At 60.5% G+C, this 57,671-nt stretch carries 48 protein-coding genes and 1 tRNA gene (1 of these 49 running past the window's edge); 31 read left to right on the top strand and 18 right to left on the bottom strand.

Features of this window, described 5'->3' with window-relative positions:
• On the top strand, positions 1 to 1,087 hold the 3' portion of the coding sequence (locus tag DXC18_RS04805; protein ID WP_117716488.1) for a DUF2130 domain-containing protein. Its footprint begins 671 nt before the window's first position; 1,087 of the gene's 1,758 nt are visible here — the last part of the coding sequence; the start codon falls outside the window, past its left edge; it ends in the stop codon at positions 1,085 to 1,087.
• A 78-nt stretch (positions 1,088 to 1,165) separates the two neighbouring features.
• On the opposite strand, the gene DXC18_RS04800 is transcribed toward DXC18_RS04805, so the two are convergent.
• The 3 genes from DXC18_RS04800 to DXC18_RS04790 all read right to left on the bottom strand — a co-directional run bounded on the left by DXC18_RS04800 (position 1,166) and on the right by DXC18_RS04790 (position 5,776).
• Positions 1,166 to 3,847: an RNA helicase gene (locus tag DXC18_RS04800; protein ID WP_117716487.1), complete on the bottom strand. Its 2,682-nt coding sequence runs from the start codon at positions 3,845 to 3,847 to the stop codon at positions 1,166 to 1,168.
• A gap of 98 nt (positions 3,848 to 3,945) precedes the next feature.
• Positions 3,946 to 4,785: a tRNA (guanosine(46)-N(7))-methyltransferase TrmB gene (locus DXC18_RS04795; protein ID WP_117716486.1), complete on the bottom strand. Its 840-nt coding sequence runs from the start codon at positions 4,783 to 4,785 to the stop codon at positions 3,946 to 3,948.
• 118 nt (positions 4,786 to 4,903) lie between these two features.
• Entirely contained in the window at positions 4,904 to 5,776 is an 873-nt protein-coding gene (locus DXC18_RS04790) for a hypothetical protein (protein ID WP_117716485.1), read from the bottom strand.
• Positions 5,777 to 6,043: 267 nt separating this feature from the next.
• On the opposite strand from DXC18_RS04790, the gene DXC18_RS04785 reads away from it, so the two are divergent.
• The 4 genes from DXC18_RS04785 to DXC18_RS04770 all read left to right on the top strand — a co-directional run bounded on the left by DXC18_RS04785 (position 6,044) and on the right by DXC18_RS04770 (position 10,541).
• Positions 6,044 to 6,760, top strand: coding sequence for a helix-turn-helix domain-containing protein (locus DXC18_RS04785; RefSeq protein ID WP_117716484.1), 717 nt, complete (start codon positions 6,044 to 6,046; stop codon positions 6,758 to 6,760).
• Complete coding sequence (locus DXC18_RS04780; RefSeq protein ID WP_158551968.1) at positions 6,760 to 7,656, top strand: DUF4097 family beta strand repeat-containing protein; 897 nt, start codon at positions 6,760 to 6,762, stop codon at positions 7,654 to 7,656. The genes DXC18_RS04785 and DXC18_RS04780 overlap by 1 nt, the downstream gene beginning before the upstream one ends.
• Positions 7,657 to 7,754: 98 nt before the next feature.
• Positions 7,755 to 9,662, top strand: a complete 1,908-nt coding sequence (locus tag DXC18_RS04775; protein ID WP_117716482.1) for an elongator complex protein 3 — start codon at positions 7,755 to 7,757, stop codon at positions 9,660 to 9,662.
• Complete coding sequence (locus DXC18_RS04770; RefSeq protein ID WP_117716481.1) at positions 9,663 to 10,541, top strand: spermidine synthase; 879 nt, start codon at positions 9,663 to 9,665, stop codon at positions 10,539 to 10,541.
• Positions 10,542 to 10,567: 26 nt separating this feature from the next.
• Here the strand turns inward: DXC18_RS04770 and DXC18_RS04765 are convergent, their stop codons facing one another.
• From DXC18_RS04765 to DXC18_RS04745, 5 genes are all read right to left on the bottom strand, one after another.
• Positions 10,568 to 13,012: a DEAD/DEAH box helicase gene (locus DXC18_RS04765; protein ID WP_117716480.1), complete on the bottom strand. Its 2,445-nt coding sequence runs from the start codon at positions 13,010 to 13,012 to the stop codon at positions 10,568 to 10,570.
• 116 nt (positions 13,013 to 13,128) lie between these two features.
• On the bottom strand, positions 13,129 to 14,433 hold the full coding sequence (locus DXC18_RS04760) for an ATP-binding protein (protein WP_117716479.1): 1,305 nt from the start codon (positions 14,431 to 14,433) through the stop codon (positions 13,129 to 13,131).
• Complete coding sequence (locus DXC18_RS04755; RefSeq protein WP_233509007.1) at positions 14,426 to 16,186, bottom strand: TerB N-terminal domain-containing protein; 1,761 nt, start codon at positions 16,184 to 16,186, stop codon at positions 14,426 to 14,428. The genes DXC18_RS04760 and DXC18_RS04755 overlap by 8 nt, the downstream gene beginning before the upstream one ends.
• 88 nt (positions 16,187 to 16,274) lie before the next feature.
• Complete coding sequence (locus DXC18_RS04750) at positions 16,275 to 16,991, bottom strand: DUF554 domain-containing protein (RefSeq protein ID WP_199412205.1); 717 nt, start codon at positions 16,989 to 16,991, stop codon at positions 16,275 to 16,277.
• 118 nt (positions 16,992 to 17,109) lie between these two features.
• Positions 17,110 to 18,192 carry a hypothetical protein gene (locus tag DXC18_RS04745; RefSeq protein WP_199412204.1) on the bottom strand — a complete coding sequence of 361 codons (1,083 nt, stop codon included), beginning with the start codon at positions 18,190 to 18,192 and terminating at the stop codon, positions 17,110 to 17,112.
• Positions 18,193 to 18,244: 52 nt separating this feature from the next.
• On the opposite strand from DXC18_RS04745, the gene DXC18_RS10565 reads away from it, so the two are divergent.
• The gene (locus DXC18_RS10565) at positions 18,245 to 18,577 is read left to right on the top strand and encodes a hypothetical protein (RefSeq protein ID WP_199412203.1); all 333 of its coding nucleotides are present in this window, start codon (positions 18,245 to 18,247) and stop codon (positions 18,575 to 18,577) included.
• Here the strand turns inward: DXC18_RS10565 and DXC18_RS04740 are convergent.
• The 4 genes from DXC18_RS04740 to DXC18_RS04725 all read right to left on the bottom strand — a co-directional run bounded on the left by DXC18_RS04740 (position 18,561) and on the right by DXC18_RS04725 (position 20,292).
• On the bottom strand, positions 18,561 to 18,818 hold the full coding sequence (locus DXC18_RS04740) for a hypothetical protein (RefSeq protein ID WP_117716477.1): 258 nt from the start codon (positions 18,816 to 18,818) through the stop codon (positions 18,561 to 18,563). The two genes, DXC18_RS10565 and DXC18_RS04740, sit on opposite strands and share 17 nt — an antisense overlap.
• On the bottom strand, positions 18,802 to 19,401 hold the full coding sequence (locus DXC18_RS04735) for a hypothetical protein (RefSeq protein WP_055250664.1): 600 nt from the start codon (positions 19,399 to 19,401) through the stop codon (positions 18,802 to 18,804). The genes DXC18_RS04740 and DXC18_RS04735 overlap by 17 nt, the downstream gene beginning before the upstream one ends.
• 88 nt (positions 19,402 to 19,489) lie before the next feature.
• The gene (locus DXC18_RS04730) at positions 19,490 to 19,999 is read right to left on the bottom strand and encodes a hypothetical protein (RefSeq protein WP_117716476.1); all 510 of its coding nucleotides are present in this window, start codon (positions 19,997 to 19,999) and stop codon (positions 19,490 to 19,492) included.
• Positions 19,996 to 20,292, bottom strand: coding sequence for a hypothetical protein (locus DXC18_RS04725; protein WP_055250660.1), 297 nt, complete (start codon positions 20,290 to 20,292; stop codon positions 19,996 to 19,998). Before DXC18_RS04725 ends, DXC18_RS04730 begins: the two co-directional genes overlap by 4 nt.
• Before the next feature lie 345 nt (positions 20,293 to 20,637).
• On the opposite strand from DXC18_RS04725, the gene DXC18_RS04720 reads away from it, so the two are divergent.
• Genes DXC18_RS04720 through DXC18_RS04710 form a run of 3 tightly spaced genes read left to right on the top strand, consistent with a single transcriptional unit; the run spans position 20,638 to position 24,263 of the window.
• Positions 20,638 to 22,239: an FAD-binding oxidoreductase gene (locus DXC18_RS04720; protein WP_117716475.1), complete on the top strand. Its 1,602-nt coding sequence runs from the start codon at positions 20,638 to 20,640 to the stop codon at positions 22,237 to 22,239.
• 2 nt (positions 22,240 to 22,241) lie between these two features.
• Positions 22,242 to 23,057 (top strand): electron transfer flavoprotein subunit beta/FixA family protein, encoded by an 816-nt coding sequence (locus tag DXC18_RS04715; protein ID WP_117716474.1) that lies wholly within the window; start codon positions 22,242 to 22,244, stop codon positions 23,055 to 23,057.
• Positions 23,058 to 24,263, top strand: a complete 1,206-nt coding sequence (locus DXC18_RS04710; RefSeq protein WP_117716473.1) for an electron transfer flavoprotein subunit alpha — start codon at positions 23,058 to 23,060, stop codon at positions 24,261 to 24,263.
• Here the strand turns inward: DXC18_RS04710 and DXC18_RS04705 are convergent.
• Positions 24,260 to 25,072 (bottom strand): HD domain-containing protein, encoded by an 813-nt coding sequence (locus DXC18_RS04705; RefSeq protein ID WP_117716472.1) that lies wholly within the window; start codon positions 25,070 to 25,072, stop codon positions 24,260 to 24,262. The genes DXC18_RS04710 and DXC18_RS04705 overlap by 4 nt on opposite strands.
• 101 nt (positions 25,073 to 25,173) lie before the next feature.
• Between DXC18_RS04705 and DXC18_RS04700 the strand changes: the two genes are divergently transcribed.
• The 4 genes from DXC18_RS04700 to DXC18_RS04685 all read left to right on the top strand — a co-directional run bounded on the left by DXC18_RS04700 (position 25,174) and on the right by DXC18_RS04685 (position 28,710).
• Positions 25,174 to 25,902, top strand: coding sequence for an AzlC family ABC transporter permease (locus tag DXC18_RS04700; protein WP_117716471.1), 729 nt, complete (start codon positions 25,174 to 25,176; stop codon positions 25,900 to 25,902).
• Complete coding sequence (locus DXC18_RS04695) at positions 25,892 to 26,215, top strand: AzlD domain-containing protein (RefSeq protein WP_117716470.1); 324 nt, start codon at positions 25,892 to 25,894, stop codon at positions 26,213 to 26,215. The genes DXC18_RS04700 and DXC18_RS04695 overlap by 11 nt, the downstream gene beginning before the upstream one ends.
• A gap of 142 nt (positions 26,216 to 26,357) precedes the next feature.
• Positions 26,358 to 27,380, top strand: coding sequence for a 2-keto-3-deoxygluconate permease (locus DXC18_RS04690; protein WP_117716469.1), 1,023 nt, complete (start codon positions 26,358 to 26,360; stop codon positions 27,378 to 27,380).
• 226 nt (positions 27,381 to 27,606) lie between these two features.
• On the top strand, positions 27,607 to 28,710 hold the full coding sequence (locus DXC18_RS04685) for a GGDEF domain-containing protein (RefSeq protein ID WP_199412202.1): 1,104 nt from the start codon (positions 27,607 to 27,609) through the stop codon (positions 28,708 to 28,710).
• Between the two features lie 100 nt (positions 28,711 to 28,810).
• Here DXC18_RS04685 and DXC18_RS04680 read toward each other — a convergent pair whose 3' ends face one another.
• Positions 28,811 to 29,746, bottom strand: a complete 936-nt coding sequence (locus DXC18_RS04680) for a DMT family transporter (RefSeq protein WP_117716467.1) — start codon at positions 29,744 to 29,746, stop codon at positions 28,811 to 28,813.
• 99 nt (positions 29,747 to 29,845) lie between these two features.
• Positions 29,846 to 33,592 (bottom strand): phosphoribosylformylglycinamidine synthase, encoded by a 3,747-nt coding sequence (locus tag DXC18_RS04675; protein WP_117716466.1) that lies wholly within the window; start codon positions 33,590 to 33,592, stop codon positions 29,846 to 29,848.
• Between the two features lie 184 nt (positions 33,593 to 33,776).
• Here DXC18_RS04675 and DXC18_RS04670 point away from each other — a divergent pair, with 184 nt between their 5' ends.
• Positions 33,777 to 35,339, top strand: a complete 1,563-nt coding sequence (locus DXC18_RS04670; protein ID WP_117716465.1) for a cation:proton antiporter — start codon at positions 33,777 to 33,779, stop codon at positions 35,337 to 35,339.
• Positions 35,340 to 35,460: 121 nt separating this feature from the next.
• On the opposite strand, the gene DXC18_RS04665 is transcribed toward DXC18_RS04670, so the two are convergent.
• Both DXC18_RS04665 and DXC18_RS04660 read right to left on the bottom strand, forming a co-directional pair.
• The gene (locus tag DXC18_RS04665) at positions 35,461 to 36,210 is read right to left on the bottom strand and encodes an SDR family NAD(P)-dependent oxidoreductase (RefSeq protein ID WP_117716464.1); all 750 of its coding nucleotides are present in this window, start codon (positions 36,208 to 36,210) and stop codon (positions 35,461 to 35,463) included.
• Positions 36,211 to 36,433: 223 nt separating this feature from the next.
• Positions 36,434 to 37,777, bottom strand: a complete 1,344-nt coding sequence (locus tag DXC18_RS04660; protein WP_117716463.1) for a homoserine dehydrogenase — start codon at positions 37,775 to 37,777, stop codon at positions 36,434 to 36,436.
• Between the two features lie 218 nt (positions 37,778 to 37,995).
• Between DXC18_RS04660 and DXC18_RS04655 the strand changes: the two genes are divergently transcribed.
• The 8 genes from DXC18_RS04655 to DXC18_RS04620 all read left to right on the top strand — a co-directional run bounded on the left by DXC18_RS04655 (position 37,996) and on the right by DXC18_RS04620 (position 45,218).
• Positions 37,996 to 38,280, top strand: a complete 285-nt coding sequence (locus tag DXC18_RS04655) for a hypothetical protein (protein WP_233509005.1) — start codon at positions 37,996 to 37,998, stop codon at positions 38,278 to 38,280.
• A 271-nt stretch (positions 38,281 to 38,551) separates the two neighbouring features.
• Positions 38,552 to 39,739 (top strand): ABC transporter substrate-binding protein, encoded by a 1,188-nt coding sequence (locus tag DXC18_RS04650; RefSeq protein WP_117716462.1) that lies wholly within the window; start codon positions 38,552 to 38,554, stop codon positions 39,737 to 39,739.
• A 139-nt stretch (positions 39,740 to 39,878) separates the two neighbouring features.
• The gene (locus DXC18_RS04645) at positions 39,879 to 40,760 is read left to right on the top strand and encodes a branched-chain amino acid ABC transporter permease (RefSeq protein WP_040358647.1); all 882 of its coding nucleotides are present in this window, start codon (positions 39,879 to 39,881) and stop codon (positions 40,758 to 40,760) included.
• A 9-nt stretch (positions 40,761 to 40,769) separates the two neighbouring features.
• Positions 40,770 to 41,849: a branched-chain amino acid ABC transporter permease gene (locus DXC18_RS04640; RefSeq protein ID WP_117716461.1), complete on the top strand. Its 1,080-nt coding sequence runs from the start codon at positions 40,770 to 40,772 to the stop codon at positions 41,847 to 41,849.
• Positions 41,839 to 42,699 (top strand): ABC transporter ATP-binding protein, encoded by an 861-nt coding sequence (locus tag DXC18_RS04635; RefSeq protein WP_117716460.1) that lies wholly within the window; start codon positions 41,839 to 41,841, stop codon positions 42,697 to 42,699. The genes DXC18_RS04640 and DXC18_RS04635 overlap by 11 nt, the downstream gene beginning before the upstream one ends.
• 12 nt (positions 42,700 to 42,711) lie before the next feature.
• Positions 42,712 to 43,413 (top strand): ABC transporter ATP-binding protein, encoded by a 702-nt coding sequence (locus DXC18_RS04630; protein WP_035137222.1) that lies wholly within the window; start codon positions 42,712 to 42,714, stop codon positions 43,411 to 43,413.
• Between the two features lie 326 nt (positions 43,414 to 43,739).
• A complete protein-coding gene (locus tag DXC18_RS04625) occupies positions 43,740 to 44,417 on the top strand; it encodes a copper homeostasis protein CutC (protein ID WP_117582915.1) in 678 nt (225 codons plus the stop codon).
• 3 nt (positions 44,418 to 44,420) lie between these two features.
• Positions 44,421 to 45,218: a DUF4931 domain-containing protein gene (locus DXC18_RS04620; protein ID WP_117716459.1), complete on the top strand. Its 798-nt coding sequence runs from the start codon at positions 44,421 to 44,423 to the stop codon at positions 45,216 to 45,218.
• Positions 45,219 to 45,248: 30 nt separating this feature from the next.
• Here the strand turns inward: DXC18_RS04620 and DXC18_RS04615 are convergent, their stop codons facing one another.
• Positions 45,249 to 46,247 carry a bile acid:sodium symporter family protein gene (locus DXC18_RS04615; protein ID WP_117582917.1) on the bottom strand — a complete coding sequence of 333 codons (999 nt, stop codon included), beginning with the start codon at positions 46,245 to 46,247 and terminating at the stop codon, positions 45,249 to 45,251.
• Between the two features lie 275 nt (positions 46,248 to 46,522).
• On the opposite strand from DXC18_RS04615, the gene recJ reads away from it, so the two are divergent.
• From recJ to rplT, 9 genes are all read left to right on the top strand, one after another.
• Positions 46,523 to 49,810, top strand: coding sequence for a single-stranded-DNA-specific exonuclease RecJ (gene recJ, locus DXC18_RS04610; RefSeq protein WP_117716458.1), 3,288 nt, complete (start codon positions 46,523 to 46,525; stop codon positions 49,808 to 49,810).
• 15 nt (positions 49,811 to 49,825) lie between these two features.
• Positions 49,826 to 52,186, top strand: coding sequence for a bifunctional (p)ppGpp synthetase/guanosine-3',5'-bis(diphosphate) 3'-pyrophosphohydrolase (locus DXC18_RS04605; RefSeq protein ID WP_117582919.1), 2,361 nt, complete (start codon positions 49,826 to 49,828; stop codon positions 52,184 to 52,186).
• A gap of 84 nt (positions 52,187 to 52,270) precedes the next feature.
• A complete protein-coding gene (locus DXC18_RS04600; RefSeq protein ID WP_117629661.1) occupies positions 52,271 to 52,954 on the top strand; it encodes an MBL fold metallo-hydrolase in 684 nt (227 codons plus the stop codon).
• 194 nt (positions 52,955 to 53,148) lie between these two features.
• A complete protein-coding gene (fba, locus tag DXC18_RS04595; RefSeq protein WP_035137086.1) occupies positions 53,149 to 54,015 on the top strand; it encodes a class II fructose-1,6-bisphosphate aldolase in 867 nt (288 codons plus the stop codon).
• Positions 54,016 to 54,368: 353 nt separating this feature from the next.
• Entirely contained in the window at positions 54,369 to 55,802 is a 1,434-nt protein-coding gene (locus tag DXC18_RS04590) for a transglutaminase-like domain-containing protein (RefSeq protein ID WP_117582921.1), read from the top strand.
• 39 nt (positions 55,803 to 55,841) lie between these two features.
• A tRNA-Leu gene (locus tag DXC18_RS04585) sits at positions 55,842 to 55,928 on the top strand.
• 247 nt (positions 55,929 to 56,175) lie between these two features.
• Entirely contained in the window at positions 56,176 to 56,745 is a 570-nt protein-coding gene (gene infC / locus DXC18_RS04580) for a translation initiation factor IF-3 (protein WP_006234423.1), read from the top strand.
• 32 nt (positions 56,746 to 56,777) lie between these two features.
• On the top strand, positions 56,778 to 56,969 hold the full coding sequence (rpmI, locus tag DXC18_RS04575; RefSeq protein ID WP_006234422.1) for a 50S ribosomal protein L35: 192 nt from the start codon (positions 56,778 to 56,780) through the stop codon (positions 56,967 to 56,969).
• Positions 56,970 to 57,015: 46 nt separating this feature from the next.
• Positions 57,016 to 57,375 carry a 50S ribosomal protein L20 gene (gene rplT, locus DXC18_RS04570; protein WP_006234421.1) on the top strand — a complete coding sequence of 120 codons (360 nt, stop codon included), beginning with the start codon at positions 57,016 to 57,018 and terminating at the stop codon, positions 57,373 to 57,375.
• Positions 57,376 to 57,671 lie beyond the last annotated feature (296 nt).

Raw genomic sequence — 57,671 nt, 5'->3', positions numbered from 1 at the left:
CGCAAAGGCACAATCTGAGCAAGAGGCCGAGGGTCTGCGTGCCCAGTTGCGCGAGCAGGAACTGATGGCAAAAATGAACCTGTCGGAGGCGGTCGCCGCGGTGGAGCGAGAGCGCGATGAGGCACGTGCCAAGCTGACGAGCGAGCTGGCGGTGCGCGATTCTCGCGAGGAACAGGCCAAGGCGGCACACGAGCTCGAGCTTGCGCAGGCCAAGCGCGCGAGCGATGACCTGATTCGCTACAAGGATGAAGAGATTGAGCGCCTTAAGGACATGAAGGTCCGCCTGTCCACCAAGATGGTGGGCGAGTCGCTCGAGCAGCACTGCGAGACCGAGTTTAACCGTCTGCGCATGACGGCGTTTCCTAACGCGTACTTCGAGAAAGACAACGATGCGTCCGAGGGTACCAAGGGCGACTTTATCTTCCGCGAGTGCGACGCGAGCGGCAACGAGGTCATTTCGATTATGTTCGAGATGAAAAACGAGAACGACGAGACTGCGACCAAGCACAAAAACGAGGACTTCTTTAAGAAGCTCGATCACGATCGTCGCCAGAAAGGCTGTGAGTACGCGGTGCTCTGCACGCTACTCGAGCCCGAGAGCGAGCTCTATAACGCAGGGATGGTCGACGTGAGCTATCGCTACGAGAAGATGTACGTGATTCGCCCACAGTTTTTCATTCCCATGATTACACTTCTTCGCAACGCCGCCATGGGTTCGCTGCGCTATAAGCAGGAGCTGGCGGAGTACAAGCAGCAGAATATCGACGTCACGAACTTCGAAGCCAAGATGGAAAAGTTCAAGAACGATTTCGGCCGCAACTGCGAGATCGCGAGTCGCAAGTTCCAAACGGCAATCGATGAGATCGACAAGACGATTAGCCATCTGCAGAAAACCAAGGAGGCGTTGCTGTCCTCCGAGAACAATCTGCGCCTTGCCAACAAGAAAGCCGACGATCTTACCATTCGCAAGCTCACATGGGGCAACAAGACCATGAAGGCGGCGTTTGACGAGGCGCGCGGGGCTGCGACGGAGACAAACGATGAGCCCGCCGAGGCGGATTCATATGAGGTCGAGGATGCCGAGTAAGGCATAGCAGATAGTGCAAAAGCGGGGCCGCTGGCGATATTGCCAACGGCCCCGCTTGTTTCGCTCCAGTATGTTCGGCTAGTCCTCGAGCAGGTCCTCGATAAAGCCGACGCGGTAGTTTTTGAAGATGACCTCGCCGCCGTCTTGCGTGGCGTCCAGATCGACATCGCCCATGATGCCAAAGTCGTGGTCGCCATCCTCGTCGGCAAAGATCTGGTGCACGTGCCATACGTGCGCGGTCTTCTCGTCGGACTCATCGATGGAAAACATCGCGGCGCTGCGGGCATCTCCGTCGGTGAGGATTTCCTCGTGCTGCTCGTGGTAAGCGTCGAGTGCTTTTTGCCAGCGGATCTCGCTCATGCCCCAGTCGTCGTCGAGCTCGCCCAGGTCGCGAACGTGCTCGCGGGCGGCAAGGGTCACGCGGCGGAAGAGCGCGTTGCGCACCAACAGCGTGCAGCCGCGGCGGTCCGCCACGACCTCGTCGATGCCCTGCGGCGGCGTGGTGTCGAGGGCTGCCGGGTTGCCAGCGTTCTCCCACTCGTCCACCAGGCTCGAGTCGACCGAGCGCACCACAAAGCCCAGCCACGAGATAATGTCGCGCAGGCGCTCGTCGCGCTTCTCGATGGGTACGGTGCGGTCGAGCGAACGGTAGGCCTCTGCCAGGTAGCGCAGCAAAATACCCTCGGAGCGGGCGATGCCGAGCTTTTGAATGTAGCCCTTAAAATCGCTCGCGCTTTCCAGCATATCGCGCAGAACGCTCTTGGGAGAGAGCTGATAGTCGTTTGCCCAGGGTACTTCCTGGCAGTACTTGTCAAAAGCGGCGTCGAGCAAATTCTCGAGCGGCTTTTCGTACGTGACGTCTTGAATGCGCTCCAGACGCTCCTCATATTCGATGCCGTCGGCCTTCATCTCGGCCATAGCGCGATCGCGTGCTGCGCGCTCCTGTGCGCGCAGCACCTGCTTGGGATCCTCGAGCGTTGCCTCGACCATTGAGATTAAGTCCATGGTATAGGTCTCGCTCTCGGGATCGAGCAGCTCCAACGCGGCAAGCAAGAACGGCGAGAGCGGCTGATCGAGCGCGAAGTCCTCGGGCAGATCGACCGTCAGCGCATAGTCGATGTCTGGTGCGGCGTCAGCCGGGGCATCGGGTGCGGGCGGCACCTCGGCGCGCACGACGACGCCGGAATCGATGAGCGTGGCGAAGATTTCGTCGGCGCGAACCTCGAGCTTGGCCTTTTCCTCGGGCGTTTGCAGGCTTGTCTCGATGAGGTCGTGCACGCGGGCTCGCGCATCGCCGCCCTGCTCGACCACGCTAATCACCATGGAGTGCGTGATGCGCAGGCGCGGCTTGAGCGTTTCTGGCTGCGTCTCGATCAGGCGCTCAAAGGTCTGCTTATTCCAGGTGACAAAGCCCTCGGGTGCCTTCTTCTTTTTAATCTTACGGAGTTTTTTGGGGTCGTCGCCCGCTTTGGCCATAAGCTTGGCATTCTCGATCTCGTGCTCGGGTGCCTCGGCAATCACCATGCCCTCGGTATCGAAGCCCGAGCGGCCGGCGCGACCGGCAATCTGATGAAACTCGCGGGCGCGCAGACGACGCATCTTGTAGCCGTCGAACTTGGTGAGCGCGGTGAGTACCACGGTGTGGATGGGTACGTTGATGCCGACGCCGAGCGTATCGGTGCCGCAGATGACGGGCAACAGGCCCTGTTGTGCCAAGCGCTCGACCAGCAGACGATAGCGCGGCAACATGCCAGCATGGTGCACGCCGACGCCGCATCCGAGCAAGCGCTTAAGAATCTTGCCAAAGGCCGTGGAGAAGCTCGTGCCCTTTGCCGCCTCTTTGATGGCTTCGCGCTGCTCCTTGCTGGCGATGCCAAAATTGGCGAGCGACTGTGCCGTCGCAAGGGCGGCATCCTGGCTAAAGTGCACGATATAGAGCGGGGCCTCGCCGCGGCGCATGGCGAGCTCGACCGTGCCCTCGAGGGAGGTCGTCACATAGTCGTAGCTCAGCGGAACAGGACGCGGGGCGTCGACAACCAAGTCGCAAGCAGCGCCGGTGTGTTCCTCGAGCGAGGCGGCGATGGCGGTGACATCACCGAGCGTGGCGCTCATGAGCATAAACTGCGTGTGGGGCAGGGTGAGCAGCGGTACCTGCCAGGCCCAGCCGCGGTCGGGGTCGGCAAAGTAGTGGAACTCGTCCATGGCAACGCAGCCCACGTCGGCGTCCTCGCCCTCGCGCAGTGCATCGTTGGCGAGGATTTCGGCCGTGCAGCAGATGACGGGCGCCTTGGTATTGATATGCGTGTCGCCGGTGATCATGCCGACGTTATCGCGGCCGAGCACCTGCACCAGGTCGAAGAACTTCTCGCTGACCAGAGCCTTGATAGGAGCCGTGTAATAGCAGCGCTTGCCCTGTGCCATGCCCATAAAGAGCATGCCCAGCGCGACGAGCGATTTGCCCGATCCGGTCGGTGTGCCCAAAATGACGTGATCGCCGGCGGCCAGGTCCATGAGGGCCTCTTCTTGGTGATCCCACAGCTCAATGCCGCGATCGCTCGTCCATTCAAAGAAGCGCTCGAATGCCTGATCGGGCGTGAGCCATGGTTCGGGCTCACTGCCGTCCTCGGGCTCCCACCAGGTGGGGGAGAGCGCGCCGAGCGAGCCGAACTCGGCTTCGGTTCCCGTGCCGCCCGAGAATGAGCTGGCGGCGCCGGCGCCGGAGACGGTGCTGGCGGCGGTATCTGTCGTGGTCTGTGCCATTTGGTTGCTTTCTCTCGCGTTTGTCCGCCATCCATTATGGCGTAGCGGCGACGCGGGGTGCCAGCGCGCGAGAAAATGCAGGAAATGGGCGCGTGAAGTTAGTGCTCCTGCGGCAGGCGCTTCTTGCCTTTGCGGGCACGGTTTTTAAAGTTCTCGACGGCCTCTTCCATGCCGAGAGGCACGTAGGTGAGCTCATCGAGGTTATCGGGCAGGTAGCAGGCAAGGCTTTGCTCCTGTGCTCGGCCTGCCGCGAGTTGCTCTTCGGTAGGCTTCTCGCCGGGTGTGGCGCAAATGCCATAGACGGCGGCACCCATCTCGCGCGTGCGGCATTCATATTCGGTCTCGGGGTGCTCGGGATGGTCGCGGCGGACGTCGTCACTAACCCAAAGCGTGTCGTAGCCGGCCGCGGCAAACTGCCCCAGGGCGTAGTCGCGCAATGGCTTGCTATCGGTTCGCAGCGTGACGGTAGCGCCGGCTGCAAAGAGCGAGCGGTAGAGCATCAGATGGTCGACATGGACGAGTCGTTTTTTGGCGTACTTGGCCTTGGGCTGCGGCGTGGGAAAGTTGATGGTGATGGCATCGAGCTCGCCTACGGCAAACAGCTGCGGCAGCGATGCGGCACCTCGGGGCAGGACGAGTGCGTTGGACAGCTCCTGCTCGCAGATTTTCTGCGCGGCATAGGCGATGCAGATGGGCTCCTGGTCCATACCGATAAAGAGCGTGTTTGGCTCGTGGGCCGCGCGCTCTACAAGGTACGTTCCCTTGCCGCAGCCCAGATCCAGGTGAAGGTGCTCGAAGGGCTTGCCGCCTGCGGGCGCACAGGCCTCGCGCCAATCTCCGGCATAAGCCTCGGGGTTCGTCTCAATCGCATCGGCGTAGCGCTCCAGGCGCTCCTCGAGCACAAAGTTCTTAGGCGTGCGAACGTGGACGGCTCCCATGAGGCTCCTTGGTCATAAGTATGGAACGCATGGCTGCGCGTTCCGTCAATGGGTTGAAAAAGAGTGGGCATAGTTTGCCCGAAAGACGCGGTGCGGCTCGGCGGCGAGTCGTCGGTGCCTACAGGCGCTTGAGAATCACATAGCGGTTGAGCTCTCCGCTGCGACCGTCGGCATGGAAACGCTCAAGCTCGCGCACGGGGACCTCGCCGCTCTTGTAGAACGTACGGACGCCGCGCACCAGGTCGGTGATCTGCTGATCGTCAAAGTGATGGCAATAGCGGTAGGCGTGGCGGTCGTTTTGCCAGCCAATGAGGTGGTCGCCGGCTTCAAACTGCGCTGAATCGTATCCCCCAAACGGCGGGGTGAGCTCGGCGCGGGCTTCGGCTCGAACGGCCTTGCGCGCCATGCGCTCGTCGTTCATAAACTCCCAAAAGCTGATGGCGATGATGCCGCCTGGGCGCGTCTGGCGCACCAGGGCGTCGAGCACGCGTACACGGTACTCGCACGACGGCACATGGTGCATAAAGCCAAAGCAGACCGAGATGTCGGCGAGCGGGGCGTCGAAAAGCACATCGGGTGTCTCGGCGGGATTGAGCTTCATGAGGGCGTCGAGCACATCGAGTTCCTGGAAGTGCAGGTTGGGAATGCGCAGGGCGTGACCGCGTGCATCGATGGCCAGGTCTTGGCACGAGTCGACGCCATAGAACTCAAACGGGCAGCTGGCATCTGCCGAGGGGTTTGCGCCGTCGACGCCCTTGGCGGCAAGTGCGCCGCCGGCGGCAAAGTTTTCGAATCGCATATTGCCGCAGGCGAGATCGAAGACGCGGACGGGATGCTCGATCGTGGCGACGTCGAGCTGTTCGAGCGCGATGTCCATGGTGCGCACCCAGCCGGGCCACGGGGCCTGGCGCGTATCGGAAAAGGAGGCGGAGTGCTCGCGATAGAACGTGTTGTTGAGCTGGATGAGCGATGAGGCGAAATCGCGGTTCACGGCGCGGAACTCCCTCCGTTGGCGGTGCGGTATAAACAGTATGACCATACTACCGTTAACGCCGCAACGGGGACAACTGAGCTAGGCCCCATTGCTTTGTTTGGACACATTTCCGCAGCTCATATGCACCCGCAACCGCCGGTTGTCAAAAATCTCACTAGAATAGGTGGCATGCTTTTGGCGGTGGCGGATAGATTTTTAACTGTGCAAGGCGCCTTAAGAACAAAAACGGTCCGGCGGCACGGCTGGCATCACATAGGAGGAACCATGAATGTAGAAACTGCGCAGCGGCTCGCCGACCTTCGTCGCAGCAAGGGCTTTAGCCAAGAAGGGTTGGCGCGAAAGTTAGGGCTGTCGCGCCAGGCGGTCAGTAAATGGGAGCGCGCGGAGAGCTCGCCCGATACCGAGAACCTGATCTCGCTCGCCAAGCTCTATGGCGTGAGCCTGGACGAGCTGCTCAATCCGAGCGATGAGATCGAGGACGATATCGAGTTTGAGAACGAGGACCGCGCCCGTCAGCGCGAGGCCGAGGCAGCAGAGCGCGCTCGCACCCATGAGGCGGCGGCGCGCGCTACCGAGGCGGCAACACAGGCGAGTGACGCCGCCGCCAAGGCGGCGCAAGCGGCAAGCTGGAGTGCACAGGCCGCCAATGCCGCTACGGCGCAGGCGACGAGTGGCGGCGCAGTTGGCTCGACTCCGGTGAAGGGTCCGTTCCAGTCGTTCCCGTATTGGGCCGTGTGCTGGCTGCTGTTCTTTTTGCTGATGTTCCCGTTTGGTGCCGGCCCCTTTGCCGCACTGATCTTCTTTACGATTCCCATCTATCACTGGGTGGCGCGTGCGCTCGATGGTGATTGGGCGCGCGGGGATATTCAGGTTGGTTCGGCACCGGTGACATCTAGGGCTCAGAATGTTTCCGCTTCGGTTGATGCTGGCGTGGCTACCGCGACTACCGCTGACCCGATCGCCAAAGAGGGTGATGAATGATGAAGCTTTCGCATGAATCCAAGGTACGCTTGGGTGTTGGAATCGGAGCGTTTGTGCTCATCATCGGGCTTGTATTTGGTGCCTCGCGGCTATTGGCTCATTCCGATATGGTGCGTACGACCGGTATTCTATCTGGCCATTTGTCTGATTTTGACGATATGTTTGACGACGATGATCTCTTGGATAGCGGTAAATATTCCGCTCAGCCTCAGCAACTTTCGAGTGCGACCTTTGATGCCGATGAGTTCCGCTACCTCGATTTCGATATCGATGCGGCTACGGTGGACGTCAAGGTTGTTGATGGCAACAAGGCTCGCGTTATCGAGCGGGGACGCGTTGCCAATGGTATGGATGCCTCCAAGGCCGCGACGCAGAACATCGCATCCGTCGAGGACTCGACGCTCAAGGTTTCTCAGTTTGGAAGTGATGACGGTAAGGCAATTGACCGCTCGGTTACGGTTGAGCTGCCGCGCCGTGTTGCCGAACATCTGAAGGGAGTCAACGCGCACGTGGGCTCGGGTGATCTGCAGATTGCCGGTGTCACCTGTGATGGTTTCGACCTTTTCCTGGGTGCGGGAGATGTAGAGTTTGCGGGCAGCGTGACTGATGCGCTTAGTGCAGAGGTCGGGTCGGGCGATGTAACGTTCGAGCTCTACCAGGCCCCCGCGAAGTCGATGGACGTGAGTGTGGGCTCGGGCGATGTGGAGATGACGGTTCCGAACTCTACGGGCTTTAAGGCGAGCCTCACCTTGGGCAGCGGCGACTTCGAGAGCGATTTCCTTCCGCTTGACTACGACGGCGAGACCATTTTGAATCCTGAATTCGATAATGGCGATAAGTCCGCCACGTATCGTTTTGAGGTTGGTTCGGGCGACATGTCATTTGATTCAGAGTGACGGGCGGTTATCGAAGACTTATAAACCATAGCTGCGCTGTTTGATGGAGGCGCCGGAGCCGTGACGGGCTCCGGCGCCTTTGCCTTTACAATGGGGGCATGGAACAGATTATCTTGAACATACTCGAGGCTCTGCGTCGCGGCGAGACCGTGAACGACAAAGCGCTCGTCAAATTGATACATGCCGAGGCGCGCCGTGAGGGTGCCGACAAACGCGATTTGGCCAAGCGCCGTTTGCTGCCGTTCTACCAGCGGGTTAAACGTGAGGAGCCGGCTCGTTGGGCTGGGTGGAATGTCGATGCCGAGCTGGAACGTCGACTGCTGCAGGTGCTGCGTATGAAGCCTCGTCGCACGGCCTCGGGCGTGGCGACCATTACCGTCATCACCAAGCCCTGGCCGTGCTCGGGCGATTGCCTGTTTTGCCCCAACGATCTGCGCATGCCTAAAAGCTATCTGCATGCCGAGCCGGCGTGCGCCCGTGCGGAGCAAAACTGCTTCGACCCGTATCTGCAGGTGAGCGCTCGTCTGACCGCGCTTTCGCAGATGGGGCATGCGACCGACAAAATAGAGCTCATCGTGCTCGGTGGCACCTGGAGCGACTATCCGCAAGGGTACCAGACATGGTTTATGTCGGAGCTCTTTCGTGCACTCAATGATGATGCGGTGGCGGGCGTGGCGGCCAACCCCATGTTGGCGCGTCCGGGCATCAGCCGTGCCGAGGCAGGGCGCCTGCTCGATGACGCTCCCGCCGATGCCCTGCCGCCGGTGGTAACAGAGCGCCGCGAGCGCTATCGGGCTGCTGGCATTGCGACAGACGAGGCTGAGCTTGCTGCCGGCGTTGCCGACGAGCAGGGGCGTGTGGATGCTGTCGTTGGTGGCTATAACCGCGCAGTGCGTCGTCTGTACGGCCCCGGTACGCCGTGGGGCGAGGTTGCCGAGTGGCAGACGACAACGATGGAGGAGCTTGAGCGCCAGCAGCGCATCAACGAGACGGCGAAGCATCGCGTGGTGGGACTCGTTATCGAGACGCGCCCCGATGCCGTAACGCCGAAGGCCCTCACGCTCATTCGCTGCCTGGGTTGCACCAAGATCCAGATGGGCATCCAGAGCCTCGACCAGCACCTGCTCGATATCAACGAGCGTCGCATTTCGGTGGCGCAGATTGAGCGGGCGTTTTCGCTTGCGCGTCTGTTTGGCTTTAAGATCCATGCGCACTTTATGCTCAATTTGCTGGGTGCTACGCCCAAGGGGGACAAGCTCGACTACGAGTGCTTTATGACCGAGGGGGCCTTTATGCCCGACGAGGTCAAGGTCTACCCGTGTGCGCTCATCGAGGGCTCGCGTCTGGTGGGCCGCTACGAGCGCGGCGAGTGGCGCCCCTATACCGAGGAAGAGCTGCTCGATGTGTTGGCCGACGACATCGTGGTGACGCCGGCGTTCTGCCGCATTAGTCGCATGATCCGCGACTTTAGTTCCGACGACATTATGGTGGGCAACAAGAAGCCCAACCTGCGCCAGCTCGTTGAGAATCGCCTGGCTGCTCGGGGTGATGGTGCGACGGTGCGTGAGATTCGCTATCGCGAGATCAGCACGGCGGGTGCCGATCTGGACGAGTTGACCCTTGACGAGGAAGTGGCGTACGAGACGCCGGTGACGCGCGAGCGCTTTTTGCAGTGGGTGACGCCGCAGGGCAAGATCGCGGGCTTTTTGCGCCTGTCGCTTCCCGATCGCGCCTTTGTCACCACGCATGCGGACGAGTTGCCGACGACGCCGGACGAGGCGATGATTCGCGAGGTGCACGTGTATGGCATGGCGGCGCGCGTGGGCGACCAGGGACAGGCGGCGCAGCATCACGGGTTGGGGCGTTTGCTCGTAGAGCGTGCGTGCGAGATTGCCCGGGATGCGGGTTATGCGCGTATCAACGTGATTAGCGCGATTGGCACACGCGAGTACTATCGCCATCTTGGATTTTATGACCATGGCCTTTATCTGCAAAAGGAGCTCTAAATGAACAAGCCGAGTGTTTCTGCCGGCGTCGTTGCCGGCGTTGCCCTGGGAGCTGCGGCGCTGGGTGCGGCCGCCGTTGCTGTTCGCGCTGCCTGCCTGCAGGTCGCGCGAACCCGCAACGGGTTGGCACGTGTGAAACGCGTGCACGACGAGGGCGGTGACGAGGTCCGTGTGCTCGTGCAAGGTGGCGTCTACCAAAGCGCGAGTTACGTTGGCGAGCGCTGGGCGGAGCCCGTCTTTGCGTACTATCGTGCGTTCGACGATGTGTTTGAGGCCGAGGACGCAATGCGTGATGCTTACGGTCATGGTATCGACCGTATGCTCATGCTGGGCGGCGGTGGGTTTGCCTATCCCAAGTTCGCGTTGATGTCGCACGAGAGCTTGCGCATGGACGTCATTGAGTATGACGGAGAGATTACGCGCCTGGCGCGCCACTGGTTCTACCTGGACGAGCTGGAGCGCGCGGTGGGCGACCGCTTGCGGGTGATTACCGCCGAGGCGCGTTCGTACCTGGGCGTGACGAGCGTGGGACATCGTCGCTACGACGTTATCGTGAGCGATTGCTTTGGCGGTGCCGAGCCCGTACGCGAGCTGGCGACGGTTGAGGCGTTGCGTTTGGTGCGAGGCAGCCTGAACCACGGGGGTATCTACGTTGCCAATATCGTGAGCGCAAACGAGGGGAGCGATGTGACGTTCCTGCGCGATTGCGCTGCCACGGCACTCGAGGTATTCGCCCACGCCTGGGTGGTCCCATGCGGCGATACAGAGTTCGGCGGCGAGGAAAACTACCTGCTCATCGCCAGCGACGGCGACTACGTCTTTGCCGAAGCCGTGCCCTTCGACGCTGACTTCCTCGGCACCGTTCTTCACGACAAGTAAGTCTCCCCGTCCCAAAAAGACTGGTTTTAGACGTGGTCGCGCCAGCTGCGGACGCGCTGCTTCATACCCTCGACGTCGAGCACACCTTCGGCAAAGCCCTTGCGCACGAGCTCTTCGGGAACAAACTCGTCGTAGCGGTCAAAGTAAGGCACCTCGCCAGGATAGACGAGCTCGATGGGATCGAAGTCCTTTTCGGCCTCGGCGGCGAGCACCTCAAAGAACGTCTCCTCGTCGGCCTTCATCTTAAACTGCATAAAGTACGGGCGTGACGGGTCGAGTCCGCGAAGGCCCAGCTCAGCGGCACATTTAATCTTGAGCATGCGCTCGAGCGCCAAAAAGGCGTAGCTGCCCAGCCAGGGGAAGAGCACCCAGGTATCGCCGCCCAGGTTGATGAGTGGCTTGGTCCCTGCGCCCGAAATCTCGGCCGCATGGCGAGCCTGTGCAAGACGTGCCCGTGCGTTGCCCATGAGATACGGATATGCCGCATGCTCGTTGAGCGTCTTGCGCATGCGTTCGAGTACGTGTGTATTGATGTCACCGGGGCAGTCGCCAAAGTAGGCCGGCACACGGCCCTTGACCTGCGTGGCAAAGACGGTATGACGCTTCCAGTCCACTTCCTCGACAATCCAGCAATGGCCTGCGATGGCGATGCGCTCACCGGGCGGTGGGGGATTGACGATCGTGCCCAACTCGGCCGACTCGCTGCGAACAGTGAACTCCTCGTTTTCCTGGAACACGGCATAGAACTTAAAGTTGTTAATGATGCGCTCGCCCGCGAGGCCCACAATGAGCCCACCGCCCTCGGTGACCTGGATGTGGTCGATCTTGATGAGGTGGCGCAGCAGTACGCGATAGTCATCGGCCGAGACGCGGTGGAAATAGCTGAGCGTGAGCACGCGCTGGGCAAGTTCGGCAGGCGTGAGTTCGCCGGTGCTGGCGAGGGTCGACATGGTCTGGTGATAGAGCAGGCTGTAGGGGAGTCGATCGAGCTCGGGCGGCTCGACCCACTTTTCCTCGCGATAGAGTTGTACGAGCGCGATGCCCTGGAGGAGCTTCCAAGGTATCGTTTCAGGCATCATCGTGCGCGGCTCGGGCTCTTCCTCGCGCATGACAAACCACATCTCGGGCGGAAGATCGCGGCGTCCCGTGCGCCCCATGCGCTGCAAAAAGGAGCTGACGGTAAACGGTGCATCGATCTGGAACGCGCGCTCCAGGCGACCGATATCAATGCCGAGCTCCAGCGTGGAGGTGGTGACGGTTGTCTGTGCCTGTTCCTCGTCGCGCATGAGCTCTTCTGCCGTCTCGCGTAGCGATGCCGAGAGGTTGCCGTGATGGATAAGGAAGCGGTCGGGCTCGTGCCGGCTCTCGCAGTAGCTGCGCAGCATGGAGCACACGGCCTCTGCCTCCTCGCGCGAGTTGGCAAAGACCAGGCACTTACGGCCGCGCGTATGTTCAAAGATATAGCCCATACCGGGGTCGGCGTTGTCGGGCGCCGTGTCGGTGGGGTTGAGAAGCGCCTGCTCGGTCGCTCGTGGGATGTCGACTTCGCCCTCGGGGGCCGAGGAAGTTTGGCGGTCCTTGGGAGCGGCCTTGCCCCGTGCCCGCTCACGACGTTGACGGCGCTCCTCTTGTGTGAGCTGTCCGCTGTGACGCATGTCTTGGGCGCCGGCGGGCAGTGCCGCGGATGCCGCCGCCTCGATACGCTCGCACGCAAGCACTTCGGCCTCTTGAGGACCCGTGCTCTCGAATCCCCGCTGCTGTGCCTGGGGACCCGAGTTGTAGAAGTGCTCCATGGAGATGCGCCACACGCGGCGCGGTTCTTCAAAGCGGGGGATAACACAGTCGCGCCCCGTTCCCTGTGAGAGAAAAGCGCCCGTGCGCTCGGGGTCGCCGATGGTGGCAGAAAGGCCGATGCGTCGAGGCTGCACGCCGGCCATGCGCGAGAGCCGCTCGATAAGGCAGAGCGTCTGCCCGCCACGGTCGCCGCGCATGAGCGAATGGACCTCGTCGATGACCACGTAGCGCAGGTCGCAAAACATGCGCGGGATCGCCATGTGCTTATGGATTAAGAGCGCTTCGAGTGACTCGGGCGTAATCTGCAAGATGCCGCTCGGTTTTTTGATGAGCTTAGCCTTGTGCGACTGCGAGACATCGCCATGCCAGTGCCAGACAGGGATATCGGCCTCTTCGCAGAGGTCGTTGAGACGGACGAACTGATCATTGATGAGCGCCTTGAGGGGGCCGATGTAGAGGGCGCCCACGCTTGCGGGCGGGTTCTCCCAAAACTCGGTCAGGATGGGAAAGAAGGCTGCCTCGGTTTTGCCGGAAGCCGTGGATGCCGTCAGGAGCACATTATCTTGCGTGTTAAAGATGGCATCTGCTGCCGCAACCTGGATAGAGCGCAAGCTCTCCCAATCGTGGGAGTAGATGAAGTCTTGGATAAACGGGGCATATCGGTCAAAAGCGTTCACGGGGCCTCCCCTCAAATACGAACCTCTTAACGCAGCGAGCAGTGGTTCGCTACATTACTGTCTCAACGTTTGTGCAGATAAAACCTGCCAAAATAAACCTGTCCCTTTTTGGCAGGTTAGATAGTGAATTCGGCGAAGTTGCGGTCGCCGCCTGCGGTGCCGGTGTCGCCTGTTGCGGCTGCCGGCGCCAGCGCGTCGCCGCCGACGCTTTGCAGCAACTCGGCCACATTTGCATCGGGGTTCTGACACAGGATATCGAGCAGCTCGATAAAGTCGCGGATGACCTCACGCGGCGTCAAGTGCGTATCGGCTCCCACGCGGCCAAACTCAATCTTGAGGAAGTCCACCAAGTCGTTTTCGGTAAGCGAGGGCGTCCAGCCAAAGTAGCCGGCATGGATCTGCATGAGTTTTTCGATGAGCACCAGCAGCTCCTCATAGGTGAGTGGCTGCAGGCGGATGATGGGCGCGAGCATGTCCTTAAGGTCTTCGCGCGCAAAGCGGCCCTGAGCGAGTCGGCTGCGCAGGGCCTCGTAGGAGAACACGCCGCGGCGGCGGTCTTCGATGGAGGTTGGCGTGCCGCCCATGATCATGCCCAGGTACTGCGCCTTGCCCTGGAGCGTGTCGTTGTACATGGTCAGGATCTTCTCGTAGTTGTATTGGCGTGTGATGGCGTTGGGAATCTTATACAGATTCACGAGCTCGTCGATGAGCACCAGCATGCCCTTGTAGCCGCTGCAGACCAAAAAGCGCGCAATGAGCTTAACGTAGTCGTACCAGTCGTCATCGCTGATGATGGTCGAGGAGCCCAGCTCGGCGCGTGCCTCACTCTTGGTGCGGTACTCGCCGCGAATCCATTTGGTCACGCGGCTCATAGCTTCTTCGTCGCCCTCCGAGACGGCCGTGCGATAACGGCGGAGCATGCGGGCGAAGTCAAAGCCGTGGACCATTTCCTCGAGCGGGGCCAGTTGGGCATTGACGGCAGACTCGTCGGCATCGGCACACGAGGCGACCCAGCGATCCAGGATAAGGTTAAGCGCACCGCCCTCGGGGCGCGTCTTGGTCGATATGTTGCGGATGAGCTCGCGGTAGGTGGCAAGGCCCTGTCCCTGGCCGCCCTGCAGGCGGCGCTCAGGGGACAGGTCGGCATCGGCCACGACGAATCCCTCGCCCATGGCGTGCGTGCGGATGGTCTGGAGCAAAAAGCTCTTGCCGGCTCCGTAGCGACCGACCAGAAAGCGGAAGCTCGCGCCGCCGTCGGCGATGAGGCTCAGGTCGGTGAGTATGGCGCGGATCTCGATCTCGCGCCCTACGGTGATGTAGGGAAGGCCGATGCGCGGGACAACGCCGCCCTTGAGCGAGTTGAGAATGACGGCGGCGACGCGCTTGGGCACACGGGGTGCTGCGGATGCGGTATCACTCATGGTCTAGGTATCCTCTCACGTCTGCTTCGTAGTCCTCGATAATGTGCGGTCCTGCCGCGCCAAATTCAATTACGGTGTCGCCCACCAGGTCAAAGAGCGCCTCGTTGATGCTATCGACGAGCATGTCCTCGCTCTGGCCCGAGTGCGCCACTGCCGATGTCGCTTGCGCTGCGTTTTGCTCGAGGAGCGCGCGAAGGAAAGCGTTTGCGGCGGGCGCTAGTTCGGTCGCGGCGTCAGTGGGCGCGGGCGTTACGGGTGCGGGCACAGACACGAGGAGCGGTGCCACGACGCCAAACTCTTCGGTGGAGACAGTCGGCTCGTCGGGTTCGTCTTGCCGTATGGTCATCTCGCCAGGTTCGGCAGTCATGCCGGGCGCAGACTCAGTGTTCGGTTGCTCGATAATTGTCGCCTCGGCTTCCACAGACACATCGTTCTCGCGCTCCTCATCAATCAAAAGCGCTTCACGCGTTTGCGCGGCGACGCTCCGAATGTGCCCCAGCTGGCTCAGGTCGATATCGATCTTGACGGGTTGGTGCGCGGCGTCCCACGAAAGCCATGCCACGATCTCGTCATCGATGATCTTGGCTAGATATTTGGGGACCTTCTCCTCCTTTAGGGGGTGGGTGGGGTCTAGGGCCAGGCGCAGGCGTTGGTCGCAGGCGCGCATCATCTCACCAAGCTTGCTGCTCTTTTGCCTGCTGCCGTGAATTCGCATGCATTCCCAAAAGCCATTTTGGCAACGGTAAATATGGATGGGGTCCAGACGGTATTCGCAATCCTCGTGGCGATTAGGCGCAAAGAACACGGCCGAGGCAAACATGGTGTAGGGCATGGTCGTCTCCTCCCCAAACAAGCTCGCTACGATGCCGGTCTTTCGGTGTGTGTCATAGTAGCGCGCCATACGGACATATACGGCGCATGCCACGTGGCGTAGGTCGCGATGGTGGCCGCGATCGAGTCTTGAGTTATTGAGGTTGTACGTGGAGAGGGCATTGATGGCGGCCATGAGTCGCTCCTCGCCCGCCTCGTCGGGCGGAAGGGGGAGCGTAGGCTCGGAGGTCTTGCGGCGCTTGGGGGCCAAGTCCGACGGCGTCGGTGTAGGCGCAAGGTCTCGAGCCGCGCGCCGCAGCTCGATAAGGGCGTTATCGAACATGACGGTTTTAGAGTCGCGAAGCAGCTTGGGGTCGAGCCCGTGGAATACGGCGTAATCTTGCAGCCACACGCGTGCAAACCGGTCGATGCCGGGCTCGAAGGCACGGTAGGCATCCCAAAAGGCCTTGATCTTGCTAAAGCCATCGAGCGGGTCATCAACGCCAATGCCGCAGATCAGCTCATAGAGATACAGGAAGGCAAAGGACGTAGACGTTTCCTCGACGGTTCCGCGTCGCACTTGGGCGCGCCAAGTAAAATAGCCGCGCAGCTGCCGATCGCTCATGGCGTTGTAGGTGGGAAAGTACGACTTGAATGTACCGTTGTAGGGGCAGTCGTCTTCAAAGTCGGCCATCAACAGGCCTTGGCGGTAGAAAAGCTCGGCTTCCGAAAGCCAGCGACCCGCGCCGCCTTTGGGGTCTTCTTGCCAACGCGATATCTCGCGCATCTTGCGGTACTGGTCGGGGAGGAAGTTCTGCATTTGACGACCGGTTTTGAGAATCGGCTCGTCAGCATAGACTTCGTTTGAGAAGCGAGCAGACTGATGGGTCCGGGCCTCGGCCATAATGCGCTCGATGAGCATCTTGATGTCCTGGTCGGCCACCGTCTCTCCTCTCCTAACGCAGCTTCGGTGACCTCATATCATAGCACAGCATCAAACAGGTGTTCGAGATACCGCTACGTAGATAGATTTAGAACAGGAGGGCGTAGATGACGGCTATGACAACGGAGGGGAGCATATTGGCCGTGCGGAAGGTCTGAGGACGGATCAGGTTGACGCCGACGCAGAAGATGAGCATAGAGCCCACGAGCGATAGGCTGTCGAGGGCGGCGGCGGTCATGATGGGGGAGAGCGCGCTGGCAAACAGCGTAATCGTTCCCTGGAATACGGCAACGGGAAGGGCGGAGAAGATGCAGCCGCGGCCGAGTGAGGCCGTCATGGTGCAGACGATGATGCAGTCTAGCGCACCCTTGAGGGCGAGTGTGGACCAGTCGCCGAGCAGACCGTCTTGGATTGATCCCACGATAGCCATGGCACCGATGCAGACGGTCAGCGATGTCGAGACAAAGGCATTGGTGAACTCGTTGTCTCCCTCGCTGCCGGTTTTGCGCTTGAGCCATTCGCCCAGGTTTTCGATGCCGGCTTCCAGGTTTATGGCCTCGCCGATGAGCGAGCCGAGGGCAAACGAGACGATGAGCATGGTGGTGCCGGTGGTCGCCAGCGCTTTCCCGTCAATGACGAGCATCTTTTGCATGGTGCCACCCAGTCCGATAAACAAAACGCACAGCCCCGACGCCTTCATGAGCGTGTCTTGGATGCGGGGTGTGATAAAGCGTCCGCCTATAAGGCCCAGCAGTCCGCCCGCAATCAAAAGTGCGACGTTGATGACCGTTCCCAAACCCGGCATGAACCCTCCCATATTGATGCCAACCTGGCAATCGTAGCAGAACGGGCTGCAGGGTGCGTCATGTCTCATCCTATACGTTATATAAATGGTATTAATGACGGCATTTGGTACCCAAGCCTCAGCCTCCCATCACGACATAGGGGCTGTAATCGAAGCACAGCGTCATGAGTCGCTGCGGGCGCTCAATGGCCGCGGCGATGATATCGGCATCTCGAGCTCGGTCAAATCCCTCGAGCTCAATTTGATACGAGACGTCTTCCATTTTATGGAGTATCCGGTTATTCAGGAGGTTCTCACCGTCGAATTCCTCGGTTTTGCCTCCGTCTGAGGTTACGGCATACAGGCGCAGTTTTGCGGTGGTCGCAGGGTCGACGACCGTGAGGTTGTCGATTTGGTTGGCCGTGCCCTTTGCCCCAAGCAAGGTGAGCAGGGTAGGGGCTACGACCTCGCCCGATGGCAGAAAAACAACTTCGACGGTTTTAGGGAATGCGATAATGGCTGCTTTGCGGACGGGCTTATCGGTGGTGACCCCAACGCTCGCGGCGTCGACGGTTTCCGTGCGGTCGAGCGCGACCATCATGCAACAATTGCCCTCGTCGATGTCCGTCGGTATGGGATACCCCAAGTTTTCGCCAGCTTGCGTGCCGTCGGCATCGGCGGCTGTTTCGCTTGGCTCGCTGAAAGTGGCTGAAGGACCGCTCGATGGCGGTGTTATGTCGCCTGGTGTGCCATTGTCCCCAGGCGCTATTTCACCGCTGTTCTCGCTGGAGTCGCTTGCGATGTCACCTGTCGAGGGGGCGAGTCCGACCGCTCCTACTCCGCTCCATTCCATCTCTAGGAGCGCCGGATCGACAAGGACGTGATGCACATCTTGCGTTTGGGTGCTGATATCGACGGGACCGGGATCTGCCCCTCGCGTCAGGCTGAGCGATCCGGTCCGCTGTTTGCCCCGAATCTCCTGGCTTTCTGTGCCGCTCGCGTAGAACATCAGAGCGATCTCGCCATTTGCCGTGGCGTCGGTGCCCGCCTTGGTCATTTTCAGCGATGCGGTGAATGAGATAGCGGGCTGCGTGCTATCGGCGCTCGAGGGGACGCAGCCCAGGCATACACCCCCTCCGTCTTCGAAAAACGTGCTGTCGAAGGCGACTGTTGCCCCGTCCGCCGAGTCATCGGACAGGGTGATGTCGAGGCGCAGCTCCACGTCGCAGGAATCGCCATCGGCATCAGTTGCAGCTGCGCGCCATGTGCAGATAATGCATCCCGTTAGGGGGCCGTCCGCTGTGCTCGAGCGCTCGGTATCCACGACCATCGAGCTGTTCGTGCAGCGACGGAGGCACCCCGAGGCCGAAATGCTTGCCTGCGCAAGCGAGAAGCGTTGGCGCGCGATGGTGCTCATCTGGTTTGTGGCGAGACAGTTGACGGCAGGTAAGGGGACGTCCACGGCGGGTGTCGCTAGAGCGGCGACGGGCATGCCGGTGGCAAGCGCACTGCAGAGCGCGGCAACGGGCAAAAGGTTCTTTGATGCCATGGGTTCTCCTTACCTGTTCTGGACGGTCTCGATTTTCGCGGCTACTGGCTGCGTTTGATATGCAGGCCAAGGCCGATGGCCCCCGTGCCCGCCGCAGCGATTCCTGCTGCCAAGAGCTGTCGCGTGTCACCCGTTTGCGCCAGGGGTTCATGTTGAGCGCTGCGTTCGAGCTCCGATAGGTCGACGGTCACCTGTGTGGCAGCTTGTGCCTGCTCTTGTTGGGCAAAGGCGGCGACTGGGGCGAACGCTACAACGCCGATGACGGCGGCGAGGGCAATCGCCTTAGGCCGTGTGCGCACCGGGCTCGACCGTCCACGTAATGCTTGCGACCTGGTCGCCCTCGCCAGTCACATGGAAGATGTCTCGCGTGACGCGGGCGACATTGCCGCTTGTCTTGAGCTTAATCTTGTCCGTACCATCGGCGATGCCCTGGTAGCCCATGTCGAAGGATGCATTTTTGGAAAGGTCGAGGCCCGCTTCCTGCGTCGCGGCGTGGGCGTCTTGGAGTGCCTTGTCTGGGCCGACCTTAAAATCGATGGAGTTCTGGGCGGTCCCCGTCTTGGCGTCGGCGACGATGCTCCAGGACTTCTGGGCGGCAATCTTCATGTTGGTAACGTGGATGCCATAGGCCGAAAGATTGTCGATGGTGGTTGTATTCTCGGAAGGGCCCTGGAGCGTGCCGTCTGCCTTAGCGACGAACGGAATGACGGTCGGGGCTTTGAACTTGATGTTGTCGATTTCGGTCCTGATGGTCACGTTGGTGGTTCCAGTGCGTCCCTCCGCCAGGGCGGTGGTCGGCGCGGCACCCATTGAGAGTGCAAGCATCAGCCCCGCGCCCACGACGAGCACCCTGGCCCCATTCAAGTTCCTGGTGATGTCCATAATCGTTCCTTTCTATTCGTCACGGACCGTTTCCGTGAGGGTTAGACGAAAGCGGTGTGGGTGCGCGTTTTCGCAACAGGCGGCAGATCTAGTCTTCGGCCTGCGCAACTCGCACCTTGACGCGCGTGGGATTGCCATGGGCGTCGTAGGTCTTGGCGTCGAGCGCCTGGATCTCGATATACGCCTCGCCTTCTTTGATGTCGCCTGCAGGGCAGGTCTCGACGGTCTTGCCGGTCTCGACCACGCCCGATTCATAGATGGTCTCGTCGTTTTGGATCACGCGGAAACGCTGGGGAAACTTGTTATCCTGGACGTTTTGCACGTTGACGCGCAGCTTGCCGCCTTTTTGTAGCTGGGCGACCGGTGCGACCGAGATCGTCATCATGTTGTCGCGGACGATGGCATCGAGCTCGTCCTGGATTTCCTGGCGCGACTTACCCTCCGCCGCTGTGACCGAGGCACCTGTCTCGGCGACAGGCTTTGACTGCCAGGCGTAAAGGCCGACGGCGATAAGGGCGCAGGCGATGGCCAGGCAGACAACGCCGAGCCTTTTTCGATGTTTCGACCCTAGGGGGCTCGACTGCTTCCTTACGCTCATGCGGCATCCTTAGTGGTATAGACGCGCGCGAACGTGGACGGATCGGCGCCAAAGAGCATGTGGAGCATGAGGCGTCGCGAGTAGATGAGCTCGTCGAAGTTTGGGTCGAGTTTGATGTCGTGGATGTGGGCGATGTGGTGGGCGAGTGCCGAAAACGATTCGGGATCGCAAATCACGTCGGTGGTGACGTGATAGACAGCCGCATCGGGAAACGCTTCCTCGTCGAAGGGCAGAAGATATGGGTCATCGTCAACTTCGATGGCGATGCCGTACTGGGGCCAGTAATATGCCATGGGAACCTCCCTGCTTTTGGACCAAACCTTCTATTGGCTTTGGCTGTCGATGCCGACCGTATCAGCCACAACTTGACCAATTTCTGACCAAATGCTTGACGGGTTTACATCGTCGCAGGTGAGAGACGCTAAAAAATATCTCAAGTTTTTTCGAGCGCCAATTGTGCGCGTGGCTGCGATGGGAAGGAGCGCGTTAAATAGAGCGCCTGCCGAGAAAACGCCGCCGCTCGCCGAATTGCGCAAACGTAAAATTCGCCAATTATGGAGACGGTCTCAGTCACGTCGACGAAACGATGCGGTAACATCTCCCTGCAAACACTGTAGTTAACTAAAGGGGGAGTTCGCGTGTCTGCAGCCATCAAACCCTTCGGCGACGAGTTCGAAGAATATGGTCGCGATGAATCTCGCACATCGGGCGAGGCGTCGAGCATCTCGTTTCCGACAACGGAGGACGAGGTCCGCGCCATTCTGCGGAAGCTCCATGCCGAGCATGTCCCGATAACGGTCCAGGGTGCTCGAACCGGTCTTGCCGCCGGCGCCGTGCCCCACGGCGGCCATATTCTCAATACTTCTCGTATGAATCGCTACCTGGGTCTTCGCCGCGACGAGCAGGGCCGTTTTCTGCTGCGCGTGGAACCGGGCGTCGTGCTCTCGGAGCTGCGCAAGCAGCTGGGTAAGAAGGCATTGCCGACCGCTGGCTGGGATCAGGCATCGCTTGAGGCCTATGAGGAGTTCCAGGCAGCTCCTGAGCAGTTCTTTCCCACCGATCCCACCGAGGCATCTGCCTGCCTGGGTGGCATGGCGGCATGCAATGCCTCCGGTGCCCGCAGTTACGCCTATGGCCCCATGCGCCCGCACGTTACGGGGCTTCACGTGGCACTGGCGGATGGCGATCTGCTTGAGCTCCATCGAGGTCAGGCGCACGCTGACGCACGCCACTTGTCGCTCGTGACAGCGGAGGGCCGCGCGCTCGAGCTGGATCTTCCCGGCTATACCATGCCCAAGACCAAAAACGCCTCGGGTTATTTCGTTTCGGACGATATGGACGCCATCGACCTCTTTATCGGTGCGTGTGGCACGCTCGGCGTCATTACCGAGCTCGAGATCGCCCTGCAGGCGGCGCCTTCGGTCGTATGGGGCGTAAGCTGTTTCTTCGACAGCGAAGACAAGGCGGTGTCCTTTACCGATTCCGTGCGCCCCGTGCTGTCCCATGCCGCCGCTATTGAGTATTTCGATGCCGGCGCCTTGGATATCCTTCGTCGCCAGCGCGAGCAGTCGACCGCGTTTGCCTCGCTGCCGGCGCTCGACAAAGACGCCAGGGTCTGTGTCTACGTGGAACTCGACTGCGACGATGAGGTTCAGGCGACTGAGGAGCTGTACCACTTGGGGTGGGTTTTGGAGCTCGCGGGCGGCCGCGACGATGCGACATGGGTCGCGCGCACCGAGGTTGATCGCGAGTGCCAGCGGTTCTTCCGCCATGCGGTCCCCGAGAGCGTCAACATGCTTATCGACGAGCGTCGCCGCACCGACCCCAGCATTACCAAGCTGGGGTCGGATATGTCGGTGCCCAACGCGCGCCTGGCCGATGTCGTTGCTCTCTATCGCCGCACGCTGGCTGAAAGTGGGCTTGAGTCTGCCGCCTGGGGACATATCGGCAACAACCATCTGCATGTGAATATTCTGCCGCGCGATGCGCAGGACTACCGCCGCGGTGGCGAGCTGTTTTCCCGGTGGGCTGCCGAGGTGACGGCTATGGGCGGCGCCGTCTCTGCTGAGCACGGCGTCGGCAAGATCAAAGCGGGCTTTTTGGAGACGATGTACGGCCACGAGGCCATGGTCGAATCGGCGCGGCTCAAGTTCCAGCTCGATCCTGCCGGGCAGCTGGGACGCGGTAACCTGTTTTCGGAGAAGCTCTTAGATGAGCTCGTCCAGAAAGGGGACGCGTGAAGATGAGCGATTTCCATATGGTGGTGTGCGTCAAGGCGGTGCCGGGCAGCACCGAGGTCAAGATGGATCCCAAGACCAATACCATCGTGCGCGATGGCAAGCAGGCGGCCATTAATCCCTTTGACGCGAGCGCTTTGGAATGTGCGCTGGCGCTGAAGGACGACTTTATCGGCTTTGGCATGGACGTGCGCGTAACGGTGGTGTCGATGGGCATCCCCGCGACTGAATCGCTATTGCGCGACTGCATCGCCCGAGGCGCCGATGACGCACTGCTGCTAACCGATCGCGCCTTTGCAGGTGCCGATACCCTGGCAACGACCTATGCCCTCAAGTGCGGCATCGAGGCGCTCGACGAGGACTTCGACCTGCTCATCTGCGGCAAGATGGCGGTGGACGGCGATACGGCCCAGATTGGTCCCGAGCTTGCCGGTGCCTTTGAGATTCCCTGCGTGACCGACGTGAGCTGCGTGCAGAGCGCAGGCTTTACGACCTGTGGTTCACTGGCGCTTGTTCACGGCTGCGATGCCGGCGAGGAGACGGTGTATCTGGAGATGCCGTGCGCGATGACGACTGCCAAGGAGATTGGCCAACTGCGCATGCCGAGTATTGCCGGCATTCGTGCGGCCGAGGAGGCGGACGTGCGCGTGGCCAACGCTGCCGACGTGAACGCCGACCCCGCGCGCTGCGGCCTTGCCGGCTCGCCGACGCAGGTCGTGCGATCGTTTGTGCCCGACCGCGACCAAACATGCGAGGCCGTTGACGGAACGGCGTTCGAGCAGGCGGCAAAACTTGCCAAGATTATCGAGGAGATGGCATAGATGAGCGGACTGATTATCGATAGCGAAGCCTGTATCGGCTGCGGTCGCTGCGTTCGCGCCTGTGCCTCGGGCGGCATCGTAGTGGAAGGCGAGCGGCCCAACCGTTGCGCCCGCGTAACCGATGGCTGCATCCTGTGCGGTGGGTGCGTCGACGCCTGCCCCTTCAACGCTATCTCGATCGAGTGTGACGAGGCCGCTGGTGCGGTGGACCTTGATGCATATCGAGACATTTGGGTGTTCGCGCAGACCGACGAGCACGATACGGTGACTCCCGTTGCCTATGAGCTCATGGGCAAGGGCCGCGAGCTTGCCGATGCTCGCGGCTGCCGTCTGGTGGCGCTGGTCGGTATGGGCCCCGAGGGTTCTCTCGGTGACCTGGAGCATCTGGTTTGCGCCGGTGCAGACGAGGTCCTGGTCTGTCGCGACGAGCGTCTGCACCAGAACGATGCGGAGGTTTACGCCCGGCTGATCTGCGATTTGGTGGCAGAGCGCAAGCCCGAGGCCATTCTGTACGGTGCGACCGCCTTTGGCCGCGAACTGGCACCCGGCGTTGCCGTGCGTTTGCAGACGGGCCTTACGGCTGACTGCACCGTACTTTCGATGGATGCGGAGACGGGGCTGCTGCAACAGACGCGTCCGGCGTTTGGCGGCAACCTGATGGCCACCATCGTCTGCCCCAATCATCGTCCCCAGATGACAACGGTGCGTCCCGGTATCTTTAAGGCTCCTGACTTCGACTACGGCCGTTCCGGCACGATTACCCAGGTGATGCTTGCGGAGGACGTTAAGGCCCGTGTCGAGATCTCGATTCGGGCTGAGGAATGGGGTCAGCAGGCATCAATTGCCGAAGCCGAGCGCTTGGTCGTGGTGGGTCGCGGCATTGGCTCCAAGAAGAACCTGCCTCTGATGCAAAGGCTCGCCGATGCCCTGGGCGCGGAGCTCGGTTGCACGCGTCCCGTTGTGGAGGCGGGCTGGCTGGAGTATCGCCACCAGATCGGTCAGACAGGCGTATCGGTCTCGCCCAAACTCCTCGTGAGCATCGGCGTTTCGGGTGCTATCCAGCATCTTGCCGGCATCGGTGGGGCGGAGTGCATTATCGCCATCAACGAGGACCCGGATGCCCCCATTTTTGGTGCTGCCCAGTACAAGGTTGTCGGTGATGCCGTCGAGGTCGTCGAGGAGCTGCTGGCCCAGCTTGAGCGCTAGGCGCGCGCCAGCCAGTCGCGCATCTCGTCCTTTAGGCGGCTCCAGGTTGCCTGCGTGGCGGGGTCGGTAAAGGGCCGCGTAATGCCAAAGGGCGCGTCGAGCAGGCGGTGGATATCGCCCTGTTCGCGCGCCAGCGCGCGGCTTGCCGGATAGACGAGCTCAAACATAAAGCAGATGAGCCCCACCAGGTAGTCCGCCGGCTCGTTGCGCTCGTCACGCGCGACGCAGCGATGCTCGTCAAAGGCGGCAAGCGTCGGCGCCGAGAAGCGACTGGCTAGAAACGCGTTCTCATCCACTTTGAGGATAGTGTCGACAGTGCTGTCGGCGATGGTGCGCATAATGTCGATCTTGTCGCCATCGCGCACGATATCGCAGAAGCTCCGCGTGCGCTCGTCGAGCTGCGCGGGTAGACGGAAATCACTGTGATAGGCAATGCTCGCTCGGATGAGCTCGTCGTACTCGTCGGTCTCGATAAAATCCCGGATGCTTGTTGTGGCAGGCGCGTCGTCGGGGCTCTCGCCAAAGAGGACCCCGACGCCCAATGCCGCATGGCTCATGCTTTCGGCATCCTTAAACGTATCCCAGCGTCGCAGCTGCTCAAAGCGGCCCATATCGTGCAGCAGCCCACAAAGCCACGCAAGGTCAATGTCCTGCGGTGACCAGCCCTGTTCGCGTGCCACGGCATCGCATGCCTCGGCAACGTGGTACGTATGCTCGATTTTGAGTGCGATGCGCGGGTTGGTGGCGTCGTAGGCATCGGTGTAGCTTTTGAAGGCCGCGCCCGCCCGGTCTCGATCGATAGCTGTCATAATGACTTCCTAAAAAGTTGTGTCTTTCTGTGTCTTTCGATCCGGTGGCAATTGTAGGTGAACTCGGTTGCTGTCGGGCGATGATTCTGCCGTGTCGTTGAATGCGGCTCGGAAAGCTTGTCGGGACGAGGAACGCTATGGTGCTCAAAATCGTTAAAACCGTCTGGCCGGTGATGCTTACCTATGTTGCGATAGGCGCGCCGTGCGGAATGATTATGGCGCAGACGGGAATGGAACCCTGGATGGTTTTTGCTCTGAGCAGCACGTTCGTGACGGGCAGCGGACAGTTTATGGTCTGCAATCTGTGGCTGGCAGGTGTGCCTGCGGCGTCGATTATCGCAAGCGTCGCCGCAATCTCCTCGCGCTTTGCGCTTTACTCGGCATCGATTGCACCGCATTTGAGGGGTGCTTCGAAGCGTCAGACGCTGGCTGTTGCCGCGACACTTACCGAGGAGGCATACGGCATTTCGCTTGCCAAGTTGGTTAAAGGGGAGGATTGGGGTCCGCTCGAGTCCTTTGTGCTCAACGCGATCCTCATCGCAACATGGGGCGTTTCGTGTACGACGGGCGCCATCGTCGGCGCCGTTGTCGATGTTCCCACCGCTATTGCGGGTTTTGTCTGCACATCGCTCTTTATCTGCCTACTCTTTTCGCAGCGACTGTCGCGCGGCAATGTCGTAGCTGCCGGTTTGGCTGCGGTGTCCGTCGCCATATGCAAGTTCTTGGGGTGGACGAATATCGCCGTGCCGGCAAGTGTGCTCGTCGGCGTTGTCACGGCGCTCGCGTGCGATGTCCTCGCCGAGGGAAGGGGTGATCGCGATGCCCGTTAATGAGTTTTTGGTCCTATGGCTGTCGTCATGGGCGGCCATCGCGTTTTTCCGCATTGCCCCGGCGTTTGCCTTGCGCGGGAGAACGCTGTCGCCCCGCGTTACCGAGGCCTTGGGTTATATTCCGCCTGCCGCCTTTGCGGCGCTGGTCGCCAACGATTTGATAAGCCCTGGCGCTTTCGACGCCGGCTTGTGGCAGGGCTTGATTCCCTGGATTGCGGCTGCCGGCGTCGTGGCGGTGGCAATCAAGACAAAGTCGATGTTGTGGTGCTGCGTCTCGGGCATCGTGTTCTATATCGTTTTGAGCTTCATATAAGAGCGTGGCACGTTTAGCGTCCCGGCACAACGAATCGAATTTCTCACCGAGCCGGTCTGCTTCTTCTGGTACCATGGTCAAACTTTACTGTAGCAAAGTGTGACGTGGGCTTTTGTTCTGCGTCAGCGGAAATGGGGGTTTCATGGCACAGGAAGCGACCGCCAACGAGCAAAAGAAATTCAAAGTCCCGCGTATCCCGGGTGACATCATGATCTACCCGATGATCGTTGGCCTTTTGCTCAATACCTTCTGCCCGCAGGTCTTCGAGATCGGCGGCTTCTTTACCTCTACCTGCCGCGGTGGTTCCAACACCATCGTTGCCGCGATCCTGCTGTTTGTGGGTGCCGGCATCAGCTTTAAGTCCACGCCGGGCGCCATCAAGACCGGCATCGTTGTGCTGATTCCTAAGCTTGTTGTTGCGGCTGCCCTTGGCTTGGGTGTGGCATATTTCTTTAACGACAACTTCCTAGGTCTGAGCTCCGTGTCTATCATCGGCGGCATTACGTTTTGCAACATGGCGCTCTACACGGGCATCATGGGCGAGTTCGGCGACGAGTCCGAGCAGGGCGCCGTCGGTATCCTGTTCTTTACGGCCGGCCCCGCCGTCACGATGATCATCCTCGGTGTCTCAGGTCTCGCCAACATCCCCGTCGGCACCATCATCGGATCCATCCTGCCGCTTGTTATCGGCATGGTTCTGGGCAACTTGTTCCCGTTCATCAAGAACCTGCTGGTTCCCGGCGCCAATCCTGCGATTGCCGTTATCGGTTTTCAGCTCGGTGCGTCCATGAGTCTTTGGAGCTTTATCACCGGCGGCATTTCGGGCATCCTGCTGGGCCTCATCACGCTCTTTATCGTCGGTCCCATTACCTTTGCCTTCGAGCGCCTGTGCGGTGGTAACGGCAAGGCGGCCGTTGCCTGCTCCACTATTGCCGGCACGGCTATGACCACGCCGGTCGCCCTCGCCGAGGTCGCTCCGCGCTATGCCGAGCTTGCGCCCACCGCGTATGCGCAGATCGCCACCGCCGTCATCATCACGGCAATCATGGCCCCGATTCTGACCGGCTGGGTCGACAAGAAGTTCTGCCAGGGCAAGGAGGATCTGTCGCCTGCCGGTGTCGAGGCCATCGAGGAGGCCGTCGCGACCGACATCGATGGCGAATAGCAATCGCTACCAATCAATGATGCCGGAGTGCAATTCGCGCAGTTTGAGCGCCCGAACGATGACTGTTTTGCAGTGACGTTCGGGCGCTCTGCTATGATTCCCCTTACCCCTGCGGAGTAGGGGCGTTTATTGCCCAGACACGAATCGGGCGATTCTGACCACTTGGATATTGAAGGGATGGCGTCTAGTGGTTAAGGCACTCAAGATTGAGATATTCCTGCTATGCATGATTGTTCTTATCGGGCTTGCCGCGCGAAGTCGTCGCTCCTTGTTCTCGAGTACCCAGCAGCTCTTGTTTAGCATGCTCGGCTATACCTCTGCTGCCTACATTTTCTTCGATATGATCTGGACGCTCTCGGACGGCGTGAGCACTCCTGTAGGCATCACGGCCAACTGGATTTCCAACGCGGTCTCGTTTTCGCTGTTCGCCATCGCGTGCCTCATTTGGTTTTTCTATTCCGAGACAGTGCAGGGCTCTCGCCTTTTGACCGCGCGCTATAGGGTTGCGATCGTGACGTTGCCAACCGTATTGGTGGTCGTGCTGGCATTTACCAGCTACTGGACGCACACTATGTTCTATATCGATGCGCAGGGCGTATATCGTCGCGGAGCGCTTTATATGATTCAGCCTATCGTGAGCTACTGCTACATCATATATACGTCCTTGCATGCCTTTATTCAGGCTCGAAAAGTCGAAAGCCTGCAAACGAAGGCCATTTATCGCACCCTCGCCTTTTTTGTGGTTCCCGCTCTGGTGGGCGGTACCTTCCAGGTTATGTTTTCGGTACCGGGCCTTTGTGTCGGTATAACGCTGAGCATCCTGCTGCTCTACATCATCTATCAGGAGCAGCTGATCTCGACCGACCCGTTGACTGGCCTCAACAATCGCAACCGTTTTGAGACCTATATGCTGTCGCTCTTTTCAAATGTGGATCAGGCCGAAGATGTATATCTGCTTATGATGGACGCTGACGGCTTTAAGCAGATTAACGACCGGTATGGACATGTTGAGGGCGATCATGCCCTCCAGGTCATATCTGCTACGCTCAAAGAGGTCTGCTCGGCGTCTGGTGGCTTTATCGCACGTTATGGCGGCGATGAGTTCGTGGTGCTTCAAAAGGCGGCGGCGGAGCAGGACATCGTGCGTCTGTGTGCGGCAATCAGCGACGAGCTCGCACGTGCCGAGGTTCCGTATCTGTTGCGGATGTCCATTGGCTACGCACGGGTCGGTGATGGTGTCGATACCTGGCAAGACTTGCTTCGCGCTGCCGACGCGGAGCTCTACCGCGTCAAGGCCGAGAAAAAGAAGTCCGGCGTCCAGATACGCTAGAAAAAGGGGCACACGCTTGCGTGCATGGCGGCCCTCGGCTCTCCGATGTACTCCATTAAACTAAAGTACATGAATCCCCTCTGCTAATAAGGGCAGTTCGTTAGACCTTTTTGGGTTTGTTGACGATGATGATGCCGCCGCAGACCAACAGTAGGGCAACGATGACGGTAACGGGGCTCGTGCCAGCGCCCTCGTCGAGCAGCAGTGCGCTCAACAGCACGCCAAAGACCGGGTTCATAAAGCCAAAGACCGAAACGCGGCTGACGGGGTTGACGGCGAGCAGGCGGGACCACAGCGAGTACGCGACGGCGGAAATGAGTGCCATATAAATGATGAGCGCGATGGCGGGGGCGATTTCGGTGGGGGACAACGTGCCGCCCATCAAAAACCCGATGGCGGTAAGGACCACGCCACCGACTAAAAACTGCCACCCGGCAAGCAAGACGCCGTCGTGCTCGCGCGAGAAGATGCCAATCAGGCAGGTCGAAAGGGCACCCGCGACGGTGGAGGCTAGGATAAAGCCCTCGCCGTCGAGCGTAAAGCCAAAGGTGCCGTCCGCGCCCGAAAGGTTGACGAGCGCGACGCCGGCAAAGCCCAGCATACAGCCAAGCACCTTGGCCGTATCGAGCTTCTCGGTGCGAAACGCCAGGGCGGCAAAGAGGATTGCGAGGAAGTTGGCGCTGGCTTCAATGATGGAACTCGACATAGCGCTTGCATGGGAGAGACCAAGGTAGAAAAAGAAGTACTGGCCGATGGTCTGGAAGAGCGACAAGATGCAGATGGGCTTGATATCGCGGGCTTGCGGAACGAGTGGACGGCGCTGAGCCGTGCTCATCCCAACGATAACCAGGGCGCCGGCAAGCGTAAAGCGCAAACCTGCGAAGAGCAGCTGCGAGGCGCTATCATGCGCGGGGATGCCAAACAGCTTGTAGCCGATCTTGATACAGGGGAAAGCCGACCCCCAGAGTGCGCAGCAGACGAGGCAGCCCAGGATGAGTCCGGGCAGGGTGGCGAGATACGGCTTGCGGCTTTCCATGATGTCCTTCCTGTATGCGCGAAGCAAAAAAGAACCCGCCACCGGGCGTGCCGGTGGCGGGTGTTGTTACCCGAGGGGATTGTACCCGATGGGAAAGGTTTAGGCGAAGTAGGCTACGCCGCTCTCAAAGATCGGCATGAACTTATCGCCGGGGACATGCTCGGGCACATTGCGGTACAGGTTGTCGCCGCGACGCTCGGCATGGCCCATCTTGCCCAGGACGCGGCCGTCGGGGCTCGTGATGCCCTCGATGGCGAGTGCGGAGCCGTTGGGGTTGACGGAAAGATCCATGCTGGGCTTGCCGTTCTCGCCCACGTACTGCGTGGCGACCTGGCCGTTGGCGATGAGCTGGGCGAGCACCTCGTCGTTGGCGACAAAGCGACCCTCGCCGTGGCTGATGGCGACGGTGTAGGGGTCGTCCAGGCTGCACTGCGACAGCCACGGGGACAGGTTGGACGAGATACGGGTGCGCACCAGACGGCTCTGATGGCGACCGATGGTGTTGAACGTCAGCGTGGGCGCATCGGGCGTGGCGTCGACGATGTCGCCGTAGGGCACCAGACCGAGCTTGATCAGGGCCTGGAAGCCGTTGCAGATACCCAGCATCAGGCCGTCGCGGGCCTTGAGCAGGTCGCGGACTGCCTCGGTGACCTCGGGAGCGCGGAAGAACGCCGTGATGAACTTGGCGGAGCCATCGGGCTCGTCGCCGCCCGAGAAGCCGCCGGGGATCATGACGATCTGGCTTGCACGGATGCGGCGGGCAAGCTCGTGGGTGCTCTCGGCGACGGCCTCGGGCGTGAGGTTGTTGATCACGAAGGTGTCGGCCTCGGCGCCGGCGGCACGGAAGGCGCGGGCGCTGTCGTACTCGCAGTTGTTGCCGGGGAACACGGGGATTACCACGCGCGGGCGGGCGATCTTGGCGCCGCCGTACACGTGGATATCCTTGGCACGGAAGTCGATGGTCTCGACCTTGGCAGTCTCGCCGGCGCTGCGGTAGGCAAAGACGCCCTCGATGCCGCTCTCCCAGGCCTCTTGGAGCTCGGAGAGCTCGATGACCTCGGAGCCGGTATCGATGACATAACCCTCGACGGTGGTGCCCAGGGGCTCGACGACAACGCCGTCGGCGATCTCGGGCAGCTCGGCATCCTCGGCAAGCTCGACGATAAAGCTGCCATAGAGCGGGGTGAAGAGGCTCTCCACGTCCACATCCTCGGCAAGCTCGATACCGATCTGGTTGCCGACGCACATCTTAAAGAGGCTCTCGGCGCCGCAGCCGTAGCCGGGCGTGGAGACGGCCAGGGCGTCGCCTGTGGCGGTGAGTGCCTCGACGGCGTCAAATGCGGCGAGCAGCTGCTGGGCATCGGGACGGTAGTCCTCGCCATAGGTGGCGGGGGCGATACGGACGACGCGATGCGTGAGACCCTTGAACTCGGGGGAGACGGCGCGGGCCGCCTTGCCCACGGCGACAGCGAAACTGATCAGGGTCGGCGGAACGTTGAGCTCGCCGGCCTCGTCCTCAAACGAGCCGCTCATGGAATCCTTGCCGCCGATGGCGCCGGCACCCAGGTCGACCTGGGCCATAAGGGCGCCCAGGACGGCTGCCATGGGCTTGCCCCAGCGCTCGGCTTCGGTGCGCAGACGCTCAAAGTACTCTTGGAAGGAGAGGTAAGCGCGCTTGTGCTCAAAGCCGGCGGCAACGAGCTTGGCGATGGACTCGACCACGGACAGGTAGGCGCCTGCAAACTGGTCGGCCTCCATCAGGTAGGGGTTGAAGCCCCATGCCATAGCGCTCGCCGTGGTGGTCTCGCCGTCCACGGGGAACTTAGCGACCATGGCAGAGCTCGGAGTGAGCTGCGTCTTGCCGCCAAAGGGCATGAGCACGGTCGCGGCGCCGATGGTGGAGTCGAAGCGCTGGGAAAGACCCTTGTTGGAGGCGACGTTGAGGTCGGTGACGAGCGAGGTCATGCGCTCGGCAAGCGTGGTGCCGGCCCAGCTGGGCTGCCACACGCTGCGGGCGCAGACGTGGGCGACCTGGTGCTTGGGCGCACCGTTGGAATTGAGGAACTCGCGGGACAGATCGACGATGGCGACGCCGTTCCAGGCCATGCGCATGCGCGGCTCGGCGGTAACCTCGGCGATGACGGTTGCCTCCAGGTTCTCCTCGGCGGCGTAGCCCATGAACTCCTCGACGTCACCGTCGGCGACGGCGCAGGCCATGCGCTCCTGGGACTCGGAAATGGCGAGCTCGGTGCCGTCCAAGCCGTCGTACTTCTTGGTCACGGTATCAAGGTCGACATACAGGCCGTCGGCAAGCTCGCCCACGGCGACCGAGACGCCGCCGGCGCCAAAGTCGTTGCAGCGCTTGATCAGACGGCAGGCATCGCCGCGGCGGAACAGACGCTGCAGTTTGCGCTCGACCGGGGCGTTGCCCTTCTGGACTTCGGCACCCGAGGTCTCGATGGACTCGGTGTTCTGGGTCTTGGAGGAACCGGTGGCGCCACCGATGCCGTCACGGCCGGTGCGGCCACCCAGCAGGATGATCTTGTCGGTGGGGGCGGGGCACTCGCGACGAACGTGGTTTGCCGGGGTAGCGCCCACGACAGCGCCAACCTCCATGCGCTTGGCCACGTAACCGGGGTGATAGAGCTCGTTGACCTGGCCGGTGGCAAGACCGATCTGGTTGCCGTAGCTGGAGTAGCCGGCGGCTGCAGTGGTCACGAGTTTGCGCTGCGGCAGCTTGCCCTCGAGCGTCTTGGACACGGGGACGGTGGGGTCTCCGGCGCCGGTGACGCGCATGGCCTGGTACACGTAGCTGCGGCCCGAGAGCGGGTCGCGGATGGCGCCGCCCACGCAGGTGGCGGCACCGCCGAAGGGCTCGATCTCGGTCGGGTGGTTATGGGTCTCGTTCTTAAAGAGGAACAGCCAGTCCTGGTCCTCGCCATCGACATCGACCTTTACCTTGACGGTGCAGGCGTTGATCTCCTCGGACTCATCGACATCGGTCATGACGCCGGTCTTCTTGAGGTACTTGGCGCCGATGGTGCCCATGTCCATGAGGCAGACGGGCTTGGCGTCGCGACCGAGCTCGTGGCGCATCTCCATGTAGCGGTCGAAGGCCTGCTGCACCACGGCGTCGTCGATCGTCACGTCATCTAGGACGGTGCCGAAGGTGGTGTGGCGGCAGTGGTCGGACCAATAGGTGTCGATCACGCGGATCTCGGTGATGGTGGGGTCGCGATCCTCATCGCGGAAGTACTGCTGGCAGAAGGCAATGTCCGCCTCGTCCATGGCAAGGCCGCGATCGGCGATAAAGGCGGCAAGGCCGGCCTCGTCGAGCTCGCGGAAGCCGTCGAGCACCTCGACGGGTTGGGGCTCGGGTGTCTCCATGTACAGCGTCTCGGGCAGGTCGAGCGAGGCGATGCGCGCCTCGACGGGGTTCACCACGTAGTGCTTGATGGCCTCGATGGCGGCCTCGTCCAGGGCGCCCGAGATCATATAGACCTTGGCAGAACGCACGGCGGGGCGTTCGCCCTGGCTGATGAGCTGCACGCACTCGCTGGCGGAGTCGGCGCGCTGGTCAAACTGGCCAGGCAGGAATTCGACGGCAAAGACGGCGCCATCGCTTGCGGGGAGCTCGTCGTAGGTCACATCGACCTGGGGCTCGCTAAAGACGGTCGGCACGCAGGAGCGGAAAAGCTCCTCGTCGATGCCCTCGACGTCGTAGCGGTTGATGATCCTCAGGGCCTCGATGCCCTTGATGCCGAGAATCTCGGTCAGCTCGCCCTTGAGCTGCTGAGCCTCGACGTCGAACCCGGGTTTCTTCTCCACGTAGATACGAGAGACCATTGGTTTCTGCCTTCCTGATCGGTTGGGCGTACGGTACGGTATGCGGCAGCGGTCGGTTTGCGGGGTCTGCCCTGCGGTCGCCTTGAGCCACATGTTTGTAAACCTCACTATGATACGACAGCTCGCGGCGCGTTGAGGACGGCGAGGGTGCTACAGTGATGCGCAAACAAGAGAAAGGCATCACATGGCATTCGTTTCACTCGCCATCATCGCGCTCGTGGCCTTTGCAAGCCCCTTCATCGCCTCGGCGATTCCCGGAAAGCCCGTTCCCGAAACGGTCTTTTTGCTCGTGTTCGGCGCGGTGCTGGGACCCCATATGCTCGGCGTCATCCATGTAGATGCCGAGGTCTCGCTCGTGTCAGAGCTCGGTCTGGCATTTTTGTTCCTGCTTGCCGGCTTTGAGATCGATCCCAAGAACATCACGGGCGTCGAGGGTCGCTACGGTATGGCCACGTGGGCTGTCACATTTTGTATCGCCTGGCTTGCCGTGCGCTTTACCCCGTGGTTCTCGGTCAGCCATTTCGACGGTATCGCCGTGACGCTCGCCTTGACCTCGACGGCGCTTGGGGCGCTCATGCCCATCTTGCGCGAGCGGTTGCTTGCCGGAACGCGCGTCGGTGATTCGATTCTTGCCTATGGTACGTGGGGCGAGCTCGGCCCCGTGCTCGCCATGTCGGTACTGCTGTCTGCCCGTACGGGCATCGAGACGCTGCTGATCTTGGGCTTATTTGCCGCCGTGTGCGTGCTGCTTGCCGTGGTCCCCAGCCGCTCCAAACGCGTCGGCAGCCGCTTCTTTGCGTTTGTCGAGGAGCGCGCCGATACCACGTCGCAGACGTTCGTACGCCTGACAGTGCTTATTTTGGTCACGCTCGTGGCGTTCTCGGCCATCTTTAGCCTCGATATCGTATTGGGCGCTTTTGCCGCCGGCTTTGTCCTGCGCTATATCATCCCCGAGGGCAACCATACGCTTGAGACCAAGCTCGACGGCCTGGCCTACGGCTTTTTGATCCCGGTGTTCTTTACCGTGTCGGGCGCTAAGATCGACCTGACGGCCGTGGTGTCGCGCCCCGGGCTACTCGTGGGCTTTATCTTGGCGCTGCTGATCATTCGTGCCGTGCCCATTCTCATCTCTATGAGCATTTGTCCCGTGACGCGCGATGTGTCGGCGTATGGCCGCATTACCGTGGCGCTCTACTGCACCACGGCGCTGCCGATCATCGTTGCCGTAACGAGCGTGGCCGTCAACGCGGGCGCGCTGTCGCAAGATATTGCGTCGGTCATGGTTGCCGCCGGTGCCATCACGGTGTTCTTGATGCCGCTGCTCGCGCAGCTCTTCTACCGCGTGGTCGACGCCGCACCGGTCGCCGCTGTAGCAGAAGTTGCCGAGCATCCATCCGATGCGCTCGACATCCTGCGCGCCCATCACGATTTGGCGAGCCTGCTCGCACGGGAGCACGAGCTGCTGACCTCGCATGGCCACGGTCGCGTATTTGAGGGCCTGCCTACGCTCGATACGATTGCCGAGCGTCTTTCCGCCGAGGCAGCGAGCGGCCACATCGATGCCCGCATCGTGGATGCCGCTCATTTGCTGGCTGAGAAGACCTATGGCGACGAGATTGACCCGTCCAAGCTGACTCCGCGTGAGCGCCGCCGCCTGGAGCGCGCCAAGCTTGCCGTACACGAATACCGCCGCCGCATGCTAGAGCTCTATGCGCGCGATGAAGCCCAGGACGACGACGGCAAGTAGCAAGGAATGTCGGGATACGGGTTCCGTCCAAATAATAGAAGGCGCGCTGCCTGCGGTTGATGCGGACAGCGCGCCTTTTGCGTTGAACTCTGTTGAGGTTCGAAGCCGAAACTTTCGACCTTTAGGAGCGGGCTGCCCCGTCGACGGGGAGGATGGCGCCCGTGACATAGGAGGACATGTCGCTCGCAAGGAAAACGAAGGCGTTGGCAACGTCCTCGGGCTCGCCCATGCGACCGAGCGGAATAGTGGCGATGATGGGCTTGATGACCTCTTCGGGCAGGTTGGCGACCATATCGGTCTTGGTTACGCCTGGGGCAACGGCGTTGACGCGAATGCCCATGGGGGCGAGCTCGCGCGAGAGCGACTGGACCATGCCGTTGACGGCAAACTTAGACGTGGGGTAGCCGACGCCAGAGGGCTGGCCGTACTTGGCGACCATCGAGCTTGTGGTAGTGATGGTGCCGCCGTGGCCGGCCTCGGTCATGATCTTGGCGGCAGCCTGGTGACCGTTAAAGACGGCGACGACGTTGAGGTCCATAACTTTGGCGAACTCCTCGGCTGTATAGTCCAAAAGGGGTGAGCGCTGGGAGATTCCGGCGTTGTTGACGACCGTATCGAGACCGCCCATATCGGCTGCAGCCTGGGTAAAGGCCTCGGTCACGGCTTCGAGTGAGGTGAGGTCGCAGGAGCGACCCCAGACCTTGGCGTTGGGATAGATGGCTGTCAGCTTCTCAACGGCCGCATCGGCGGTCTCCTGACGCGAGCCAAAGACGGTGACGGTGGCACCCTCCTCGATAAAGCGGCAGGCGATGGCATAGCCGATACCGCGCGTGCCTCCGGTGATGATTGCTTTCTTGCCCTCGAGCAACATGGTGCCTCCATTCTTCGGGGGTGGACGTACGCAGCACAGGATAGCGGCGGACAAAAGCAAACATGCCTGCTTATCGGTGAGCGGTATCCCTGGTTGACACCGAACGGTCAAATTGTTCAAACGCGGATCGCGTCAATGCGCCCCGAGCGTGCAAATGAAAGGGCTCCCGTCCAAGACCAGACGGGAGCCCTTCGAGCAAATGCGTTGTGGGGTGTAAACCGAACTAGTTGGCCATGACGCCTTCGGTCCAGGCCTCGACGTCCTCGATGCGCAGGACGTTGGCGACCTCGGCCACGCAGTCGACGCTGGCAAGCTCCGCGGCGGCAGCCTGGACGTCCTTCTCGAGTGCGCGGTGCGTCAGGAAGATGACCGAGCAGGCATCGCTGACACCCGACTTGCCGTCCTCGACTTGGTTGATGAGCGAGATCGAAATGTTGTGCTTGGCAAAGATGTCGACCGTCTCGGACAGGGCGCCCACGCGGTCGGCGACCTTCAGGCGCACATAGTACTTGGTCTGGAGCTCGTCCATGGGCTTAAAGGCGAGGTTGTGACCATAGGGCTCAATCTCGGGCAGCGGAGCCACGCCCCGGCTGATCTGCTCGGAGAGCGACAGGATATCGCCCACGACGGCGCTCGCGGTGGGGAAGGAGCCTGCGCCGGCACCGTAGAACATGGTCTCGCCCACGGCGTCGCCCACTACGTAAACAGCGTTCATGGCGCCGTTGACCTTGGCAAGCATGTGGTCGGCGGGGATCAGCGTGGGATGCACGCGGACGTCGACGCCGGCGTCGGTGTTGCGGGCGATGCCGAGCAGCTTAATGGTGTAGCCGAGCTCGCGGGCCTGGGCGATGTCCTCGGCGCCGATGGTGCGGATACCCTGCTGGTACACATCATCGGTGGTAACGCGGGTGCCAAAGCCGATGGAGGCGAGGATGGCCGTCTTGCTGGCGGCGTCGAAGCCGTCGACGTCGGCGGACGGGTCGGCCTCGGCATAGCCCTTGGCCTGCGCGTCGGCGAGCACGTCGGCGTAATCGGCGCCCTCGGCGTCCATGCGCGACAGGATATAGTTGGTGGTGCCGTTGAGGATGCCGGCGATGGTCAGGATCTTGTTGCCCACCAGGTCGTGCTCAAGCGTGCTCACGATGGGGATGCCGCCGCCGCAACTGGCCTCGCACTTAATCTGCACGCCGCACGCACGCGCCTTCTCGGCAAGCGTCTCGACGTGACGGCCCAGCAGGGCCTTGTTGGCAGAGACGACGTGCTTGCCGTGCTCAAAGGCAGTGGTAAAGATCTCGGTTGCGGGATGCTCGCCGCCGATCAGCTCGACGACGATGTCGACGGCGGGGTCGGTGACGACGTCGTGCCAGTCACTCGTAAAGGCCTCGCGCTCAATGCCTGCCGACTCGGCCTGCTCCCAAGCAAGCGCGCAGGCGCGGGTCAGCTTAAGGTCGATGCCGTAGGCTGCCAGGTACTCATCGTGGTGGCTCTTGATCAGACGGGCCACGCCGCCGCCGACGGTTCCCAGACCGATGAGGCCGACGTTCACGGTGCGCAGGGGTTCGCTCATAGATAGCTCCTTCGTGCATCTTATGGATGGATTAACCGCTTAAAGGTTGAGTGCATTCTAGCGTGAACCGAGGGCGCGTGCTCGCCAGTTAACAGGAGTCGCACAAAACGTCACCCCCGAAACGCTGCGGAAACATTGGAAACACGCTCGCTACAAACGAACTTCCGTAACAAACTGTCAACGTTTGCACCATAAGGTTTGCCCTGTGCGACTGGGGCATGCAGGCGCTCGTCGGCCCCGTCACCACCGCTGCCGCCGTCGCCGTCTCGGGCGAGATCGCCGATGCCTTTGCCGAGCAGGCCAAGGCATCCAAGCTCGACATCGTCGATACCGAGACCTTTAAGGACGACTCCTCCACGAGCTTTATCAACCAGCCGACCAAGGCCATGCGCAAGATCAAGATCGAGGGCCTGACGGGCGAGCTGACGTGGAACGACGAGGGTCAGGTCGAGAAGCCCGCTACAGCCTATGCGATCCAAGACGGCAAGTACATTGCCGCCTAGGTGCGCACAAAACGCGACCGGTGAGGCTGTTTTAATCAGAGCAGGCACGCTTGTAACAGAGTGGAAACATTACTCTCACACAATAAAGTGGCTAAGCTGCATAAATAGAGAGAAATACGCAGAATTATGGATAAATGGACAAAGCAAAAGAAAAGTTGAAATAATCACCACTTTCCTTAACTAAAGCGTCTAGTATTTTGCGAACGCCGAACACGGCGAAGGATGGCCTGTCGGGCAACCAAAACCCGACGAGATTTGAGAGGAGAGCCGCATGTCGAGCCTCAACGGTAAGTCATTGAACCCTGTTATGAATCGCAGGAGCGTTATCGCGAGCGCAGCAGGTCTGGGGGCGATGTCCATTCTAGCGGGCTGCTCCTCCAACGGCGGCGACGGTGGTTCCGCTTCGGGCGACGCTTCGTTTAAAATCGGCACCATCGGCCCGCTGACCGGCGCCGCCGCGTCCTACGGCAAGTCCGTTACCCAGGGCGTCGAGCTTGGCTGCAAGGACTTCTCCACCAAGGAGCTGCCGCTTGCCAGCAAGGCCGAGGACGACCAGGCCGACGGCGAGAAGGCCGTCAACGCCTTTAACACCCTGCTCGACTGGGGCATGCAGGCCCTCGTCGGCCCGACCACCACGGGTGCGTCGGTTGCCGTTGCCGCAGAGTGCGGTAACGACCCCAAGACGTTCATGATTACCCCGTCCGCGTCCTCCGAGGACGTCACTGACGGCAAGGATTGCGTCTTCCAGGTTTGCTTTACCGACCCCAACCAGGGCGTCAACGCTGCCAAGTTCCTGGCCCAGAAGTATGCGGACGAGAAGTTCGTGCTGTTCTATAACTCTGGCGACGCCTATTCTTCGGGTGTCGCGGATGCCTTTAAGGCCCAGGCTGCTGAATCCAAGCTCGAGATTGTCGACGAGGAGACCTTTAAGGACGACTCCGCCACGAGCTTTACCAACCAGCTGACCAAGGCCAAGCAGTCCGGCGCCACCATGATCTTTGCGCCGATCTACTACACGCCGGCGTCCGTCCTGCTCAAGAACGCCAAGGACATGGGCTACGACGTCAAGATGATGGGCTGCGACGGCATGGACGGCATCCTGGGCGTTGAGGGCTTCGACACCTCTCTTGCCGAGGGTCTGCTGCTCATGACCCCGTTCTCCGCCGACGACGAGAAGAACGCCGACTTCGTCAACGCTTACAAGGATAAGTACGGCGATACCCCCGACCAGTTTGCCGCCGACGCCTACGACGGCGTGCATGCTGTGGTCGAGGCTCTCAAGGAGGCCGGCCTGGGCGTCGACGCCGACCCTACCGAGGTTGCCGAGAAGCTTCCCGAGGCTATGCTCAAGATTACTGTTGACGGCCTGACTGGCAAGCTCTCCTGGAACGACAAGGGTCAGGTCCAGAAGGACCCGACGGCGTACGTCATTACCGACGGCAAGTACGTACAGGCCTAATTTGCCGCCTTATATAGAGCGGTTTTGATTCCAAGCAGGGGAGGTTTTGGCCTTCCCTGCTTGCTTGGTATCTAGGGACAACGTAACGTCCCTGTTTCATACATCAACTGGAAACCTATTCGAAAGGGGGATGTGGAACATGACGGTCTTTATCCAATACCTGGTCAACGGCCTGTCCATGGGCAGCGTCTACGCCATCATCGCGTTAGGCTACACCATGGTCTACGGTATCGCCAAGATGCTGAACTTCGCTCACGGCGACGTCATCATGGTCGGTGCCTATGTCTCGTTCTGCGCCACGTCGTATCTCGGCCTCCCGGGCTGGGCATCTGTAGTTCTCTCTTGCGTGGTCTGCACGGTTCTCGGTGTTCTCATCGAGGGTCTGGCCTATAAGCCGCTGCGCCAAGCAGGCCCGCTGGCCGTTCTGATCACGGCCATCGGCGTGTCCTACTTCCTGCAGAACGCCGCGCAGCTCCTGTGGGGCGCCACGCCCAAGAACTTCACTTCGCTCGTCACCTTCCCGGTGCCGGAGTTCTTGGCCAAGTTCAACGTAAGCGCCGTTTCGCTCGTCACCATCGTCGCCTGCCTGGTTATCATGGCCGGTCTGATGTTCTTTACAGGCAAGACCAAGATGGGCAAGGCCATGCGCGCCGTGTCCGAGGACAAGGCCGCCGCTCAGCTCATGGGCATCAACGTCAACCGCACCATCTCGATGACGTTCGCCATCGGCTCCGCCCTTGCCGCCATCGCCGGCGTGCTGCTGTGCTCCTACTCGCCGGTGTTGCAGCCCACGACGGGTGCCATGCCTGGCATCAAGGCCTTCGATGCCGCTGTCTTCGGTGGCATCGGTTCCATCCCCGGCGCCTTTGTCGGTGGCATTCTCATCGGCATCATCGAGGCGATGGCCCAGGCCTACATTTCCACGAGCCTTGCCAACTCCATCGTCTTTGGTGTTCTGATTATCGTCCTGCTCGTCAAGCCTGCCGGCCTCTTGGGCAAGTACGTCCCCGAGAAGGTGTAGGTGAGCGCTATGAAGTTCCTTAAAGACAAGCAGACGCGTCACGACTTTGTCACGTACGCCATGTGCATCGTGGCATTCGCCATCGTGTTCTTTATGCAGTCCAACCATATGATCCCGCGCATGATCGCCGGCCAGTTGGTTCCCATCACGGCCTACATCGTTATGGCCATCTCCCTTAACCTCGTCGTCGGCATCGCGGGCGACTTGTCGCTGGGCCACGCGGGCTTTATGAGCGTCGGCGCCTATACAGGCATCGTTACCGCGGTCGCCCTCGAGAGCGCCGTTCCCTCCGATCCGATACGTCTTGTCATCAGCATCGTGGTCGGCGCCATCGCTGCCGCCATCCTGGGCTTCTTGATCGGCATCCCGGTCCTTCGCCTGAGCGGCGATTACCTGGCTATCGTGACGCTGGCCTTTGGCGAGATTATCAAAGAGATCGTCACCTGCCTTATCGTGGGCGTCGACTCCCACGGCCTGCATGTGATCTTTAACATCACGGGCAACTCCACGATCGACGACCTGCACCTGCTCGAGGACGGCACCGCCATCATCAAGGGCGCCCAGGGCGCCTCGGGCGTGTCGACGTACTCGACCTTCCTTGCCGGTGCCATCTTGGTCATGGTCGCACTCGTGATCGTGCTCAACCTGGTGCGCAGCCGTACCGGCCGTGCCATCATGGCCGTGCGCGATAACAAGATTGCAGCCGAGTCCGTGGGCATCTCCGTCACCGAGTACCGCATGATCGCCTTCGTGGTTTCCGCCGCTCTCGCCGGCGCTGCCGGAGCCCTCTTCGGCGGCAACTTCTCGCAGCTCTCCGCCACTAAGTTCGACTTCAACACGTCGATTCTGATTCTGGTGTTCGTGGTCTTGGGCGGTCTGGGCAATATGCGCGGCTCCGTCATCGCAGCGGCGTTGCTCACGGTACTTCCCGAGCTGCTCCGTCAGTTCTCGGACTACCGCATGCTCATCTATGCCATCGTGCTGATCCTGGTCATGATCTTTACCAACAACCCGCAGCTTAAAGCGTTCTTCGGTCGCGTCAAGGACCGTTTTGCTTCCAAGAAGGAGGTGGCAGCCGATGCCCAGTAAATTTGAGTTCAACAAGGGCAAGATGGTCCCGTATCCTTCTGGCGCCATCGTTCCCGATCGCGATCTGGGCCAGCGCCCGGCGCTCGAGTGCATCCACCTGGGCATTGAGTTCGGTGGCCTTAAGGCAGTCGACGACTTTAGCCTGACTATCGGCAAGACCGAGATCGCCGGCCTGATTGGCCCCAATGGTGCCGGTAAGACCACGGTCTTCAACCTGCTCACCAAGGTGTACCAGCCCACGCACGGCACCATCCTGCTCGACGGTGAGGACACCTCGGGCAAGTCGGTCTATCAGGTCAACCGCATGGGCATCGCCCGTACGTTCCAAAACATCCGCCTGTTCAACACCATGACGGTGGAGGACAACGTCAAGGTCGGTCTGCACAACCAGGAGCGCTATTCCGGTTTTGAGGGCGTGCTGCGCCTGCCGACGTACTGGAAGCACGAGAAGGACGCCCATGAGCGTGCCATGGAGCTGCTGTCCATCTTTGATATGGAGCATCTGGCAAGCGAACAGGCCGGCTCGCTGCCTTACGGCGCTCAGCGCCGCCTGGAGATCGTCCGCGCGCTTGCCACCAACCCCAAGCTGCTGCTGCTCGACGAGCCTGCCGCCGGCATGAACCCGTCCGAGACCGCCGAGCTCATGGAGAACATCGTCAAGATTCGCGACACCTTTGGCATTGCCATCATGCTTATCGAGCATGATATGTCGCTCGTCATGAACATCTGCGAGGGCATCTGCGTGCTCAACTTTGGTAAGGTTATCGCCAAGGGCACGGCCGAGGAAATCCAGAACAACGATGCCGTTATCGAGGCATATCTGGGCAAGCAGGATAAGGGGGAGAACTAAATGGCAGAGCCGATGCTTTCCGTCTACAACATCAACGTCTGGTACGGCGCCATCCACGCCATCAAGGACATCTCCTTTAACGTCAACGAGGGCGAGATCGTGGCCCTGATCGGTGCGAACGGTGCCGGCAAGTCCACAACGCTCAAGACGGTCTCGGGCCTGCTGCGCTCTAAGACCGGCTCCATCAAGTTTATGGGCGAGGACATTACCCATACGCCCGCTGATAAGCTGGTTGGTAAGGGCCTGGCTCAGGTTCCCGAGGGACGTCGCGCCTTTTTGCAGATGACGGTCGAGGAGAACCTGGAGATGGGTGCCTATACGCAGCCCAAGTCCACGGTGGCTCCGGGCCTGGAGCGCGTCTACGAGCAGTTCCCGCGCCTGAAGGAACGTCGTCGCCAGGTCGCCGGCACCCTTTCAGGCGGCGAGCAGCAGATGCTCGTTATGGGGCGCGCCCTTATGAGTAACCCCAAGCTGCTCATGCTTGACGAGCCTTCCATGGGCCTGGCGCCGATTCTGATTGAGCAGATCTTCCAGATTGTCGAGGACCTGCACAAGGCCGGCACCACGGTGCTTCTGGTCGAGCAGAACGCGCAGATGGCGCTCTCGATCGCCACGCGTGGCTACGTGCTCGAGACCGGCAAGATCACCATGACCGGCACCGGCCAAGAGCTCCTGCACGACGATAACGTGCGTAAAGCCTACCTGGGCGGTTAACTAGTTACGCGGTTTTACCAAACCGCTTAACGGCTCGACGCTGCAAGCCCGCCAGAGCGGCAATCTGCCTTTCAACTTCGGCGGCATGACCAGAAGGTCAATGCCGCCTCGTTTCAAGGCACCTTGCTCGCTCTGGCGGGTTTTCGCTGTCGTTGCCAAAACATCGACGTTGTGGCAGATGCCAACGACTATTCCCTTTAAGTTGCGGTGGAATAGGGACTAAATGGGAGCCTCAGAGGTCAAAAGAGTCCTTATTCCACCGCAACTTCATGGGGGTGTGTGACAATGCCCGTCGGAAAACATCTGCTGTCTTTGGGGGTCTATCTATGCTGTACGAGTTTTGTGCCGAGAACTTTGAGCGTGTGCCGGCGGCTATCGATGCCGGTGCTAAGCGCATCGAGTTGTGCGACAACCTTGCCGTTGGTGGCACTACGCCCTCGGCCGGCGTTATCAGCACTACGGTCAGCTATGCTCACGAGCATGACGCGCGAGTGATGTGCATGATTCGCCCGCGTGGCGGTGACTTTCACTACAATCAGGACGAGCTGCGCATGATGGAGATGGACTTGGGTCTTGCCGTGAGCGCCGGCGTTGACGGCCTGGTCTTTGGCTGCTGCAAGCCCTGTGCCGGCGGCTGGGCGCTCGACGAGCTCACCCTCGGCGCCCTCGTGATGGCTACGGGCTGCGCGACCGAGGAGTGCAAGCGCGGGGTCATCGATATCACCTTCCACATGGCCTTTGACCAGCTCTCGCTCGAGGCTCAGCTCGATGCCATTGACACACTCGCCGACTGCGGCATCACGCGCATCCTGACGCATGGTGGTGCTGCCGGAACGCCGATCGAGGACAACCTGGAGCACCTGTCGCGTCTTGTCGAGTATGCGGGCGACCGCCTGACCATTCTTCCCGGTGGCGGCATTTCCACGGCCAATCGCGATACCGTGGCGGCGGCACTGGGCGTCTCCGAACTCCATGGCACCAAGATCGTGCCGCTGGAGGTATAACCCGTGGCGCTGGTATTTGACGTCCAGCAGGCGAGCGGTAAGCCCGACGATAATCGTCGCCATGGCACCGCGTGCCCCTTTTGTGACACGGAGGGGCTCGCCAACATCATCCAGCGCGATGGTGACTGCATCTGGCTCGAGAATAGGTTCAAGACCTTGCGCGCCACCCGTCAAACCGTGTTGATTGAATCGGCAGATCACGATGCCGACTTGGTGACCTATGAGCCGGATGAACTCCACCATGTGATGCGGTTTGCTCTGGGCTGTTGGCAGCAGATGATCGATTCCCAGCAGTACCGCAGTGTACTCATGTATAAGAACAAAGGTCCGCTTTCGGGCGGCAGCCTCGTCCATCCACACATGCAGATTGTGGGCTTGGAACAGGAGGACGGCTATGCGGCGCTGACCTTAGCCAACTTTGAAGGCATCGCTGTCTGGCAGCAGGGGAGAATCTCGGTCAACATCTCAACCGAACCGATTATGGGATTCTTTGAGGTCAACGTCTCGGCTCCACAGGGAATCGCCGCCAGCGACGACGCCCGCGACCAAGCCGAAGCGGACCTGTTTGCCGATGCGATTCAGGTGGCCCTGCGCTATATCCTGCACGAGCACCACGGCGGCCGCGCGGAGTCGTACAACTTGTTCTTCTACCACATGGACGGCCGGACCATTGCCAAGGCGCTTCCGCGTTGGGTGGTTTCGCCCTACTTTGTCGGCTATCGTTTGGCCCAGGTTAATGCCGAGACCACGCTCGATATCGATGCTGATCGCCTGCGTGCGCATCTGGAAACGCTCGTATAGCAAGACTAACACCCGCGTAACGCGGACGGTCTAGCGTCCCATGGCGTCGCGGCCGGCCTCGACGCGCTTGCGTTGGGCGGCGCGCTCCTCGCCGGTCAGTCGCTCAAAGAGATGTCCGATAACCGAGGCGAGCACCTGCTGAAACAGCGTTCCGCACATGACGGGAAACACGACTTCGCCTGGAAAGTACTGCGTGGCGATGACGGCGCCCGAAGAGATGTTACGCATGCCGCAGGTAAAGCACATGGTGGTCGTCTCGCTATACGGCAGGTGCAACGCACGGGCGACCAGAAAACCGACGACAAAGCCGCTGATGGCGAAGACCAAAATAAAGAGGGCGACTTCCAAGCGCTCAACATTCATGTGCAACACGTACTCGCTCATGGCGGTGGAGTTGGACGCGATGACCCCCATCATCATGAACTTGCAGGCGGGCGAAAGCGCGGGGGAGAGTTTCTCATGTCCCCATCCGCGCGTGAGCTCGTTGATCACGATGCCGAACACGGCAGGGATGGCGATCATAAAGGCCGTGTTCTGCATCATGCCCGGAACATCGATTGCGACGGTGGCACCCAGCAGGAGCTTCAGCGTGAGCGGAATCGTCACGGGCGAGATGACCGAGGACGTCAGGATGATGGTGAGCGCGAGCGGGCCGTTGCCGCCGAACATGCTAATCCACATAAAGGCGGTGACTGCCACGGGTACGCTGTACTCGAGCGCGATGCCGCAGACAAGGTTTGGGTTGGAACCAAAGAACAGTGAGCTCATGGCATACGCCGCGATGGGGATGAGCACGGCCGAGACAAATAACGCCAAAATCAAATGTAGGGGACGGCGGAACACCTCGGCCACCTGGTGAAAGGTGTTGCTGAGCGCACCTTGGAACGTCATAAAGGCAAACAGGGCGGGAACGATGGGCTTGAGCACGCCGATCTGCCGGGGAAAGAGCACGCCGAGCGTCACGCAAATCGGAACGATGACCTGCATGTGCCCCGCAAGAAACTTGCCCAGTCCAACCCATTGCTTCATATGCTCTTGTGACTCCCTTTGCTCGTGAATCCGTTTTGAATGGATATGCTAGACGCTCGCATGCGTCCGTGCGTCAGAAACGCTCGATTATTTCGAGGGTATTACCGCCCTCGTTTATCGAAACCGCGGCGTGCTGGACGTTGTGCGTCCGCGCTGCACGGTATAATAAATCCGTTCAACAGATCTGCCTGCCGAAGCGGGTATACACAGAGGACTCATCGCTATGAACCGTGAGAGGTATCGCGGCGACCTGCCCCTATCGGGGGTGGGCGCCTATGTCATCGCTTAAGACGACGCATCGCTGGGCAGTCGCTCGGCAAAACCCCGAGCTCGAAAAGGAGCTTTCGGCTGGCCTGGGCATACCCGGGCTGGTGGCGCGCATTATGGTTGCGCACGGCATAACATCCATCGAGGAAGGCCAGCTGTTTTTGACGCCTTCGCTCGATCGCGACTGGGCCGACCCACTCATTATTCCGGGCATGGCGGTCGTTGCCGACCGCGTCGAGCGCGCTATTCGCAACCACGAGCACATCGCGGTCTTTGGCGATTTTGACGTCGACGGCATTACGTCGACTTGTCTGTTGACCGAGGCGCTACGTTCGTTTGGCGCCAACGTCACGCCGTTTATTCCGCATCGCTTTGACGAGGGCTACGGCCTGTCGCGTGCGGCGCTCGACCGCGTCAACGAGCTCGCCCAACCCAACCTGATCGTGACCGTCGATAACGGCATTGCCGCCAAGGAGGAGGTCTCCTATCTGGAGAGCCTGGGGATCGATTTGGTGGTCACGGACCATCACGAGCCGTCCGACCAGGTGCCGCAGGGCGTGCCCCTGACCGACCCCAAGCTCGAGGACGAGGGTCCCTCGCGCGAGCTTGCCGGTGCCGGTGTGGCGCTCAAGCTGGTGCAGGTCCTGGGCGAGCGTTTGGGCAAGCCGTCGTATTGGCGTTCGCTGATCGAGGTCGCGGCGCTGGGCACCGTGTCCGACATGATGCCGCTCACGCCCGAGAATCGCGCACTGGTCGCCGAGGGCATCCAACAGATGCGCGTGACGGCCCGTCCCGGCTATATCGCGCTTGCCGCACTTGCCAAGGCCGACCTTTCTACCATTACGGCCGACGGCCTGTCGTTTTCGCTCATCCCTCGTCTGAATGCTGCCGGCCGCATGGCTGATCCCAAGCTGGCGCTCGACCTGCTGCTTGCCCGCGATCCTATCGAGGCAAGTGCACTGGCAGCCGAGCTCGAGGAAATCAACCGTCAGCGCCGCGAGATCGAGGCGGAGCTCACACGCGACGCCATGGCAAAGGTCGAGGAGACCTATGACGGCGGTCGCGCAATCGTCGTGGGTGGCGAGGGCTGGCACGAGGGCGTCAAGGGTATCGTAGCGAGCCGCCTGACCAACCGTTATCACGTGCCGGCGCTGCTCTTCTCGATTGAGGACGGCGTTGCGCGCGGATCGGGTCGCTCGGTGGGCAAGGTCAACCTGTTCGACGCCGTCGAGCGTTGTTCCGACCTGCTGATTCGTCGCGGCGGACATGCCGGTGCGGTGGGTGTGACCATCGAGGCATCCAAGCTCGATGAGTTCCGCCGCCGCCTTTCCGCCGTGCTATCGGAGCTTCCCGCCGAGGACTTTGAAGACACCGACGAGGTCGCCGCCACCGTCGACCTTTCCGAGCTGAATATCGAGACCATCGAGCAGATCTCCCGTCTTGAGCCGTTTGGCCAGGGCAACAAGGTGCCGCTGCTGGCTGCCGAGGGCGTGACGATGTGCGACCGCGCCGTGGTGGGCAAAACCGGCGAGCACATGCGCTTTGTGGCGACCGATGGCGCCGCGAGTGTGCCGGCCATTATGTTCCGCGTGCCGCAAATCGATAAGCTCATCAACTGCGATAGCGCTGTCGACTTGGTGTTCGAGGCCGTTGCCGAGCATTGGCAGGGGCGTGTGAAGCCCAAGCTCATGATCAAGGATGTTCTGGTCCGCGATACCACGCTGCCCAGCGTCGACGATCCGGCATGCGAGCTTCGTCGTGGCGTGCAGCCGGCGGATTCCGGCCTGCGCCTGGAGTCGCGTAAGCGCGAGACGCTCGCCCAGCTTTCCTATACCGAGCTCACGCGTTCGCTTATCCATAGCTTTGTCGGATCGAACCAGCCGCACCGCGCGCAGGTTGAGGCGCTCGATGCCTTGGCCGACCACCAGAGCGTCTTGGCCGTTATGGGAACGGGCCGCGGCAAGTCTCTCATCTTCCATGTACATGCTGCGCGCGAGGCTGTCCTTCGCGGACGTGCGAGCATCTTTGTCTATCCGCTGCGTGCGCTTGTTGCCGACCAGGCCTATCACCTCTCGTCGACGATGGCAGCGCTTGGCATTGGCGTTGGCGTGCTGACCGGCGAGACCGTGGAGGCCGCACGCGATGATGTGTTCGCCGGCCTAGCTTCGGGCCGCACCGGTATCGTGCTCACGACGCCCGAGTTCCTATCTATCCACCGTGACCGCTTCGCGCGTTCGGGCCGCATCGGCTTTGTCGTTATCGATGAGGCGCACCACGCCGGCCTTGCCAAGGGCGGCGACCGCAGCGCCTATCTCGACATGCCCGATATCCTCAAAGCCCTGGGCGACCCGGTTGTTATGGCTGCGACGGCCACCGCGACGGCTCCGGTCGTGGCCGAGCTTGCCCGCATGCTGCCGATTACTCGCACGGTGGTCGACGAGACGGTGCGCGAGAACCTGCAGCTCGAGGACGACCGCGACCTTGCGAGCCGCGAGAATCGTTTGGTGTCGATCGTGGCGACGGGGGAGAAGACCGTCATTTACGTCAATTCGCGCGACCAGTCCGTGGCGCTCGCCAAGACGTTGCGCAAACGCGTGCCAGACTGTGCGACCCATATCGCGTTCTATAACGCCGGGCTCGCGCGTTCCGATCGCCGCCGCGTAGAGGAAGCGTTTCGTGACGGAAACCTCAGTTGCATCGTTTCGACCTCTGCCTTTGGTGAGGGCGTGAACTTGCCCGATATCCGCCATGTCGTGCTCTACCACATGCCCTTTGGCGCCATCGAGTTCAACCAGATGAGCGGACGCGCCGGTCGCGACGGCCAACCTGCCGTGATTCACCTGCTCTATTCGTCGCGTGACGCTCGCATTAACGAGCGCCTACTCGACTGTTACGCGCCCGAGCGCGATGAGCTTGTCACGCTCTATCGAGCGCTGCAGACCATGTGGCGCTCCAACCGTGGCAAGACGGGGGACGATTCATTCTGCGCAAGCGATATCGACATTGCGCAGATGTGCCTTGCCATCGATGCTCGCACGCCGGTCGACGAGCGCTCGGTGGAAAGCGGCCTGGGAATCTTCGAAGAGCTCGGTTTCTGTCGCGTTTCGGGGTTTGACGATACGCGTCGCATCGCGATGGCCGAAAACCCTGGCCGCGTGCAATTGAGCAGGTCAATTCGCTATTTGGAGGGCTTGCGCTCGCGCATGGAGTTCTCGGCTTTCCGGAGCTGGGCGCTCGATTCGTGCGCTTCTGATATGCTAGCCAAAGTTAACCGCCCGATCGTACCGCGGGCCTAGGGGAAGGGGACCTCGATGGATGCCGCAGCCCGTACCGCCCATGATTCCACCCTCCAGCCGTTTTCGGAGATGGAGCACTATAAGCATGCCGATGAGCTGCCGCCCGAGATTATGGCGGACAGCTACGACAAGCTAGAGCGCCTGTGCCTCAAATATATGAATGAGGACGACTTCTCTAAGGTGGAGCAGGCCTATTGCTTTGCTGCCGAGAAGCACTGCAACCAAAAGCGCCGCTCGGGTGAGATGTACATCAACCATCCCGTCGAGGTGGCCATCATTTTGGCCGATCTCAAGATGGACTGCGATGTGGTGTGCGCCGCGCTGTTGCACGATACCGTCGAGGATACCGAGACCTCGCTTGCCGATGTTTCCGGCCTGTTTGGCGATACGGTGGCCGAGCTCGTCGATGGCGTGACCAAGCTCACCAACATCGAAGTCGACAGCATGGACGAGAAGCAGGCCCTCACGCTGCGCAAGATGTTCCTTGCCATGTCCAAGGACATCCGCGTCATTATCGTCAAGCTTGCCGACCGCCTGCATAACATGCGTACGCTGGCGGCCCTTCGCGAGGACCGTCGCCTGTTTAAGGCCCGCGAGACCATGGACGTATACGCGCCCTTGGCCGACCGTCTGGGCATGAGCTCTATCAAGTGGGAACTCGAGGACCTGTCCTTCTTTTACCTGGAGCCCGATGCCTACCAGCGCATCTCGCGCATGGTAGCCGAGTCGCGCGAGGTTCGCGAGCGCTATCTGGCCGAGACTATCAAGACGCTCACCGATGAGCTCAACCGCATTGGCCTGGAGGGCTTTCAGATCAACGGCCGTTCCAAGCACTATTGGTCTATCTATCAAAAGATGAAGCGCAAGGGCAAGGAGTTCTCCGAGATTTACGACCTGGTGGCGCTGCGCGTCATCACCCATTCGGTGCGCGATTGCTATTCCACGCTCGGTGCGGTGCATACGCTGTGGCACCCCATGCCCGGTCGCTTTAAAGACTATATCGCCATGCCCAAGGTCAATAACTACCAATCGCTTCACACGACGGTTATCGGACCCACGGCTCGTCCGCTCGAGATTCAGATTCGAACCTACGAGATGCATGAGCAGGCCGAGTACGGCATTGCCGCCCACTGGCTGTATAAGAAATCGGGCGGATCGTCTGCGTCTAAGACCAATGATGCCCAGCGTCTGGATGACCAGATTAACTGGCTCAAACATTCGCTCGATTGGGCTGCGTCTGATGAGATCACCGACGCCAAGGAATACCTGCATTCGCTGAAGGTCGACCTCTTCGATCAGGAGATTTTCGTCTTTACGCCCAAGGGCGAGGTCATGGCGCTTCGTGCCGGCTCCACGCCGCTCGACTTTGCCTACGCCGTTCACACCGAGGTGGGAAACCACTGCGTCGGCGCTAAGATCAACGGTGCGGTGGCCCCGCTCACGCACGAGATCAAGACGGGCGACCGTGTCGAGATTCTGACCAACAAGAGTTCCAAGCCGTCGCGTGATTGGCTCAAGATCGTTAAGACACCTTCCGCCAAGTCAAAGATCCGCCGTTACTTCGCCGCCGCGACCAAGGACGACGACGCTGCCGCCGGCCGCGATATACTGGCTAAGGACCTGCGCAAGCGCGGATATGGCATCTCTACGCCACGATCCACGCGTGCGCTCAACGCCGTGGCGGAGCAGTTTAACTATAAGCAGCTCGAGGACCTGTTTGCCGCCGTTGGTGCGGGCAAAGTCGCCCCACGTGCCGTTGGCAATAAGGTCGAGCAAATCTTGGACCCCAAACCCGAGGAACAGCTCACCAAGGCCGAGGCTATCGCCGAGGTCGTCAAGCAGCCTGCCCGCGGCTCCAACCGCAAGCCGCAAAAGCGCGGCAAGAGCGCCAGCAACGGCATTATCGTCAAGGGCGAGAGCAACAGCGGCCTGCTGGTCCGTCTGGCCCATTGCTGCAACCCCGTGACGGGCGACGACATCGTCGGCTTCATCACGCGCGGTCGTGGCGTTTCGGTGCATCGCGCCAACTGCCCCAACGTCAAGGGTCTTATGGAGCATCCCGAGCGCATGATCGATGTGGAATGGGACGGCGCTGCCGACACCCTCTTCCAGGTCGAGATCGTGGTCGAGTGCCTGGACCGCATGGGCCTGCTCAAGGATGTCACCATTGCCATTGGCGATGCGGGTGGCAATATCCTTTCTGCCGCCACGTCGACCAACCGCGAGGGTATTGCAACCCTGCGCTTTATGGTCGAGATCTCGGACGCGAGTGGTCTGGATCCGCTGCTGGCCTCTATCAGCAGCGTTGACTCGGTCTACGACGCGCGTCGCTTGATGCCCGGCGAGGGTGGAGCCCAGCTTAAGCGCCGCGTTTAGTCGCGACGAACGTGCCATATTATCGATATTCGCTACACTCGAGGCATCGTTTGATGCCTCGAGTTCTATAGAGAGGAGAGGGACATGAGTGCTGTGTCCTTGGATTTAACTCCCAAGGGATCGGTCGAGATCGAGACGCTCGTAAACGGTCCCATTCAGACCAATAGCTATGCTGTCATTTCGGACAATGAGTGCGTGATTATCGACCCCGCATGGGAAGGCGAGCGCTTGGTGGAGCATATTCGAGCCGAACACCCCGATGTGCAGGTGCTCGGCGCCGTTTGCACGCACGGTCACGCCGACCATGTTGGCGGTGTCGCTGGAGTTCGGGCCGCCGTTGGCGCCGACGTCCTGTACGAGCTGTGTGGCAAGGACGCAGCAGTGCCGCATGCGAATATCGAGGAGCAGCGAGCGATGTGGGGCATCGAGACGCCCGATCCAGGTGAGCCGACGCGGCTGCTTGCCGAGGGCGACACCATTGAGCTGGGCGACATTTGCCTGCAGGTAATTGAGGTGCCCGGGCACACACCGGGCGGCATCGTTCTGTTCGCCGCCACTGAGCAGGGGAACATTGCCTTTGTGGGCGACACGCTATTCCCGGGTGGGCATGGCCGCACCGATCTTTCTGGAGGAGACGAGGCGGCGATCCTGCGCTCGCTCTCCAAGCTCGCCCAGCTTCTCCCGCCCGATACCGTTTGCCTAACCGGCCATGGCGATTCGACCACCATGGCACGCGAGCTCATGCAGAGCCCTTTCATGCAGATGTAGCTTAATAGTCGGCTTTTGAAGCACGAGAAGCGTCCAAACGTCAAGCTATTTTTCCCCAACGGGTCGATTTCGTAGGGCAAACGGTCAAAAAAGTCTGTTTGGACGATATTCGTGAACAAACGAACGTTTATGCTCGGGTGCGCCGTGGTAAAATCTCAGGCGTTATCGGAGCAACCTTACAGGAGGTTTCTTTTATGCTCGTCAACGCAGCAGACATGCTCAAGAAGGCCGAGGCCGGCAAGTACGGTCTTGGTGCCTTCAACACCAACAACCTCGAGTGGACCCTGGCTATTCTCCAGGCCGCCGAGGAGGCCAAGTCTCCGCTGATCCTTCAGTGCACCGCTGGTGCCGCTAAGTGGATGGGCGGTTTCAAGGTCTGCGCCGACATGGTCAAGGCTGCCGTCGAGGCCACGGGCGTTACCGTTCCCGTCGCCCTTCACCTCGATCACGGTTCTTACGAAGACTGCTTCAAGTGCATCGAGGCCGGCTTCACGTCCATCATGTATGACGGCTCTCACGAGGAGACCTTCCAGCTTAACCTCGACCGCACCAAGGAGCTCGTTGAGCTTGCCCACTCCAAGGGCATGTCCATCGAGGCCGAGGTCGGTGGCATCGGCGGCACCGAGGACGGCGTGACCTCCAGCGGCGAGCTCGCTGATCCTGCTGAGTGCAAGCAGATCGCTGACCTGGGCGTCGACTTCCTCGCCTGCGGCATCGGCAACATCCACGGCGTGTACCCCGCCGACTGGGCTGGTCTTTCCTTCGAGCGTCTGGGCGAGATTAAGGCCCAGACCGGTGACCTGCCCCTCGTTCTGCACGGTGGCACCGGCATCCCCGAGGATCAGATCAAGAAGGCCATCTCCCTGGGCATCTCCAAGATCAACGTCAACACTGACCTGCAGCTCGTCTTCGCCAAGGGCGTCCGCGAGTACATCGAGGCTGGCAAGGATCAGCAGGGCAAGGGCTTTGACCCCCGCAAGCTCCTCAAGCCTGGTCGCGACAACATCGTTGCCCGCACCAAGGAGCTCATGGAGGAGTTTGGCTCCGTCAACAAGGCGTAAGTAGCGGTTTAACTTCCCGCCGGAGGCCCCGTTTCCCCTACGCTGTTTCCCTCGCGCTCACCTGGCTTTGCCAGAAGTCGCGCGACGGAATCAGCTCCGGGGAAACGGGGCCTCCTTTGTTAACTCGCTACAGGGTTACTGGGCTGAATTAAAATGGCTACTGGCTTCGCCAGAAGTCGCGCCAAGGAAACGGTTCCGGGGGACGGGGCTTCCTTCGTTTAACGCCGCAGGCTTACAAGTCTGAATTCATTTTTAGAGGTACCGTTTATCGGTGTTGAGAGCTCCTTTATTGGGGCTTTCTTTTTTATCTCGCTACAATGTGCTTCAAGAGTTCTAATGACTTGGAGTTTGGTATGGCTGTTATTGATGTACTGCCTTCGGATGAGAAGGTTATTGACGAGGGCCCTGTTGGTTGCTCTGTCGATGTTTGCTGTGATGATTTTCGCCATCTCGATATTGGGCTAACGCCTGAGATTCTTCGTCTTAAGGATGCCGGATATTTGACGCAGGCTGTTGCTGCCTGCGATCGCCTTTTGGAGCAGAACCCTGAGCCTTCGCTGGCTGCTTGTGTTCGTGCAGAGCGGTATCGCATGCTCGAGACGCCGCTTCATTTTTCGGTGTCGCGTGATCGGGCCATTGCGATGATTCGCGAGGAGTGGCCTGAGTTTACCGAAGAGCAGTTCGATGACCTGATTAATCGTAAGCGTATTGACTGGCGCTTTATCGATGGCGAGCTGTTTGTTCTCGATAACTTCCTCGATTCACTTCGCGTGTACCCCAAGGAGGTCCCGGGTCTGCGTCCCGATTCTACGGATGGAATTGCGCTGCGCAACCAGATGCTCGAGGAGATGGAGTCGCGGGGCGGGCTGTCTCGCGCCATCACGCTTAAGGCATGCGTGTCTGTCCCCGGTGCTTTGGAGGGAGAGACTGTTCGCGCGTGGCTTCCCGTTGCCGCCGCCTGCCGCCAGCAATCTCAGGTCGAGATGCTTGATATGACGCCGGAGGGGGCCGTTGCTCCTGCGAGCGCCTCGGCGCGTACTGCCTCGTGGGTCTCCTTGACTGATCGCTCGTTCTCAGTGACCTATCGCTATCAAATCGATGCCGCTTATCGCGATATCTATGGGGGTGCGCTTCCGGCGCATCCGTGTATGGACGCGCCGCTGCCCGAGGACACCTCCGAGGACCGTCCGCACATTGAGTTCACGCCATATTTACAACAACTGACCGAACATGTCGTTGACGGGCTCGAGGATCCGCTCGATCGCGCCCGTGCTATCTATGATTACCTGACACAGCATATCGACTATCGCTATCAGCCACCGTACCTGCTTTTGGGATCTATTGCCGACGACTGCGCACACTCGCTCCGCGGCGATTGCGGCGTTATGGCGCTCACGTTTATCACCATGTGCCGCATCGCGGGCGTTCCTGCCCGTTGGCAGAGCGGCCTGTATGTTGCGCCCGATTCGGTGGGACCGCACGACTGGGCCGAGTTCTATACACCCCAGACCGGTTGGCTTAACGCCGACGTATCGTTTGGTTCCTCCGCACGCAGGATGGGGGAGGAGTGGCGTCGTCGTCACTACTTTGGCAATCTCGACCCGTGGCGTATGGTGGCCAACGATCGATTCCAGGCTGAGTTTGTGCCTGCTTTCGACGGCATGCGCGAGGATCCCTACGACAACCAGATGGGCGAAGCCTCGGTTAACGGACGCGGGTGCCGCCAGCGTGAGATGCTCCGTTCGGTCGAACTCATCGAAATGCTCGAAGTTCCATTTTCGGACTAATCAACAGAAAGCTGTGATAAACTAACTCACGCATTACGTGCCCGAGTGGCGGAATTGGCAGACGCAGTGGACTCAAAATCCACCGTTGGCAACAACGTGCGAGTTCGAGTCTCGCCTCGGGCACCATACATGCACCTGCGCTTCAAGGGGGTTGCGGCCCCCTTTTTCGTGTACGTAATGTGATAACGCGCGGTACGTGTTATTATTCGCAAGGCGTTGTTCCCGCAATGCCCTAAAGAGGAACCTGAGGGTTCCCACCTTTTGGCGCCAATGAGCAGCTGACTGGTCATACAACTTAGATTCCCTTCCTCATACCGAGGATGTCTATGTGTACGACCTGGTTGCAAAGAAGCGCCGGGTTATTTTTTTATGAATGGAGGTAGGGAAAATAGCTAAGTCTGATGACACCCGCATCAACGACGAGATCACTGCATCTTCGTGCCGTTTGATTGGCGTCGATGGCTCTCAGCTCGGCCTGTTCGCCATCCGCGATGCCCAGCGCGTCGCCGACGATCAGGGTCTCGACCTGGTCGAGATCGCTCCCAACGCGGAGCCGCCGGTCTGCAAGGTCATGGACTACGGTAAGTTCAAGTACCAGCAGGCCATGAAGGCCAAGGCCGCTCGTAAGAACCAGTCCAAGGTCGAGGTCAAGGAAATGAAGTTCCGACCCAAGATCGACGTTGGCGACTACGAGACCAAGAAGGGCCACGTTCTGCGTTTCCTCAAGAAGGGCGCACGCGTTAAGATCACCATCATGTTCCGCGGCCGTGAGATGGCTCACCCGGAGCAGGGTCTTAACGTTCTCGAGCGTCTCGCCGAGGATCTCAAGCCTTACGCTACGGTCGAGTCCAAGCCTAAGATGGAAGGCCGTAACATGCTTATGCTGCTCGCCCCGATTAAGGGCGCCTTCGATGAGGATAAAGCGGCAAGCGATACCAAGTAACTAGTGTTCTGTAACCGATTAAGGAGTATTTCATGCCTAAGATGAAGTCCCACAGCGGCACCAAGAAGCGTTTCCGCAAGACTGGTACCGGCAAGCTTATGCGCGCCAAGGCTTTCAAGAGCCACATCCTGAGCAAGAAGTCCACCAAGCGTAAGCGTGGCTTCCGTCAGGAGACCGAGATTGCCGCTGCCGACCGCAAGGTCATCAAGTCGCGTCTCGCCTAAGTTCGCGTTCCCATTTTTCGTTTTACCGTCTAGGAGTTGATAGAACATGGCACGTATTAAGCGCGCTGTTGCCGCCAAGAAGAAGCGCCGTACCGTTATGCACCGTGCGAAGGGTTACTACGGTGCCGCTTCGCGTACTTACAAGCATGCTAAAGAGCAGGTCCAGCACTCCCTGCAGTATCAGTATCGTGATCGCCGCAACAAGAAGCGCGAGATCCGCTCTCTCTGGATCACCCGTATCAACGCTGCTGCTCGCCTGAACGACATCTCTTACTCTCAGTTCATGCACGGCCTGAAGGTTGCCGGCATCGAGCTCGACCGCAAGGTCCTGGCTCAAATGGCTTACGAGGACATCGAGTCCTTCAACGAGCTGGCTACCATCGCCAAGAAGGCTCTCGAGGCCTAATTGATTCTCTTGAATCGCTAGGGGAGTGTCGCGCTGTGCGCGGCGCTCCCTCTTTTTATCTAAAGCGCTGGTTTATTTAGCAAAAGCGCGGGTAGATAGACAGTTACAGGTGACCGATCTTTATATATCTCTAAACCGAAGGGTCATCATCTGATACGTGCAGTATTTCTGCACCAGCCTTTCTATTTCTTATATAGGAAGCGATACATTGTGTAGGACTTGTGAAGAGTGGAATTGACGTCCCACATCGCTTCGCGGTCTGGCAATATATCTCCTTGCCGCGCGGCCCGGTCGGA

The sequence above is a fragment of the Collinsella sp. OM08-14AT genome (genome assembly GCF_003438115.1).
Taxonomy (GTDB): Bacteria; Actinomycetota; Coriobacteriia; order Coriobacteriales; family Coriobacteriaceae; genus Collinsella.
Note: the sequence above shows the minus strand (reverse complement) of the source record. Positions and strands in the feature narration are given on the sequence as shown.

Coding starts and splice junctions, on each gene's coding strand:
- infC (WP_006234423.1), top strand. CDS start 56,176: ATGGAGGTAGGGAAAATAGCTAAGTCTGATGACACCCGCATCAACGAC.
- DXC18_RS04735 (WP_055250664.1), bottom strand. CDS start 19,401: ATGGACATCACCAGGAACTTGAATGGGGCCAGGGTGCTCGTCGTGGGC.
- DXC18_RS04665 (WP_117716464.1), bottom strand. CDS start 36,210: ATGTTGCTCGAGGGCAAGAAAGCAATCATCACCGGAGGCACGCGCGGT.
- DXC18_RS04650 (WP_117716462.1), top strand. CDS start 38,552: ATGTCGAGCCTCAACGGTAAGTCATTGAACCCTGTTATGAATCGCAGG.
- DXC18_RS04725 (WP_055250660.1), bottom strand. CDS start 20,292: ATGGCATATTACTGGCCCCAGTACGGCATCGCCATCGAAGTTGACGAT.
- DXC18_RS04655 (WP_233509005.1), top strand. CDS start 37,996: ATGCAGGCGCTCGTCGGCCCCGTCACCACCGCTGCCGCCGTCGCCGTC.
- DXC18_RS04775 (WP_117716482.1), top strand. CDS start 7,755: ATGGAACAGATTATCTTGAACATACTCGAGGCTCTGCGTCGCGGCGAG.
- DXC18_RS04645 (WP_040358647.1), top strand. CDS start 39,879: ATGACGGTCTTTATCCAATACCTGGTCAACGGCCTGTCCATGGGCAGC.
- DXC18_RS04630 (WP_035137222.1), top strand. CDS start 42,712: ATGCTTTCCGTCTACAACATCAACGTCTGGTACGGCGCCATCCACGCC.
- DXC18_RS04730 (WP_117716476.1), bottom strand. CDS start 19,999: ATGAGCGTAAGGAAGCAGTCGAGCCCCCTAGGGTCGAAACATCGAAAA.
- DXC18_RS04670 (WP_117716465.1), top strand. CDS start 33,777: ATGGCATTCGTTTCACTCGCCATCATCGCGCTCGTGGCCTTTGCAAGC.
- DXC18_RS04640 (WP_117716461.1), top strand. CDS start 40,770: ATGAAGTTCCTTAAAGACAAGCAGACGCGTCACGACTTTGTCACGTAC.
- DXC18_RS04680 (WP_117716467.1), bottom strand. CDS start 29,746: ATGGAAAGCCGCAAGCCGTATCTCGCCACCCTGCCCGGACTCATCCTG.
- DXC18_RS04590 (WP_117582921.1), top strand. CDS start 54,369: ATGGCTGTTATTGATGTACTGCCTTCGGATGAGAAGGTTATTGACGAG.
- DXC18_RS04625 (WP_117582915.1), top strand. CDS start 43,740: ATGCTGTACGAGTTTTGTGCCGAGAACTTTGAGCGTGTGCCGGCGGCT.
- DXC18_RS04795 (WP_117716486.1), bottom strand. CDS start 4,785: ATGGGAGCCGTCCACGTTCGCACGCCTAAGAACTTTGTGCTCGAGGAG.
- DXC18_RS04710 (WP_117716473.1), top strand. CDS start 23,058: ATGAGCGGACTGATTATCGATAGCGAAGCCTGTATCGGCTGCGGTCGC.
- DXC18_RS04600 (WP_117629661.1), top strand. CDS start 52,271: ATGAGTGCTGTGTCCTTGGATTTAACTCCCAAGGGATCGGTCGAGATC.
- DXC18_RS04660 (WP_117716463.1), bottom strand. CDS start 37,777: ATGAGCGAACCCCTGCGCACCGTGAACGTCGGCCTCATCGGTCTGGGA.
- DXC18_RS04750 (WP_199412205.1), bottom strand. CDS start 16,991: ATGCCGGGTTTGGGAACGGTCATCAACGTCGCACTTTTGATTGCGGGC.
- recJ (WP_117716458.1), top strand. CDS start 46,523: ATGTCATCGCTTAAGACGACGCATCGCTGGGCAGTCGCTCGGCAAAAC.
- DXC18_RS04780 (WP_158551968.1), top strand. CDS start 6,760: ATGAAGCTTTCGCATGAATCCAAGGTACGCTTGGGTGTTGGAATCGGA.
- fba (WP_035137086.1), top strand. CDS start 53,149: ATGCTCGTCAACGCAGCAGACATGCTCAAGAAGGCCGAGGCCGGCAAG.
- DXC18_RS04705 (WP_117716472.1), bottom strand. CDS start 25,072: ATGACAGCTATCGATCGAGACCGGGCGGGCGCGGCCTTCAAAAGCTAC.
- DXC18_RS04760 (WP_117716479.1), bottom strand. CDS start 14,433: ATGAGTGATACCGCATCCGCAGCACCCCGTGTGCCCAAGCGCGTCGCC.
- rplT (WP_006234421.1), top strand. CDS start 57,016: ATGGCACGTATTAAGCGCGCTGTTGCCGCCAAGAAGAAGCGCCGTACC.
- DXC18_RS04695 (WP_117716470.1), top strand. CDS start 25,892: ATGCCCGTTAATGAGTTTTTGGTCCTATGGCTGTCGTCATGGGCGGCC.
- DXC18_RS04615 (WP_117582917.1), bottom strand. CDS start 46,247: ATGAAGCAATGGGTTGGACTGGGCAAGTTTCTTGCGGGGCACATGCAG.
- DXC18_RS04690 (WP_117716469.1), top strand. CDS start 26,358: ATGGCACAGGAAGCGACCGCCAACGAGCAAAAGAAATTCAAAGTCCCG.
- DXC18_RS04675 (WP_117716466.1), bottom strand. CDS start 33,592: ATGGTCTCTCGTATCTACGTGGAGAAGAAACCCGGGTTCGACGTCGAG.
- rpmI (WP_006234422.1), top strand. CDS start 56,778: ATGCCTAAGATGAAGTCCCACAGCGGCACCAAGAAGCGTTTCCGCAAG.
- DXC18_RS04635 (WP_117716460.1), top strand. CDS start 41,839: ATGCCCAGTAAATTTGAGTTCAACAAGGGCAAGATGGTCCCGTATCCT.
- DXC18_RS04785 (WP_117716484.1), top strand. CDS start 6,044: ATGAATGTAGAAACTGCGCAGCGGCTCGCCGACCTTCGTCGCAGCAAG.
- DXC18_RS04770 (WP_117716481.1), top strand. CDS start 9,663: ATGAACAAGCCGAGTGTTTCTGCCGGCGTCGTTGCCGGCGTTGCCCTG.
- DXC18_RS04605 (WP_117582919.1), top strand. CDS start 49,826: ATGGATGCCGCAGCCCGTACCGCCCATGATTCCACCCTCCAGCCGTTT.
- DXC18_RS04685 (WP_199412202.1), top strand. CDS start 27,607: ATGATTGTTCTTATCGGGCTTGCCGCGCGAAGTCGTCGCTCCTTGTTC.
- DXC18_RS04700 (WP_117716471.1), top strand. CDS start 25,174: ATGCGGCTCGGAAAGCTTGTCGGGACGAGGAACGCTATGGTGCTCAAA.
- DXC18_RS04715 (WP_117716474.1), top strand. CDS start 22,242: ATGAGCGATTTCCATATGGTGGTGTGCGTCAAGGCGGTGCCGGGCAGC.
- DXC18_RS04800 (WP_117716487.1), bottom strand. CDS start 3,847: ATGGCACAGACCACGACAGATACCGCCGCCAGCACCGTCTCCGGCGCC.
- DXC18_RS10565 (WP_199412203.1), top strand. CDS start 18,245: ATGCATCCCGTTAGGGGGCCGTCCGCTGTGCTCGAGCGCTCGGTATCC.